The 56,364-nt window shown below is 63.6% G+C and carries 56 protein-coding genes, 1 tRNA gene and 1 pseudogene (2 of these 58 running past the window's edge); 29 read left to right on the forward strand and 29 right to left on the reverse strand.

What is annotated here, in order from left to right:
• The 3 genes from hutU to hutH form a co-directional block, all read right to left on the reverse strand.
• On the reverse strand, positions 1-1,576 hold the 5' portion of the coding sequence (hutU, locus tag AABE10_RS19205) for a urocanate hydratase (RefSeq protein WP_342934830.1). The gene continues 113 nt to the left of window position 1, outside the view; only the first 1,576 of its 1,689 coding nucleotides appear in the window; its start codon is at positions 1,574-1,576; the stop codon falls past the left edge of the window.
• A gap of 91 nt (positions 1,577-1,667) precedes the next feature.
• Positions 1,668-2,363, reverse strand: a complete 696-nt coding sequence (gene hutC / locus AABE10_RS19210; RefSeq protein WP_342934831.1) for a histidine utilization repressor — start codon at positions 2,361-2,363, stop codon at positions 1,668-1,670.
• Positions 2,364-2,399: 36 nt separating this feature from the next.
• A complete protein-coding gene (hutH, locus tag AABE10_RS19215) occupies positions 2,400-3,923 on the reverse strand; it encodes a histidine ammonia-lyase (RefSeq protein ID WP_342934832.1) in 1,524 nt (507 codons plus the stop codon).
• Positions 3,924-4,311: 388 nt separating this feature from the next.
• On the opposite strand from hutH, the gene AABE10_RS19220 reads away from it, so the two are divergent.
• Together AABE10_RS19220 and AABE10_RS19225 are read left to right on the forward strand one after the other, a co-directional pair.
• Positions 4,312-5,229: an NAD-dependent epimerase/dehydratase family protein gene (locus tag AABE10_RS19220; protein WP_342934833.1), complete on the forward strand. Its 918-nt coding sequence runs from the start codon at positions 4,312-4,314 to the stop codon at positions 5,227-5,229.
• Positions 5,230-5,387: 158 nt separating this feature from the next.
• A complete protein-coding gene (locus AABE10_RS19225) occupies positions 5,388-5,570 on the forward strand; it encodes a hypothetical protein (protein ID WP_090861582.1) in 183 nt (60 codons plus the stop codon).
• Between the two features lie 46 nt (positions 5,571-5,616).
• Here AABE10_RS19225 and AABE10_RS19230 read toward each other — a convergent pair whose 3' ends face one another.
• The 5 genes and pseudogenes from AABE10_RS19230 to AABE10_RS19250 form a co-directional block, all read right to left on the reverse strand.
• Entirely contained in the window at positions 5,617-6,390 is a 774-nt protein-coding gene (locus AABE10_RS19230; protein WP_342934834.1) for a thioredoxin family protein, read from the reverse strand.
• Between the two features lie 62 nt (positions 6,391-6,452).
• On the reverse strand, positions 6,453-6,881 hold the full coding sequence (locus tag AABE10_RS19235; protein WP_342934835.1) for an SRPBCC domain-containing protein: 429 nt from the start codon (positions 6,879-6,881) through the stop codon (positions 6,453-6,455).
• The gene (locus AABE10_RS19240) at positions 6,788-7,210 is read right to left on the reverse strand and encodes a metalloregulator ArsR/SmtB family transcription factor (protein ID WP_342934836.1); all 423 of its coding nucleotides are present in this window, start codon (positions 7,208-7,210) and stop codon (positions 6,788-6,790) included. Before AABE10_RS19240 ends, AABE10_RS19235 begins: the two co-directional genes overlap by 94 nt.
• A 124-nt stretch (positions 7,211-7,334) precedes the next feature.
• Positions 7,335-8,651: pseudogene (locus tag AABE10_RS19245) on the reverse strand (NCS2 family permease); the annotation flags it as partial.
• A 251-nt stretch (positions 8,652-8,902) separates the two neighbouring features.
• Complete coding sequence (locus AABE10_RS19250) at positions 8,903-9,292, reverse strand: hypothetical protein (RefSeq protein ID WP_342934838.1); 390 nt, start codon at positions 9,290-9,292, stop codon at positions 8,903-8,905.
• A gap of 33 nt (positions 9,293-9,325) precedes the next feature.
• Here AABE10_RS19250 and AABE10_RS19255 point away from each other — a divergent pair, with 33 nt between their 5' ends.
• Both AABE10_RS19255 and AABE10_RS19260 read left to right on the forward strand, forming a co-directional pair.
• Entirely contained in the window at positions 9,326-10,354 is a 1,029-nt protein-coding gene (locus tag AABE10_RS19255) for a PRC-barrel domain containing protein (RefSeq protein WP_342934839.1), read from the forward strand.
• Positions 10,351-11,622 (forward strand): MFS transporter, encoded by a 1,272-nt coding sequence (locus tag AABE10_RS19260; protein WP_342934840.1) that lies wholly within the window; start codon positions 10,351-10,353, stop codon positions 11,620-11,622. Before AABE10_RS19255 ends, AABE10_RS19260 begins: the two co-directional genes overlap by 4 nt.
• A 60-nt stretch (positions 11,623-11,682) precedes the next feature.
• Here the strand turns inward: AABE10_RS19260 and AABE10_RS19265 are convergent, their stop codons facing one another.
• A complete protein-coding gene (locus tag AABE10_RS19265) occupies positions 11,683-12,654 on the reverse strand; it encodes a LysR family transcriptional regulator (RefSeq protein WP_342934841.1) in 972 nt (323 codons plus the stop codon).
• A gap of 126 nt (positions 12,655-12,780) precedes the next feature.
• Here AABE10_RS19265 and AABE10_RS19270 point away from each other — a divergent pair, with 126 nt between their 5' ends.
• Complete coding sequence (locus AABE10_RS19270; protein ID WP_342934842.1) at positions 12,781-14,133, forward strand: NAD(P)/FAD-dependent oxidoreductase; 1,353 nt, start codon at positions 12,781-12,783, stop codon at positions 14,131-14,133.
• 27 nt (positions 14,134-14,160) lie between these two features.
• Here AABE10_RS19270 and AABE10_RS19275 read toward each other — a convergent pair whose 3' ends face one another.
• Entirely contained in the window at positions 14,161-15,054 is an 894-nt protein-coding gene (locus AABE10_RS19275) for a LysR family transcriptional regulator ArgP (RefSeq protein ID WP_342934843.1), read from the reverse strand.
• Positions 15,055-15,151: 97 nt separating this feature from the next.
• On the opposite strand from AABE10_RS19275, the gene AABE10_RS19280 reads away from it, so the two are divergent.
• Positions 15,152-15,775 carry a LysE/ArgO family amino acid transporter gene (locus AABE10_RS19280; RefSeq protein ID WP_342934844.1) on the forward strand — a complete coding sequence of 208 codons (624 nt, stop codon included), beginning with the start codon at positions 15,152-15,154 and terminating at the stop codon, positions 15,773-15,775.
• Positions 15,776-15,820: 45 nt separating this feature from the next.
• On the opposite strand, the gene AABE10_RS19285 is transcribed toward AABE10_RS19280, so the two are convergent.
• Positions 15,821-16,756: an endo alpha-1,4 polygalactosaminidase gene (locus tag AABE10_RS19285; protein ID WP_342934845.1), complete on the reverse strand. Its 936-nt coding sequence runs from the start codon at positions 16,754-16,756 to the stop codon at positions 15,821-15,823.
• Between the two features lie 173 nt (positions 16,757-16,929).
• Between AABE10_RS19285 and AABE10_RS19290 the strand changes: the two genes are divergently transcribed.
• The gene (locus tag AABE10_RS19290) at positions 16,930-17,091 is read left to right on the forward strand and encodes a DUF1328 family protein (RefSeq protein WP_342934910.1); all 162 of its coding nucleotides are present in this window, start codon (positions 16,930-16,932) and stop codon (positions 17,089-17,091) included.
• A gap of 211 nt (positions 17,092-17,302) precedes the next feature.
• On the opposite strand, the gene AABE10_RS19295 is transcribed toward AABE10_RS19290, so the two are convergent.
• Both AABE10_RS19295 and AABE10_RS19300 read right to left on the reverse strand, forming a co-directional pair.
• A complete protein-coding gene (locus AABE10_RS19295; RefSeq protein WP_342934846.1) occupies positions 17,303-17,506 on the reverse strand; it encodes a hypothetical protein in 204 nt (67 codons plus the stop codon).
• Between the two features lie 277 nt (positions 17,507-17,783).
• A complete protein-coding gene (locus AABE10_RS19300; protein WP_342934847.1) occupies positions 17,784-18,677 on the reverse strand; it encodes a LysR substrate-binding domain-containing protein in 894 nt (297 codons plus the stop codon).
• 120 nt (positions 18,678-18,797) lie between these two features.
• Between AABE10_RS19300 and AABE10_RS19305 the strand changes: the two genes are divergently transcribed.
• Entirely contained in the window at positions 18,798-19,718 is a 921-nt protein-coding gene (locus AABE10_RS19305; protein WP_342934848.1) for an EamA family transporter, read from the forward strand.
• A gap of 72 nt (positions 19,719-19,790) precedes the next feature.
• Positions 19,791-20,177, forward strand: a complete 387-nt coding sequence (locus tag AABE10_RS19310) for an SgcJ/EcaC family oxidoreductase (RefSeq protein WP_342934849.1) — start codon at positions 19,791-19,793, stop codon at positions 20,175-20,177.
• A 37-nt stretch (positions 20,178-20,214) separates the two neighbouring features.
• Here the strand turns inward: AABE10_RS19310 and mdeB are convergent, their stop codons facing one another.
• Positions 20,215-22,929 (reverse strand): alpha-ketoglutarate dehydrogenase, encoded by a 2,715-nt coding sequence (mdeB, locus tag AABE10_RS19315; protein ID WP_342934850.1) that lies wholly within the window; start codon positions 22,927-22,929, stop codon positions 20,215-20,217.
• A 171-nt stretch (positions 22,930-23,100) separates the two neighbouring features.
• Here mdeB and AABE10_RS19320 point away from each other — a divergent pair, with 171 nt between their 5' ends.
• Positions 23,101-23,643 carry an Lrp/AsnC family transcriptional regulator gene (locus AABE10_RS19320; RefSeq protein WP_342934851.1) on the forward strand — a complete coding sequence of 181 codons (543 nt, stop codon included), beginning with the start codon at positions 23,101-23,103 and terminating at the stop codon, positions 23,641-23,643.
• A 47-nt stretch (positions 23,644-23,690) separates the two neighbouring features.
• Here the strand turns inward: AABE10_RS19320 and AABE10_RS19325 are convergent, their stop codons facing one another.
• Positions 23,691-25,328: an acyl-CoA synthetase gene (locus AABE10_RS19325; RefSeq protein ID WP_342934852.1), complete on the reverse strand. Its 1,638-nt coding sequence runs from the start codon at positions 25,326-25,328 to the stop codon at positions 23,691-23,693.
• Between the two features lie 472 nt (positions 25,329-25,800).
• On the opposite strand from AABE10_RS19325, the gene AABE10_RS19330 reads away from it, so the two are divergent.
• Entirely contained in the window at positions 25,801-26,073 is a 273-nt protein-coding gene (locus tag AABE10_RS19330) for a hypothetical protein (RefSeq protein ID WP_342934853.1), read from the forward strand.
• An 18-nt stretch (positions 26,074-26,091) separates the two neighbouring features.
• On the opposite strand, the gene AABE10_RS19335 is transcribed toward AABE10_RS19330, so the two are convergent.
• Positions 26,092-26,463, reverse strand: a complete 372-nt coding sequence (locus AABE10_RS19335; RefSeq protein ID WP_342934854.1) for a DUF2591 domain-containing protein — start codon at positions 26,461-26,463, stop codon at positions 26,092-26,094.
• A gap of 206 nt (positions 26,464-26,669) precedes the next feature.
• Here AABE10_RS19335 and AABE10_RS19340 point away from each other — a divergent pair, with 206 nt between their 5' ends.
• Positions 26,670-26,831, forward strand: a complete 162-nt coding sequence (locus AABE10_RS19340; protein ID WP_342934855.1) for a hypothetical protein — start codon at positions 26,670-26,672, stop codon at positions 26,829-26,831.
• A gap of 92 nt (positions 26,832-26,923) precedes the next feature.
• Here AABE10_RS19340 and AABE10_RS19345 read toward each other — a convergent pair.
• The 4 genes from AABE10_RS19345 to acs all read right to left on the reverse strand — a co-directional run bounded on the left by AABE10_RS19345 (position 26,924) and on the right by acs (position 31,604).
• Positions 26,924-27,014: transfer RNA gene (locus tag AABE10_RS19345), tRNA-Ser, on the reverse strand.
• A 61-nt stretch (positions 27,015-27,075) separates the two neighbouring features.
• Positions 27,076-29,094 (reverse strand): sodium:solute symporter family protein, encoded by a 2,019-nt coding sequence (locus AABE10_RS19350; protein ID WP_342934856.1) that lies wholly within the window; start codon positions 29,092-29,094, stop codon positions 27,076-27,078.
• Positions 29,091-29,456, reverse strand: a complete 366-nt coding sequence (locus AABE10_RS19355) for a DUF4212 domain-containing protein (RefSeq protein WP_342934857.1) — start codon at positions 29,454-29,456, stop codon at positions 29,091-29,093. Before AABE10_RS19355 ends, AABE10_RS19350 begins: the two co-directional genes overlap by 4 nt.
• A gap of 165 nt (positions 29,457-29,621) precedes the next feature.
• Positions 29,622-31,604, reverse strand: a complete 1,983-nt coding sequence (gene acs, locus AABE10_RS19360; protein ID WP_342934858.1) for an acetate--CoA ligase — start codon at positions 31,602-31,604, stop codon at positions 29,622-29,624.
• A gap of 779 nt (positions 31,605-32,383) precedes the next feature.
• On the opposite strand from acs, the gene AABE10_RS19365 reads away from it, so the two are divergent.
• The 9 genes from AABE10_RS19365 to AABE10_RS19405 all read left to right on the forward strand — a co-directional run bounded on the left by AABE10_RS19365 (position 32,384) and on the right by AABE10_RS19405 (position 40,255).
• Complete coding sequence (locus tag AABE10_RS19365) at positions 32,384-33,283, forward strand: DMT family transporter (RefSeq protein ID WP_342934859.1); 900 nt, start codon at positions 32,384-32,386, stop codon at positions 33,281-33,283.
• Between the two features lie 377 nt (positions 33,284-33,660).
• On the forward strand, positions 33,661-34,224 hold the full coding sequence (locus tag AABE10_RS19370) for a TIGR00645 family protein (protein WP_342934911.1): 564 nt from the start codon (positions 33,661-33,663) through the stop codon (positions 34,222-34,224).
• A 55-nt stretch (positions 34,225-34,279) separates the two neighbouring features.
• Positions 34,280-35,815: a fumarate hydratase gene (locus AABE10_RS19375; protein ID WP_342934860.1), complete on the forward strand. Its 1,536-nt coding sequence runs from the start codon at positions 34,280-34,282 to the stop codon at positions 35,813-35,815.
• A 179-nt stretch (positions 35,816-35,994) separates the two neighbouring features.
• Entirely contained in the window at positions 35,995-36,474 is a 480-nt protein-coding gene (gene bfr, locus AABE10_RS19380) for a bacterioferritin (protein WP_342934861.1), read from the forward strand.
• 122 nt (positions 36,475-36,596) lie between these two features.
• Positions 36,597-37,490: a glutamate racemase gene (gene murI, locus AABE10_RS19385; protein ID WP_428983352.1), complete on the forward strand. Its 894-nt coding sequence runs from the start codon at positions 36,597-36,599 to the stop codon at positions 37,488-37,490.
• Between the two features lie 299 nt (positions 37,491-37,789).
• Complete coding sequence (locus AABE10_RS19390) at positions 37,790-38,026, forward strand: (2Fe-2S)-binding protein (RefSeq protein WP_087736062.1); 237 nt, start codon at positions 37,790-37,792, stop codon at positions 38,024-38,026.
• 276 nt (positions 38,027-38,302) lie between these two features.
• The gene (locus AABE10_RS19395) at positions 38,303-39,049 is read left to right on the forward strand and encodes a TonB family protein (protein WP_342934863.1); all 747 of its coding nucleotides are present in this window, start codon (positions 38,303-38,305) and stop codon (positions 39,047-39,049) included.
• Between the two features lie 38 nt (positions 39,050-39,087).
• Complete coding sequence (locus AABE10_RS19400) at positions 39,088-39,819, forward strand: MotA/TolQ/ExbB proton channel family protein (RefSeq protein ID WP_342934864.1); 732 nt, start codon at positions 39,088-39,090, stop codon at positions 39,817-39,819.
• A 16-nt stretch (positions 39,820-39,835) separates the two neighbouring features.
• Entirely contained in the window at positions 39,836-40,255 is a 420-nt protein-coding gene (locus AABE10_RS19405) for a biopolymer transporter ExbD (RefSeq protein ID WP_342934865.1), read from the forward strand.
• Positions 40,256-40,686: 431 nt separating this feature from the next.
• On the opposite strand, the gene AABE10_RS19410 is transcribed toward AABE10_RS19405, so the two are convergent.
• The gene (locus tag AABE10_RS19410; protein ID WP_342934866.1) at positions 40,687-41,667 is read right to left on the reverse strand and encodes a LysR family transcriptional regulator; all 981 of its coding nucleotides are present in this window, start codon (positions 41,665-41,667) and stop codon (positions 40,687-40,689) included.
• A gap of 122 nt (positions 41,668-41,789) precedes the next feature.
• On the opposite strand from AABE10_RS19410, the gene AABE10_RS19415 reads away from it, so the two are divergent.
• From AABE10_RS19415 to hemP, 4 genes are all read left to right on the forward strand, one after another.
• Positions 41,790-42,662 carry a pirin family protein gene (locus AABE10_RS19415; protein ID WP_342934867.1) on the forward strand — a complete coding sequence of 291 codons (873 nt, stop codon included), beginning with the start codon at positions 41,790-41,792 and terminating at the stop codon, positions 42,660-42,662.
• Positions 42,663-42,828: 166 nt separating this feature from the next.
• Positions 42,829-43,227, forward strand: coding sequence for an OsmC family protein (locus AABE10_RS19420; RefSeq protein ID WP_342934868.1), 399 nt, complete (start codon positions 42,829-42,831; stop codon positions 43,225-43,227).
• A 37-nt stretch (positions 43,228-43,264) separates the two neighbouring features.
• On the forward strand, positions 43,265-43,756 hold the full coding sequence (locus AABE10_RS19425; RefSeq protein ID WP_342934869.1) for an SRPBCC family protein: 492 nt from the start codon (positions 43,265-43,267) through the stop codon (positions 43,754-43,756).
• A 139-nt stretch (positions 43,757-43,895) separates the two neighbouring features.
• Entirely contained in the window at positions 43,896-44,180 is a 285-nt protein-coding gene (gene hemP / locus AABE10_RS19430; protein WP_342934912.1) for a hemin uptake protein HemP, read from the forward strand.
• Between the two features lie 301 nt (positions 44,181-44,481).
• On the opposite strand, the gene AABE10_RS19435 is transcribed toward hemP, so the two are convergent.
• The 6 genes from AABE10_RS19435 to uvrB form a co-directional block, all read right to left on the reverse strand.
• Entirely contained in the window at positions 44,482-44,889 is a 408-nt protein-coding gene (locus tag AABE10_RS19435) for a heme-binding protein (RefSeq protein ID WP_342934870.1), read from the reverse strand.
• A 43-nt stretch (positions 44,890-44,932) separates the two neighbouring features.
• Positions 44,933-46,339, reverse strand: coding sequence for a 4Fe-4S binding protein (locus AABE10_RS19440; protein ID WP_342934871.1), 1,407 nt, complete (start codon positions 46,337-46,339; stop codon positions 44,933-44,935).
• A complete protein-coding gene (locus AABE10_RS19445; protein WP_342934872.1) occupies positions 46,336-47,181 on the reverse strand; it encodes an FTR1 family iron permease in 846 nt (281 codons plus the stop codon). The genes AABE10_RS19440 and AABE10_RS19445 overlap by 4 nt, the downstream gene beginning before the upstream one ends.
• A gap of 66 nt (positions 47,182-47,247) precedes the next feature.
• The gene (locus tag AABE10_RS19450) at positions 47,248-47,589 is read right to left on the reverse strand and encodes a cupredoxin domain-containing protein (protein WP_342934873.1); all 342 of its coding nucleotides are present in this window, start codon (positions 47,587-47,589) and stop codon (positions 47,248-47,250) included.
• Between the two features lie 75 nt (positions 47,590-47,664).
• Positions 47,665-48,213: an iron transporter gene (locus AABE10_RS19455; RefSeq protein ID WP_342934874.1), complete on the reverse strand. Its 549-nt coding sequence runs from the start codon at positions 48,211-48,213 to the stop codon at positions 47,665-47,667.
• Between the two features lie 360 nt (positions 48,214-48,573).
• Complete coding sequence (uvrB, locus tag AABE10_RS19460; protein WP_342934875.1) at positions 48,574-50,667, reverse strand: excinuclease ABC subunit UvrB; 2,094 nt, start codon at positions 50,665-50,667, stop codon at positions 48,574-48,576.
• A gap of 122 nt (positions 50,668-50,789) precedes the next feature.
• Between uvrB and AABE10_RS19465 the strand changes: the two genes are divergently transcribed.
• Together AABE10_RS19465 and AABE10_RS19470 are read left to right on the forward strand one after the other, a co-directional pair.
• Positions 50,790-50,981, forward strand: coding sequence for a hypothetical protein (locus tag AABE10_RS19465; protein ID WP_342934876.1), 192 nt, complete (start codon positions 50,790-50,792; stop codon positions 50,979-50,981).
• Between the two features lie 62 nt (positions 50,982-51,043).
• Positions 51,044-52,243 carry an amino acid aminotransferase gene (locus AABE10_RS19470; protein WP_342934877.1) on the forward strand — a complete coding sequence of 400 codons (1,200 nt, stop codon included), beginning with the start codon at positions 51,044-51,046 and terminating at the stop codon, positions 52,241-52,243.
• Positions 52,244-52,439: 196 nt separating this feature from the next.
• On the opposite strand, the gene AABE10_RS19475 is transcribed toward AABE10_RS19470, so the two are convergent.
• Together AABE10_RS19475 and AABE10_RS19480 are read right to left on the reverse strand one after the other, a co-directional pair.
• Positions 52,440-53,690, reverse strand: a complete 1,251-nt coding sequence (locus AABE10_RS19475) for a patatin-like phospholipase family protein (RefSeq protein WP_342934878.1) — start codon at positions 53,688-53,690, stop codon at positions 52,440-52,442.
• 15 nt (positions 53,691-53,705) lie between these two features.
• Complete coding sequence (locus tag AABE10_RS19480) at positions 53,706-54,503, reverse strand: 3-hydroxybutyrate dehydrogenase (RefSeq protein ID WP_342934879.1); 798 nt, start codon at positions 54,501-54,503, stop codon at positions 53,706-53,708.
• A gap of 212 nt (positions 54,504-54,715) precedes the next feature.
• Here AABE10_RS19480 and AABE10_RS19485 point away from each other — a divergent pair, with 212 nt between their 5' ends.
• Both AABE10_RS19485 and AABE10_RS19490 read left to right on the forward strand, forming a co-directional pair.
• Complete coding sequence (locus AABE10_RS19485; protein ID WP_342934880.1) at positions 54,716-55,687, forward strand: aldo/keto reductase; 972 nt, start codon at positions 54,716-54,718, stop codon at positions 55,685-55,687.
• A gap of 256 nt (positions 55,688-55,943) precedes the next feature.
• Positions 55,944-56,364, forward strand: partial view of a 23S rRNA (adenine(2030)-N(6))-methyltransferase RlmJ gene (locus tag AABE10_RS19490; RefSeq protein WP_342934881.1) — the 5' portion only. The gene runs 425 nt beyond the window's last position; only the first 421 of its 846 coding nucleotides appear in the window; its start codon is at positions 55,944-55,946; the stop codon falls past the right edge of the window.

The following is a 56,364-nucleotide window of genomic DNA, read 5'->3' on the forward strand; positions in this document are numbered from 1 at the left end:
CGCGGCCAAGGCGCTCATGCGCGGCGTCCGAGCCATCGGCGACGATCACGACGCCAGCATGCTGGGAGAAGCCCATGCCGACGCCGCCGCCATGATGCAGCGACACCCACGATGCGCCGCCCGCCGTGTTCAGCAGCGCGTTGAGCAGCGGCCAGTCGCTGACGGCATCGGAGCCGTCCTTCATCGATTCCGTTTCGCGGTTCGGGCTCGCCACCGATCCCGTATCGAGGTGATCGCGGCCGATCACGATAGGTGCCTTCAGCTCGCCCTTCTTGACCATTTCGTTGAACGCCTGACCCAGACGATAGCGGTCCTTTACGCCGACCCAGCAGATACGCGCCGGCAAGCCCTGGAACGCGATGCGCTCGCGCGCCATGTCGAGCCAGTTGTGCAGGTGCGGATCGTCGGGGATCAGTTCCTTGACCTTCGCGTCCGTCTTGTAGATGTCCTCGGGATCGCCCGACAGCGCGACCCAGCGGAACGGCCCCTTGCCTTCGCAGAACAACGGACGGATATACGCGGGCACGAAGCCAGGGAAATCGAATGCGTTCTGCACGCCCATTTCGAGCGCCATCTGACGGATGTTGTTGCCGTAGTCGAGCGTCGCCGCGCCGCGCTGTTGCAGCGTGAGCATCGCCTGCACCTGCTTCGCCATCGACTGCTTCGCGGGCGTCACGATGCTCTGCGGGTCCGTCTTCTGACGCTCGCGCCAGTCTTCGATCGTCCAGCCTTGCGGCAGGTAGCCGTGAATGGGGTCGTGCGCGCTCGTCTGGTCGGTCACGCAGTCAGGCGTGATATTGCGCGCAACCAGTTCCGCGAACACGTCGGCGGCGTTGCCGAGCAGGCCGATCGAGACGGGCGTGCCCGCTTTCTTCGCTTCGTCGATCATCGCGAGCGCTTCGTCGAGCGTCTTCGCCTTCTTGTCGACGTAGCGCGTCTTCAGACGGAAATCGATGCGCGTCTCGTCGCACTCGACGGCGATCATCGAGAAGCCGGCCATCGTCGCCGCGAGCGGCTGCGCGCCGCCCATGCCGCCGAGACCGCCCGTCAGAATCCAGCGGCCCTTCGGATTGCCGTTGAAGTGCTGGTTCGCCACTGAGAAGAACGTCTCGTACGTGCCCTGCACGATGCCCTGGCTGCCGATGTAGATCCAGCTGCCCGCCGTCATCTGGCCGTACATCATCAGGCCCTTGCGGTCGAGTTCGTGAAAGTGGTCCCAGGTCGCCCAGTGCGGCACGAGGTTCGAGTTCGCGAGCAGCACGCGCGGCGCATCGGCGTGCGTGCGGAACACGCCGACGGGCTTGCCCGATTGCACCAGCAGCGTCTCGTTCTCTTCGAGGTCCTTCAGCGATGCGAGGATCTGATCGAAGCAATCCCAGTTGCGCGCCGCGCGGCCGATGCCGCCGTACACGACGAGCGCATGCGGATGCTCCGCCACTTCCGGGTCCAGATTGTTCTGGATCATCCGGTACGCGGCTTCCGCGATCCAGGTCTTGCAGGTTTTCTCGCTGCCGCGCGGCGCGCGGATCGTGCGGGTCGGGTCGAGACGCGGGTCGATGTGTTTCGGGTTGTTCATGTTGCCCTCGGAAGCGCTAGTAACGGTGATGACTGACGTGATGACTGAGCGAATGGATTGAACGGAGCGAGCGGAAACGAAATCAGCAATGTCAGAAGTGGCCGGTGAACCGGTAACGGTTGCCCGGATGCCAGAGATTCGCAATGGACGCGACCACGCTCTGCGACCACGTGCGTCGATGCAGCACGAGGCACGGCTCGACGTCGTCCATTGTCAGAAGCCGGCGCGTGTCGGCGTCCGGCGCGGACGCTTCGATGCGGTACTCGACGCGCTGCAACGGCGCGACGCGCACGAGGTACTGGTTCGGCGTCGTGTTCGTGAAGTCCTGCAACGCGTATTCGGGCGCGACGGCGGGATTGACCCAGCGTTCTTCGAGCTGCACCGGCTCGTCGTTTTCGAAATGCAGCACACGCGAATGAAAGATCGGACTGCCCGCGCTCACCTGCATTTCAGCGGCGAGCTCTTCGTCGGCGATTGCGGCGCCCACGTGCAGCACGTTCGCGTGATACCGATGGCCGCGCGCGACGATCTCATCCGAGATGCTGCGGATCGCCACCAGCGTCGACTCGTATTTCGGCCGCGCGACGAAGGTGCCCGAGCCCTGAACGCGCGTGAGCACCTGCTCGGCCGTCAGTTCGCGCAGCGCGCGGTTGACCGTCATGCGCGCGACGTTGAACTCGCGTGCAAGCTCGTTCTCCGATGGAACCTGGTGGCCTTCGCTCCATTCGCCCGCGTGGATGCGGGCGAGGATGAAGTCCTTGATTCCCTGATAGGCCGGTGCGTTCATGCCGGGCATCTCTCGCTCTGCCGCTGTGCAAGTGGTTTAGCGTTGCTCGGAGACGAACGAGAACGGGCTGTGCGCCGCGATCGTGCCGTCCTGCACGAGCTTCGTGATCGCTGCGATATCGGGCGCGAAGTAATGGTCCAGCTCGTAGTGCGCGACGTGCGCGCGCACCGTGTCCATCACATTTTGCAGCGCGGGGCTCGTCTTGTGCGGCGCGCGCAGATCGACGCCTTGCGCGGCGGCGAGCAGTTCGATCGACAGGATGTTGGCCGTGTTGTCGGCGATGTCGGCGAGCTTGCGCGCGGCGAAGGTCGCCATCGACACGTGATCTTCCTGATTCGCCGACGTGGGCAGCGAATCGACGGATGCCGGATGCGCCAGCGTCTTGTTCTCGGATGCGAGCGCGGCTGCCGTAACGTGCGCGATCATGAAGCCCGAGTTCACGCCGCCATCCTTGACGAGGAACGGCGGCAGACCCGACAGCGTCGCGTCGATCAGCAGCGCGATGCGGCGCTCGGCGAGCGCGCCGATTTCCGATGCGGCGAGCGCGAGATTGTCGGCGGCGAACGCGACGGGCTCCGCGTGGAAGTTGCCGCCCGACAGCACTTCGCCCGTGTCCGGGAAGATCAGCGGGTTGTCGGACACGGCGTTCGCTTCGACGAGCAGCACTTGCGCGGCCGCGCGCATCTGGTCGAGGCACGCACCCATCACCTGCGGCTGGCAGCGCAAGCTGTACGGGTCCTGCACTTTGCCGCAATCGCGATGCGACAGATTGATCGCGGAACCGTCGAGCAGCGCGCGGTACGACGACGCCGCATCCATCTGGCCTTGATGGCCGCGCAATGCGTGAATGCGCGCGTCGAACGGCTTGACGGAGCCGGCCGCCGCATCGACGGACAACGCGCCTGCCACGAGGCCGACGCGATACAGGTCTTCGATCGCGAACATGTTGTAGAGCGCGAGCGCCGTCGATGCCTGCGTGCCGTTCAAGAGCGCGAGGCCTTCCTTCGCTTGCAGTGTCAGCGGCTTGAGGCCGACGAGACGCAGGCCTTCCGTCGCAGGGATGCGCTCGCCCTTCACGAACACTTCGCCGACGCCGAGCAGCACGGCCGACATATGCGCGAGCGGCGCGAGGTCGCCCGATGCGCCGACCGAGCCCTTCACGGGTATCACGGGCAGCACGTCGGCGTTGAACAGCTTGATCAGCGCGTCCATCACTTCGCGGCGGATGCCCGAGTGGCCGCGGCCGAGGCTCGACAGCTTGAGCGCCATCAAGAGGCGCACGACGGGCAGCGACATCGGCTCGCCGACGCCGACCGCATGCGAGAGCACCAGATTGCGCTGCAGCAGCTCAAGCTGATCGTGCGGGATATGCGTGCTCGCGAGACGGCCAAAGCCCGTGTTGATGCCGTACGCCGGCTCGCCCTTCGCGGCGATGTCCGCGACGGCTTGAGCGCAGGCGTCGATGGCGGCAAAGCTCGCGGGATCGAGTTGCAACGTCACCTGTTCGCGTGCGATCTGGCGCAGTTGGGGCAGAGTCAGGGAGCCGGGCGTGAGGATCATGATGTGAGTTCCTGTCTATACAATTTCGAGAAGTGTAGCGGCCGCAGCTTGTATATACAACTCAAATTTTGCGGATTCGCGTAAGGAGTTTCCATTAGATCCATGAAGACGGTCTGGCATGGATCTGGCAGTGTTCGCCGCTGCGTCACGATCGGGCAGTTCGCATCTTTATAGGTGTGCGTTTCCGGTCCGCTTCGATAACTTGTATATACACGTCGGGTTTGCGCGTTGGCAAGCGGACAAAAAACGGCGGCGTCAGCCGACGTCCGCCACGCGCCCGCATTCTTGATTTCGAATCAAGATTGATTTGAGCCCCACACGCTTTTCGCACGCCCCTTGCGACGCCATACTGACGCCGTCCCAAGTCTTTTCTCGCAAGGAGAACGTTTTGAACATCTTCGTGACAGGCGCAAGCGGCTTTATCGGCGGATCGCTTGCAGCCGGGCTCGTGCGCGCGGGCCATCGCGTGACGGGTCTTATCCGCAACCCGGAACATGCAGCCGAACTCAAACGCCTCGGCATCGAGCCCGTCGTCGGCACGCTCGACGATCGCGACTTGCTGATCGTGCAGGCGCAAGCCGCCGACGCCGTCGTCAATGCGGCGAGCAGCGACCATCGCGGCGCAATCGTTGCGCTGATCGAAGGACTCGCGGGCTCCGGCAAGCCGCTCCTGCATACGAGCGGATCGAGCATCGTCGGCGATGCGTCGGGCGGCGAACGCGGCAACGCGAAGATCTACACGGAAGATGCGCTGCCTGAGCCGACGGCCGACAAGGCGCCGCGCGTCGCGATCGACCGGCTCGTACTCGATGCGGCGCAGCGCGGCATTCGTTCGTCGGTGCTGTGCAATACGCTGATCTATGGGCGCGGCGCCGTCAAAGGCAGCGCGAGCGTGCAGGTGCCGCGCCTGCTGCGTCAGGCGCAGGCGAGCGGCGTCGTGCGGCATGTCGGCAGCGGCGGCAATATCTGGTCGAACGTATTTATCGACGACGTCGTCGAACTGTATCGACTCGCGCTGGAGAAGAGCCCGGCGGGCACGTTCTATTTCGTCGAAAGCGGCGAAGCGTCGTTCCGCGACATGAGCGCGGCCATCGCAAAGGCACTGCATCTCGGTCCCCCGCAAGACTGGCCGCTCGGTCAGGCGATCGCCGAATGGGGCTATGAAATGGCGTCGTACGGGCTCGGCTCGAACAGCCGCGTGCGCGGCACCCGCGCGCGCGATCTGCTCGGCTGGCAACCGACGCGCACGTCGGTGATCGACTGGATCGAAAACGACATGATGAAAGACGCGCAGAAGAACGCGTAAAGGGACGTGTAAAGGAACGTGTAAAAGCGCGCGCAGAACGTTGTCCGGCGCACGCGCTGTAAGCCCGGCTGTTGCTTATCCGTAAGCTCGCATCGCTAGAATCCGTTCGATCAGGATCACGACGATTTTGATCTATCGGCACGAGCCCGGATCATTCAATGCTGCTTGCACTCAATTTCGACTGGCTGACGAATCTGCTCGCGATTCTCTTCGTGATCGCGTGCCTGTACGACTCGCGTTACGACGAATACGGCACGCTCACGCTCGCGTCAGGCGCGATGGGCCTGGTCGTGATGGCCATCGAACTCTTTCTCAAGCCTGCGTTCGAAATGTCGCTGTAAACGCGGGGCTAGATCCCGCTGTCCTGACTGCTCGCGCGTTCACTTGTCACTTGTGCGCTGCCGGATGGCAGCACGCATCCGCCTCTTTTCCTTCCGTCAGCGATTTGCCCGTCACGCCGTCTTCATAACTGTCGTGACGGCGCAACCAGCCCATCATCTTGTTCTCGTCTTCGTCGCGGCCCTTGGGCACGTAATCGAGCAGCGTATATGTGCCGATCAGCGGCTCGCCGCCGCGCGCATACGACGCAAACGTGCGGAAGATTTCGCCCTCGTCGTTCCTGAAGAACACGCTCATGCCGGGCAGTTCGTCGCACGCGTAGTCCTGCGTGTCGAAGTTGTAGAACACCTTGCCTTCGGCTTCCTGCTCCGGCGTGAACGATACGTTGAAGTCGTAATTGAAGTCGCTGCCGAACGACGATACCCACGGGAATTGCCAGCCCATGCGTTTCCTGTACGCGTCGATTTTCGCGAGCGGCGCACGCGACACGGCCACATACGTCACGTCGCGATGCGCGAGATGCACGAGCGCGCCGTCGATATGATCGGACAGGAACGAACAGCCGGGGCAGCCCTGCTCCCAGTCGGGTCCGAGCATGAAGTGATAGACGATCAACTGGCTGCGTCCCGCGAAAAGGTCCGCGAGCGTCTTCTTGCCATCGGGCGTATCGAACGTATACGTCTTGTCGACTTTCACCCACGGCAGCGCCTGGCGTTTCTTCGCAAGCGCGTCGCGTGCGCGTGTGAACGCCTTTTCTTCGACGAGATGCGCGCGTTGCGCAGCAAGCCATTCTTCGCGTGAAACGATCTTGTGCTGTTCCATCTGCTCCTCCGGTTGCGCGGCCCGTTCGCCCTGCTTTCGCTCGATGCAGGCGAGCGAGGCCTTCACGAGAAATAGTGTTCGAGTCCGTCCAGCGCTTCCGACCATCCGCCCCGATGCGCATCGCGCGCAGCTTCGTCGAAGAACTGTTCGTGCTTCAGCGTGAGCCACGTGCCGTCGCCGTCAGGCTTCAGCATGAATGTGACGATGGACTCACGTTCCGGCGTCGAGCGAAACGCCCATGTGTAGACGAGCTTTTCGTTCAGCGCGATTTCGCGAAAAACGCCGCTCGCATCATGTTCTTCGCCGTCGGGCGCGCGCATGATGATGTGAAAGCGGCCGCCCACCTTCAGCTCCATCTCGGCCTGAATGACGTTGCAGCCGCCCGGATGCAGCCACTTCACGATTTGCTGCGGGTCCGTCCACGCGCTGAAGACTTTCGCCGGGGACGCGCTGATGTGTCGATGGAGCGTAAGACTGGGGCGGTCGGGCATGACTGTTCCTCCACGTAGGCGGCCAGTTGATCGAGCGCTTCGGACCAGAACCGCTGATAGCGGCGCAGCCATTCCATCGCTTCCTCCATCGGCCCTGCCGACAGACGGCACGCGACCGTGCGGCCCGTCTTGGTCCGCGTGACGAGGCCCGCGTCCGACAGCACGTCGAGGTGCTTCATCACGGCGGGCAGCGACATCGCGAACGGCTCGGCGAGTTCGGAGACGGACAGGTCCACGCTATCGGACAGACGCGACAGCATCGCGCGGCGCGTGGGGTCGGCCAGCGCCGCGAATGTGCGATCGAGCGTGTCGTCCTGAAACTTAACCATGAGGTTAAGTATAGGCGGCTGACGCGATGTGTCAAGGCCGGCGTCAAGGCCAGGTTTTCGTCTGCGACAGCTTTCGTGTGATTTGCTTTGCGCGCCGCGGACGAACGGGAGACAGAGGGAAGAATCAGATCGCCCAGCCGCCCAGATAGAACACAGCCAGCACGATAGCGATCGCGACCGTGCCCACATTCAGCTTGCGCCATTCGCCGCTGACCACGCGGCCGATCACAAGCGTGCAGAAGCCCAGCATGATGCCCGTGACGATGTTGGCCGTCAGCACGATGAACACGGCGCATACGAGGCCGGACATCGAATCGACCATATCGTCCATGTGCAGCTTGCTCACGCTGGAGAGCATCAGCAAACCGACATACATCAGCGCGGGCGCCGTTGCATACGAAGGCACGAGACCGGCGAGCGGCGAGAGGAACATCACGACGAGGAACAGCAAGCCGACCACGGCAGCCGCCAGACCCGTCTTCGCGCCCGCCGCGACGCCCACCGTCGACTCGATGTAAGCGGCAGCCGGCGCGCCGCCCATCAGGCCGGAGAAGATCGAGCTAAGCGAGTCGGCCGTCAGCGCGCGACCGCCGTTGATGATGCGGCCGTTCTCGTCGAGCTGGCCCGCCTGGCCCGCGACGGCGCGTATCGTCCCCGTCGCGTCGAACACAGCCGTCATCACAAGCGCGAGCACGCTAGGCAGCACCGCAAGCGACAACGCGCCCTTGATGTCCATCGCGCCGATCAGCGAAGCGTGCCCCGGCATGCTCAGCGACGGCAATGCGAACACGCCATGAAACACGACGGCGGGATCGATCAGCAGCGCGAGCGCCGAGATCGCGACGATCACGATCAGGATCGAGCCCGGCACGCGACGGCGGACAAGACCGAAGATCGCAGCAAGGCCGCCCACCGACATCAGCACCGGCAGCGACGTGATATGGCCCAGCGACACGGGCAGCCCCGGCCCCGGATTCTTCACGACGAGCCCCACGTCATTGGCCGCGATCAGCAGCAGAAAGAGCCCGATGCCGATGCCCGTGCCGTGGGCGACGCCCGCAGGCAGATTGCGCAGAATCCACGAGCGCACGCCCGTCACCGAAATCGCCGTGAAAACGAGGCCCATCAGGAACACCGCACCGAGCGCCACATTCGGATGCAAGCCCTTGCCGAGCACAAGGCCGAACGCGGTGAATGCAGTGAGCGAGATCGCGCAGCCGATCGCGATCGGCAGACGCGCCCAGAGGCCCATCAGAAGCGAACCGAAGGCCGTCGTCAGGCACACGGCGACGAACACGGCACTCGTGTCGAAACCCGCCTTGCCGAACATGCCCGGCACGACGAACACGGAATACACCATCGCGAGAAACGTCGTGATGCCTGCGATGATCTCCTGACGTCCCGTGCTGCCGCGCGCGGTGATGCCGAAAAAACGGTCGATGAACGTCTGCCCGTCGCGGGTGCCTTCGAACACCTCGCTCCCGCTGGCTTCCGCGATGCTCTGGGCCTGGGGTTCCATCATGATGAGTGCCTCCTTTATCAGCATGCTGAAACGGCGGCCTCTTCATCGGGCGCCGTCATCAGGTTCGTCTCGTTGAGTAGTCGGTATGTGTTGCGCTTTCCGGCCCTCGGCGCGCTGGTCGACGTCGTTTGTCATGCCATCTGTCGTCACGCGTCGCGCCGTTGTTCTTTTTATGCTGAGGCGAAGGTTAGGCGAATCACCTTATAAGTCCCATCGCGATAAAAAGATGCCGGGCATGTCGCGATCCTTATATCGTTTGAATCACGGCAACCCGCGCTCGCGGCCCACGTGTTAACACCTACGCCCTTCGCGCGGCCCGACAGGCGCGCAAGCGCTGCTGTAAGCGCTTTGAAGCCGATGTCGAATGCTGCACACTGCATTTGCAGGGTCGTTTGCGAGGCGGCGCCGTAGTGTTGCGCTGCCCGCAAACGCAGACGAAACAAGGGCCGCGCAGCGTCACAGGTTAAACTCTCGGCAAACCACGCCTTTAATGCATTGCCGGCGAGGCTTTCGATGCCCGCAAGAGTCTCTCGATCGTTTCTTTGCGACAGCACCTGCATCGGCCTGCCGCCCTGGCCACGGAGTCCCACTTGATGAATGGCGGTTTCCTACGTCCAGCCTTCCGTCTTTTGTTTCTGGCCGTTTTTGCGGCCTTGATCGCGATACTGTCGGGGTGCAGCCTGTTCGGGCCGACCGAACAGCCGCCCGCGCCCATCAGCGAAGCGACGGTGACGCTGCTGAACGTCCCCGCGCCCGTCGCCGCATCCGAGCCTGAGCCGGGCCCCGTCGAAACAGTCGAGCCGAAGGAACCGAAGAAGCCGCGTCCTCCCGTCGTGCGTCCGCGCAAGCCGGAGCCGCCGCCGCCCGTCGTCGCGCCCCCGCCGCCGCCTCCGCCGCCCGCTCCCGCCCCCATCATCACGACGCGCGTGATTGACCGCAACGCGACGCACGGCCTGCTCGACAGCGAAGTGCAGAAGAGCGACGGCAAGGTGCTCGGCCGCGCCGTCGACATGACGGCGGACGCGAGCGGCACGCCGCGCCTGATGATCGTGAACCTGCAGGGCTTTCTCGGCGTCGGCGACCGCAAGGTCGGATTTCCGTGGACGGCATTCCGCTTCACGCCGAACGCGAAGGGCGCGCCGATCACGATCACCGTGCCGCCGAATCAGCTGGCAGCGGCCAGCCAGCCGAAGCCGTCGGCCGCGCTCGCGACGCCGCTCGCCGCCGTGACGGCCCCGCCCGCCGTGCCTCCCGGTCAACTGGAACTGATGGATGCGGATGTCGAGCGCCCGAACGGCGGCAAGGTCGGCCGCGTGATCGACGTGCTGATCGACGCGAATGCGCAGCCGCAGGCCATCGTGCTCGACGTGAGCGGCATCATCAGCCCCGATCGCCGGATGATCGCCGCGAACTGGTCGGCGCTGCGCTTCGTCACAAAGGACAAGACGCTGCGCCCGTTGATGGACCTCAATGACGCGCAGATCAAGGCGTCGCCATCCTATGAGACGGACAAGCCGATTCACGCCGTCTCACCTGCACCGCCCGCACCACCTCCAGCCGCCGCGGCAGCTGGCCCTTCGTCGTCCGCTGCGGCGGCATCAACCGCACGCAATTCACGATGACGAGCCGTCTCATGGTCAACGCACGCAGTCTCCGCGCCCTCGACTGGCTTAACTTTTTCGTCGCGAACGTGCAGACGGGGTTCGGGCCGTTCATTGCTTCGTACCTCGCGTCGCACAAGTGGACACAGGGCGAGATCGGTCTCGCCCTTTCGATCGGCACGATCAGCGCGATGGTGAGCCAGGTGCCGGGCGGCGCCGCCGTCGACGCGCTGCGCAACAAGAAAGGCGCCGCCGCCTGGGCGATCATCGCGATCATCCTGAGCGCCGTGCTGCTCGCGGCAAGCCCGACCGTGCTGCCCGTGATGGCCGCCGAAGTCTTTCACGGCTTCGCGAGCTGCATGCTCGTGCCAGCAATGGCGGCCATCTCGTTTGCGCTCGTCGGACGGCACGATCTCGGCGACCGGCTCGGACGCAACGCGCGCTGGGCGTCGATCGGCAGCGCCGTCGCTGCGGGCTTGATGGGCCTGTTCGGCGAGTACTTCTCCGCGCGCGCCGTGTTCTGGCTGACGGCTGCGCTCGCGGCGCCCGCTCTGATCGCGCTGTCGATGATCACGATGCCGTCGCATCACGCGCCGGCGCACGTGCCCGCGAAGAAGGATTCCAGCGAGCACGAGGAAAAGGAGTCGATCTTCGAGTTGCTGCGCGACAAGCGCATGCTGGTGTTCGCAGCGTGCGTCGTGCTGTTCCACCTGTCGAACGCGGCGATGCTGAATCTCGCCGCAGGCGAAGTGACGGCGGGCATGGGCGACAACGTTCAACTCGTGATCGCGGCTTGCATCATCGTGCCGCAAGCGATCGTCGCGATGCTGTCGCCGTGGGTCGGACGCACGGCAGAGCGCTGGGGACGCCGCCCTATCCTGCTGCTGGGCTTCTCCGCATTGCCGTTGCGCGCGCTGCTGTTCGCGGGCGTGAGCAGCCCGTATCTGCTCGTGCCCGTGCAGATGCTCGACGGCGTGAGCGCCGCCGTGTTCGGCGTGATGCTGCCGCTGATCGCCGCCGACGTGGCGGGCGGCAAGGGCCGCTACAACCTCACGATCGGCCTGTTCGGTCTTGCGGCGGGGATCGGCGCGACGTTCTCGACAGCGCTCGCGGGTTTCATCGCCGATCGTTTCGGCAGCGCTATCAGCTTCTTCGGACTCGCGGGCGCGGGTGCGCTTGCGGTGCTGCTCGTGTGGGCCGCGATGCCCGAGACGCGCGATGCCGCCGACGACGATCTGCAAGCGAAGCCAGCGCCGTCCGACGAAGGGCCGTTCAAGCGGGTGGAGTAACGTCGCGGCAAAATCGAATTAACATCGGCGCGCGGCTTCGGCCGCACTTCAATCACGTTCTCAACGCAAGCCGGCGGATTTCACGCGACGCCGCTTCCTCGCCGCCGCGACGGACGGCATTGGAATCGGCACACTGCCCGTCATGCCCTCGTCGATCAGGAAGTCGCGAAACAGGCTCGCGACGCGTGGCAAGCGCTTGTCCGATACATGCATCACGTACCAGTCGCGCTCGATCGGGTTGTCGGGCAGCGGCAGCAGCGCGAGCAGCCCCGCCTGAAATTCCAGCGTGCACGCATGCAGCGACAGAAACGAAATGCCGAGGCCCGCTTCCACCAGCTGCTTGATCGCTTCGTTGCTCGACAGCTCGGAGCCGATGTGAATCTTGTGCCCTGCCTGCCGGAACAGATTCTCGACGGTCGAGCGTGTGCCCGAGCCGCGCTCGCGCACGAACAGGTTCGCGGATTCCAGATCGCCGAGGGTCAGGCGCTTCTTCTTCATCAACGGATGTGACGGCGACGCGACGAACGCCATCGGATGCTTCGCGAAGGCCGTGGCGACCGTGCGCAACTCGCGCGGCGGGCTGCCCATCACGGCGAGATCGATTTCATGCGTCGCGAGCATGCGAATGATGTCCGCGCGGTTGCCGACCTTGAACTGCACCTTCACCTGCGGACGCGCCTCGGTAAAGCGCACGAGAAACGGCGGGATCAGATACTCGGCCGTCGTGATTGCGCCGATCCGCAGCGTGCCGCCCTGCTCGCCGTGCAACGCGGCGAGATCGTCGGCGGCGCCGTTCCACAAGTCGAGGATTTCGAGCGCATAGCGTGCGAGGATTTCTCCCGCCGCCGTCAGTTGCACGCCACGGCCCACGCGCTGCAACAGCGGCGCGCCCGCGGCCTCTTCGAGCAAGCGGATTTGCAGCGACACGGCCGGCTGCGTCAGGCGCAACTCTTCCGCCGCACCCGACACGCTGCCGAGCTTCGCCACCGTATGAAGTGCCTTCAATTGACGAAACGTCGCCGCCTTTAGCATAAGCAAAAACCTATATGTTTCGTACAAACATTAAATTGTGCTGCTGTTTTCCCCGATTCTATACTCGACCTCAATGATGAAGTTGTCGCATGAATCGAATTGAAAACGTTCAGGAGAGTACACGTCATGGCTTCGATCGATCGACACACAGCAAGCAGCACGCACTCCGCGCCGCACCGCATCGTCATCGTTGGCGGCGGCGTCGGCGGACTGGGACTCGCGACGCGGCTCGGCGAATCGCTCGGCAAGAGTGGACGGGCGCGGATCGTTCTCGTCGACCGCTCGCCGACGCACTTCTGGAAGCCGCTGCTGCACGAAGCCGCGTCAGGGCAGATCGATCCCGCCACGCATCAGCTGCAATATGCGGTGCAGGCGCGGCGTCATGGCTTTGAGTTCGAACAGGGCTCGCTGCAATCGCTCGATCGCGCGCAGCGCCGCATCACGATCGGCGCGACGCTCGACGCGGATTGCCGCGAAGTGCTGCCCGCGCGCGACATCGCGTTCGATACGCTCGTGCTTGCGATGGGTAGCGTGACCAACTATTTCGGCGTGCGAGGCGCGGCCGAACATGCGCTGCCGCTGGAGTCCGTCACACACGCGGAATCGTTTCGCCGCAAGCTGCTCGATGCGTGCACGCGAGCGAACCACGTGCGGCGCGTGAGCGGCGCGCAACACGTGCAGCCTGTGTCGATCAACATCATCGGCGCGGGCGCGACGGGCGTCGAACTCGCGGCCGCGCTGCGTGACAGCATCCGTTTGATGCACCGCTATAGCCTCTTCGCACTCGATCCCGAGCGCGACTTTTGCATCAGGCTGATCGAAGGCACCGATCGCGTATTGCCCGCGTTGTCGCAACGCATTTCGGCCCGCGCGCAGCGGATTCTCGGCGGGCTCGGCGTCGACGTGCTCACGAATACGCGCGTCACCGAAGTGCGCGAAGAGGCTGTCCTCACGCACGACGGCCAGCAACTCGCAAGCGACATCGCGATCTGGACGGCAGGCATTGCAGGGCCGCCCGTGTTGCGCGCGCTCGACGGCATCGCCGTGAATCGCAACGCACAGGTGCTCGTGAACCGCACGCTGCAGACGACGACGGACGCCAACGTGTTCGCGCTCGGCGATTGCGCTGCTTGTCCGTCAGATGCGGACGGCTTTCTCGCGCCGCGTGCGCAGGTCGCGCATCAGCAGGCGATGTTTCTTGCTCGCGCGCTGAAATGCCGTGTCGGCGGTGAAACGCTGCCGGCGTTCACGTATCGCGATGCGGGCACGCTGGTCGGCTTCGGCGATGTCGGCACGATCGGCAGCCTGAGCGGATTGCGCGAGCGGCCCGTGTTCGTCGACGGCTGGTTCGCGACTGTCGTCTACCGGCTGATCTATCGCCGGCACGTGATGACGCTCACCGGCTTCGCGCGCATGACGCTCGATACGGCGAGTCATTGGCTGCGCCGCCGCGTGCATCCTGTGATCCGGCTGCATTGAATCTCGCCCAAGAAGGAATGCAAGGAGTCAGTCGAGAAATTCGGCGGACCGCTTGCGCAGCGCCGCGCCAAAATCATCGAGCCAGCCGATCGACAGGCGCCAGCTTTGCCAGTACAAGTCGACATCGAGATGCTTGCCCGGCGCCATGTCGATCAGTTCGCCGCTTTCAAGCTGCGCGGCGATCATCCGTTCCGGGCACATGCCCCAGCCCAGGCCCGTCGAGCATGCACGCAGAAAGCCGGAGACGTGCGGAATCCAGTGCGTCGGCGCATCGAGCTCGGCGCGCGTGATCTTGCGCACGAAGCGCTTCTGCAACTGATCCTTCGGATTGAAATCGACGCACGGCGCGCGGCGCAGCGTATCGCGCGCGATGCCTTCGCTGAAATAGCGCTCGAAATACGCCGGCGTGCAGACGGCGAGATAGCGCATCCGGCCGAGCCGCGTCGAACGGCAACCCTGCACGGGCTCCGATTGCGTCGTCACGGCCCCTTGCACGCTGCCGTCACGGATGCGCTGCGCGGTATGGTCCTGATCGTCGATCACCAGATCGAGAAGCATGCCGCGCTCGGCGCAGAAGTCGGCAATCGCGTCGATGAACCACGTGCCCACGCTGTCGTCGTTCACGGCGACGCGCAACGTCGGCCACGGCTCGAGCAACGCGCCGGGCAGATCGGGCACGCGGCCCGTGAGTTCGGCTTCGAGCAGTTGCACGCGCTCCGTATGCCGGCACAGCAATGCGCCCGACGTGGTCGCCGTGCATGGCTGCCCGCGCTTGACGAGCACGCTGCCGACGCGCTCTTCCAATAGCTTCACGCGCTGCGATATGGCCGAAGGCGTCACGTTGAGCGCGGTCGCCGCGCGATCGAACGAGCCGTGGCGCACGACGGCCGCGAGCGCATCCAGCAAGGCATAGTCGAGCATTAGCGCTCCTTAATCGGCATTACATAAATTAGCTTCTCTTATTCTAACGGTCGCGGCACACTGGCGCCATGCAATCTATTCACCTTCTCAAAACATCATGAACTGGCTGGCTTTTTCACATGGCGCCGCGCTTTGCGCGTCACTCATCGTCACTATCGGCGCGCAAAACGCATTCGTGTTGCGTCAAGGCATCATGCGCTCGCATATCGGCAAGATCGTGCTGCTGTGCACGCTGTCGGACTTTCTGCTGATCGGCGCGGGCGTCGGCGGGGCATCGGTGCTCGTCGAGCGTTATCCGGCTTTCATCCACGCGCTGCTGTACGTGGGCCTCGCTTATCTCGCGTGGTTCGGCATCAGCGCGCTGATGCGCGCGCTGCGCCCAGGGCATGCCGTGCTCGACACCGATTCGAAAGGCGATGCCGCGCCGCCCATGCAACGCGCGTGGCCCATCGTGCTGATGACGCTCGCGTTCACATGGCTCAATCCGCATGTCTATCTGGATACGTTTCTGCTGATCGGCACAGCGGGCGCCCGCGAAGCGCAAGGCACGCGCGCCGCGTTCGCCGTCGGCGCGATGTCCGTCAGCGCCATCTGGTTCGTTGCACTGGGCTATGGCGCGCGCGCGCTCGCACCGCTTTTCAGGCGCGCGACCGCGTGGCGCGTGCTGGATGGCGCGATCGGCAGCATGGTGTTGCTGCTGGCCGTCACGCAGTTGCGCTAAGCCCGCTGACAGGTGCCGGATCGCGTCGATTGCCGCGCCGGCTCTTCAACGTTTGAACGTCACCTTCGTGGGACGCGCGATCTCTTCGACGGCCGCGCAGCCCACGCCGACCGTCTGCAACGCGCCGTCCGTCACATAGGGCTCGAAGCCGAGCGCGGCGATCTTCAGCGCGATCTCGCGGCGGCGTGCGTCGTCATCCGGCGGACAATAGTCGATTGAAATGACGGGTAGCCCGTAGCGCTCGCATATCGTGCGCGCCTGGCCGAGCAGCCATTCGCGGTCGTTGCCGGGCACTTCGTCATAGCGCCGGTTCGCTTGATCCCAGCGGCCGAACAGCGATTCGAACGCGACCGCCGCGATCTGATCATGCACATAAGGCAGGATCTCGAAGCCGCGATTCAATATCAACTGGGCCTGCGGATATCGCGCCTTCACTGCGCGCAGCACCGCGATCAAGCCTGCCTGCTGCCGCGCCCGCTCCACATCCGTCTTCGCGACAAGCTGATGCGAGTCGAGCGTGTCGAGAAAAAAGCCGCGATAGCCGCGCTCCCACAGCGGCCCGATGATCTCGCCGACAACGAACTCTGGCCAGCCCGGGGCCGTCTGATCGACGACCGTCGACGCCCACGCTTCATTGCGGCCTGCAAACCACGTCTGCGGCATTTTCGTGTAGTACGCGCGCTGCTTCGTCACCTCGCCGACGCTCACATACGCATACCAGTTCGGACAGTGCGCCGTGTGCGCGAGCGGATCGAATCCGCTATCGGGTTCGAGCACGACAGTATCGAACGGCTCGAACTGCTCGGCCTGCACGCTCGCGCCGTAGAAGAACGCGACGGACCCGATGCCCGTCGCCGAAACCCGCTTGCACGCGGTGATCGCGGGCCGCAGCCACGCAACCGACAACAGCAGTATCGCCACCACCACGCAGGCGATGACGATCCACGAAATTCCGATGTGTGCGAGAAAACTGGCTGTCATGAGTCGACGATTGTCGCCAATTGCCTGGGGGCCACGAGCCTGCCTATGATGGCACGATGGGCACGGGTGTTGCTCGATGCCGTGACGGTGGCGCGTGTGGCTGCCGACGCGGTTCCCGCGTATCGGTCGATCGCTGCATCGACCTGTCCAGCAATCCAACGATGGAGACTGCCATGCTTCGATACGCTGCCATCTTTTTAGTCATTGCCATTATCGCGGCCATCTTCGGATTTGGCGGTATCGCCGCCGGCGCTGCCGAAATCGCGAAGGTGCTGTTCTTTATTTTTATCGTGATCTTCCTCGTGACGCTGCTGATGGGCGTCATCAGACGCTGAGCGCGCATGCTTTTATTCCGGCAAACGGCTGATCGTGGTGCTTGCAATTTGTGCGCGGTGCTCTTGCCGCTTTTGCAATAGTTGCCGGCAGCCGTTTGCGGGTGCCTTTCGTGAGTCGCGTTGCCCGTCGTGAGCATCCGCAATGCGCGAGGACGCGCCAACGCGGATGCCAGCAAGAGCGCCCACCGACGCGTCGCAAACGGGTAAACGCTCACGCCCCCGTACGAGACTCCAGCGCGTTCAACGCTTCGTGAAGCTTCTGCGCGCGGCTCTTTTGCGCGGGAATGCGCGCAGCCGCATTGACGTCGTCCACGCGCTTGCGCCAGTAAGAAAGCGGAATGGGCTCCGCACCGGAAATGCGCACCAGGACATGCTCGAGATGCTCGAGATCCGACTCAAGCTGATGATGGTTCATGCCTTTCCCCGATCGCACCGTCCGCATGGATCACCCCGTCATGCTGTCGCGGCAGTGTCGAATTGATATGTGCTGAAGCGGGCTCTCACGCGCTCAAGCCATCGCGTCCCTCGAACAGACTATGAAGGGACAATATGACAACTTGACCAACACGTCGGCAAGTCCAGCGTTGTCCGTCGTTGTATATACGAGGAATCCTCACGGCTTTCATGCGCTCGTCAAACTATCGCTTTTCGCGCAAGCCGCGCGTGCGCAGCGTCCGCTGCCGCATGCGGCGCTAGCAGCGCTCTTTCGATGAGCGCTCGCCGAGGCCGATATCCAGTTCTTCGCAAAGGAAGGTTTGCAACGCTTCGACAGCCGCGCTCTGCGCGCCCGGCATGCGCCGCGCGAAAAGGCCGAGGTCCGCTGTGGGCGGCTCGGGCAAGCCGTCGGCGGCGCCGAGCACGCGCATCGATTCGTAGCGGATATTGCCTTCGAGCAGCACCGATACGCCCAGCCCTGCTTCGACGGCCGACTGCACGGCAGGCAGGCTTGTGCTCGTGCAGACGACACGCCAAGCGATGCCCGCGCGCCGCAAGATTGTCATCACATGTTGCTGCCACAAGCATGTGCCGCCGAAGGCGACGAGCGGCAGCGTCTCATCGCGCCCGGCCACATAGCCGCGCGCGCCGACCCAATAGAGCGGCTGGCTCCACGCGACGAGCGGCGTCGCGTCGACCATCGCCGGATCGCCGACGAGCACGTCGAGCGCGCCATCGGCGAGACGCTGCGACAGCGCCGCGCTCGCATCGACGACGATCTCCAGCGCGACCTGCGGATGCGCGGCCGAAAAACGCCGCAACGCGCGCGGCAAGCGGCCCACCGCGACGTCTTCGAGCATGCCGAGACGCACGGTGCCTGCCACATCGCGCACATCGAGCGCACGGCGGGCATCTTCACCTGCGCCGAGAATCGCGTGCGCGTAAGGCAGCAGCCGATGTCCCGCCTCCGTCAGACGCACTCCGCGCGGCGAACGCTTGAGCAGACGCTGGCCGATGTCCTCCTCCAGACGGCGCAGTTGCATGCTGACGGCCGCCTGGGTCCGCGAGAGCCGCGCAGCGGCGGCACTGACGCCGCCCGTCTCCGCGACCGTCACGAAGGCTCTCAGAAGACTGCTGTCGAAATCGCGCATTATTAGCGTCCGTGATAACGGCATAAGAAATATCAGCTTATCTTAACGCTCGTTTCGCCGATATGATGGATCTGTCGTTCTCCGCCGTTCCACGTCCGTCGCGCCCATTGAACAGAACCCATGAAAGACTCCCCACTCGCCGATCCCGTCGCATTGGACGCACCACCTCCGACTCGCGCGACGGCAGCCCCTACGCCCGCCGCGCCGAAGCGCCACCTCGGCGCGGCCGCGCTGCTCGGCCTGCTGTCGATGTCGTGCGTGCAGTTCGGCGCCGCGCTGTCCGCGCCGACGATGGACGCATTCGGCGCATTCAGCACGACCTGGTTGCGGCTCGCGTGGGCGGCTGCGATTCTCGCGCTCGTCGTGCGTCCCAGGCTGCGCCGCTATTCGCGCGCGCACTGGATCGCGGCGGGCGTGCTCGGCGTCGCGATGGCGGGCATGACGTTGTGCTTCTTCTCGGCGATCGGGCGCATACCACTCGGTCTCGCCGTCGCGATCGACTTTCTCGGCCCGCTCACCGTCGCGACGCTGGGCGTGCGGCGTCCGCGTGCGCTGTTGTGGCCGCTGCTCGCCGTCGCGGGCGTGCTGCTGCTCGCGCATGACCGCGCGGGCTGGATCGGCGACCCGATCGGCCTGCTGCTCGCGGCAGGCGCGGCGTGTGGCTGGGGCAGCTACATCGTGTTGATGAAGAAAACAGGCGCGCTCTTCGACGGGCTCGAAGGGCTGTCGGTGTCGCTGATCGCGGCGGCGCTCGCTGCGACGCCGTTCGGGCTCGCCGACCACGGCCTGCACATCGCGCCGATGCAACTGGCCGCGACGGCCGGGCTCGCGCTGCTCGTGCCGCTTCTGCCCTACGCGCTGGAGATGATCGCGCTGCGGCACATGCCGGCGTCGTCGTTCGGCATTCTGATGAGCATCGAACCGGCGATCGGCGCGCTCGCGGGCTTTGTCGTGCTGCAGCAGCCGATGACGGCGCTGCAACTCGCGGGCACGCTGTTCGTCGTGAGCGCGAGCGTCGGCGTGATCGTCACGTCGAGATAACGCGGTGCGCTGACGCTTCGCATCGACGGTCTACAATCGACGGATCACATTCCGACCATCGAGGACAGCATCATGACCGACGACGAGCGCGCAATCCGCGAGCTGATCGACACATGGCTCGCCGCCAGCAAGGCAGGCGACACGGCAACCGTGTTGAGCCTGATGACGGACGACGCCGTGTTCATGATCGCGGGCCAGAAACCGTTCGGCAAGGCCGCGTTCATGGCGGCATCCGAAGGACAGAAGAACATCGACATCGACGGCAAGAGCGACATTCTCGAACTTCAGGTGCTCGGCGACTGGGCATTCTTGCGCACGCATCTCGAAGTCACCATCACGCCGAAGGACGGCTCGCCGCCGATGCACCGCGCCGGCAACACGCTGACGATTCTGCGCAAGGAAACCGACGGCCGCTGGCTGCTCGCGCGCGACGCCAATCTGCTCGTGCCGCGGCAGTGACATAGACAGCCGCTACGCGAGTCGCCGCAACGGCGGCTCACTTTTCCCAAGGCACGCGCCGATCCGCATCCAGTTTGCCGTAGCGTCCGATCGCGTGCCGCACGGTATCGCGGGAAACAACGCCTTCGTCGGCGAGCGACTTCAGCGCCGCGATCGCAATCGACACACGATCCACCTCGAAGAACGCGCGCAATGCCGCGCGCGTATCGCTGCGTCCGAAGCCGTCGGTGCCGAGCGTCACATAGCGGCGCGGCACATACGCGCGAATCAGCTCGGGCACGGCACGCACATAATCGGTTGCCGCGATGACGGGGCCGCGCGATACGGCAAGCGCCGATGTGACATAAGGCGCCTTGTTGTCGTCGGCATCGAACAGGCGCTCCGCACGCTCCGATGCGACGCCGTCGCGATGCAATTCGGTGAAGCTCGTCACGCTCCACACGGCCACGTCGATCTGCCAGTCGTCCTTCAGCATGCGCGCCGCCGCCTGCATTTCGCCGAGGATCGCGCCCGAGCCGAGCAACTGGACCTGCGCCGTGTCGAGCGCCGCTGCATCGAGCGGATACATGCCCTTGAGCACGCCGTCGCGCACTGTATCAATGGGCGTCGCTGGCAATGAGGGCTGCGCGTAGTTCTCGTTCGTGACCGTGAGGTAATAGAACACGTCGCGCTGACGCTCGATCATCTCGCGCATGCCTTCGTCGACGATCATCGCGATCTCGTACGCGAACGCGGGATCGTATGCGCGGCAGTTCGGCACCGTCGATGCCGCCAGATGGCTCGTGCCGTCCTGGTGCTGCAGGCCTTCGCCGCCCAGCGTCGTCCGGCCCGCCGTCGCGCCGATCAGAAAGCCGCGGGCGCGCTGGTCGGCGGCGGCCCAGACCAGATCGCCGATGCGCTGGAAGCCGAACATCGAGTAGTAGATGTAGAACGGCAGCATCGGCAGATCGTGGACGCTGTACGAGGTCGCCGCGGCGATCCACGACGAGATCGCGCCCGCTTCCGAAATGCCCTCTTCGAGTATCTGGCCGCGCGTATCTTCGCGGTAGTAGAGCATCGAGCCCATGTCTTCGGGCTCGTACAGCTGGCCGAGCGGCGAATAGATGCCGACCTGGCGGAACAGGTTCGCCATGCCGAATGTGCGCGCCTCGTCCGCGACGACGGGCACGATGCGCGGCCCGAGCGACGCGTCCTTCAGGAGACTGCCGAGCATCCGCACGATCGCCATCGTCGTCGACATTTCCTTGCCGTTCGCGTCCAGCGCGAATTGCCCCCAGGACGGCATCGCGGGCACGGTCGGCGTCCGCGATGCGGCTCTCCGCCTTCTGGGCAGATAGCCTCCCAGGGCAGCACGGCGCGCATGCAGGTACTGCATTTCCGGGCTGTTTGCCGCTGGCTTGTAGAACCTGAGCTGCTCCACGTCGTCATCGGAAAGCGGCAAACGGAAGCGATCGCGAAACGCCTTCAGCTGCTCGACGTCGAGCTTCTTCTGCTGATGCGTCGTCATGCGCCCCTGGCCGATCGAGCCCATGCCGAAGCCCTTCATCGTCTTTGCGAGAATCACAGTAGGCTGGCCGCTGTGCCTCGACGCGCGCTCATACGCCGCATGCAGCTTGCGCACGTCGTGGCCGCCGCGCCGCAGGCGGTCGATGTCGTCGTTGCCCAGATGCGCGGCGAGCGCGGCCAGCTCGGGGTTCTGGCCGAAGAAGCGTTCGCGGTTGTAGGTGCCGTCGTTGGCCGAGAAGGTCTGGAACTGGCCGTCGACGGTATGCGCGAACGCGCGCAGCAGCGCGCCCGCGCGATCGCGCGCGAAGAGGGCATCCCAGTCCGAGCCCCACAGCACCTTGATCACGTTCCAGCCCGCGCCCGTGAACTGCGCTTCGAGTTCGTCGATGATGCGGCCGTTGCTGCGCACGGGTCCATCGAGCCGCTGCAGATTGCAGTTGATCACGAACACGAGATTGTCGAGCCGTTCGCGCGCGGCCAGCGACAGCGCGCCGATCGCTTCGGGCTCGTCCATCTCGCCGTCGCCGAAAAAGCCCCACACCTTGCGGCCTTCTGTCTTCAGCAGGCCGCGATTCTGCAGATAGCGCATGAAGCGCGCCTGGTAGATCGCGTTGATGGGCCCGATGCCCATCGAGCCCGTCGGGAACTGCCAGAAATCCGGCATCAGCCACGGATGCGGATACGAACACAGCCCTGGCCCGGCAATCTCGCGTCGGTAGTGTTCGAGATGAGTCTCGCTCAAGAAGCCTTCGAGAAACGCGCGCGCATACACGCCCGGCGACGAATGCGGCTGGAAATAGACGAGATCGCCGCCGCGCGCATCGTCCGGGCCGCGAAAGAAATGATTGAAGCCAACTTCGAACAGATCGGCCGCCGATGCATAGCTCGCGATATGGCCGCCCAGCTCGCCGTACGCGCGATTGGCGCGCACGACCATTGCCAGCGCGTTCCAGCGCAACGCGGCGGCGAGCCGTTCTTCCGTGTCGAGATCGCCGGGATACGGCGGCTGCTGATCGACGGGAATCGTGTTCGCGTATGGCGTGACGCTCACGCGCGCCGACGCGACGCCGTTCGACAGCGCATGCGCGGCGAGCCGGTCGAACAGATACTGCGCGCGCTCGATGCCGACATGCTGGACAACGCCATCCAGCGCCGCGAGCCATTCGGCCGTTTCCTGCGGGTCGCTGTCGACGCGGGCTTGAGTGAGGGCTTGAACGGGTTGAGCACCGCTCGATAAATCGGTCATGGCGCGACTCCGGCAGGGAAGGCATGAAAAGCGGCGGAACGTCGAAACGACTTGCAACGTCGAATCAGCTTACCCATGCAGCCACAAAATGTGCGTCTCTTTTGCGTGGTCTCGCGGTTTCAGATAGTGTATTTATTCCTGAAATTCGACCTCACATGGAATGTTTACCCTATGACATCCGAAGCCAGATCCACCACCGCGCGGCGGCTCGACCGTATCGACATCGCGATTCTCCAGCAGCTACAGCAGAACGCGCGCATTACGAACGCGGAACTGGCGCGTGCCGTGAACCTGTCGCCGACGCCCTGCTTCAACCGCGTGCGCGCGCTCGAAAAGCTGGGGCTCTTTCGTCAGCAGGTCACGTTGCTCGATGCCGAGGCGCTCGGGCTGCGCATCAACGTGTTCATTCAGGTGAGCCTCGAAAAGCAGGTCGAAGATGCGCTGCGCCGCTTCGAACAGGAAGTCGGCGAGCGGCCCGAGGTGATGGAGTGCTATCTGATGACGGGCGACGCCGACTATCTGCTGCGCGTCGTCGTGCCCGACATGCAGAGCCTCGAACGCTTCATCGTGCAGTGGCTCACGAAGATTCCCGGCGTGTCGAACATCCGCTCGAGCTTCGCGCTCAAGCAGGTGCGCTACAAGACGGCGTTGCCGCTGCCCGTCGCGGGCCTCACGCTCGCCGCCGATGACGATGTGCCGCGCGAATGGGCTTAAAGAAGAGAAGGCTCGGGTCCGCTCGCACGACGCTTGCCCGCTCGGACTCAGCGCTGCGGCGGCGAAACGCGCTCGCGCAGTTCGCGGCGGATCACTTTGCCTGTCGCCGTCATCGGCAACGCTTCGACGAAATGAATCGCGCGCGGATACTCATGCGCGGCGAGGTGCGTCTTCACGTGCTCCTGCAAGGTCCGCACGAGCAGATCGCCCGGTTCGTAGCCGGGATTCAGCACGACGAAAGCGGTGACGATTTCGGTGCGCTGCACGTCGGGCGCGCCGACCACAGCCGCCATCCGCACGGCGGGATGGCGCAGCAAGCAGTCTTCGATCGGCGCAGGACCAATCCGGTAGCCGGCGCTCGTGATCACGTCGTCGTCGCGACCGACGAAACGGATGAAGCCGTCCGCGTCCATCAGGCCCATGTCGCCTGTCAGCAGCCAGTCGCCGCGAAACTTGTCGCGCGTGGCCGGCTCGTTGCGCCAGTAGCCGAGGAACATCACCGGGTCCGGCGCGCGGATCGCGATGTTGCCGGGCTCGCCGCGCGGGACGGTCTGCCCCGCATCGTCGACGATCGCGACGCGATGCCCAGGCACCACCTTGCCGATCGAGCCGGGACACGGCTCGAACAGCGTCGCGCACGACGACACCACGACGTTGCACTCCGTCTGTCCATAGAACTCGCTGATCGTCACGCCGAGCGCGCGCCGTCCCCAGTCGATCAGCTCCGCACCGAGCGATTCGCCGCCGCTCGCGACGGCACGCAGCGAGAGCTTCCATCGCTCCGGACGCTCGACGGCGCGCATCATCTTCAACGCGGTGGGCGGCAGGAACGTGTGCGTGACCGCATAGCGCTGCATCAGATCGAAGGCCGCTTCACCGTCGAACTTCTCGAAGCGCCGCGCGAGCACGGCCACGCCGTGATGCCATGCGGGCAGCAGGACATCGAAGAGACCGCCGATCCATGCCCAGTCGGCGGGCGTCCACATCAGCCGCGCATCGGCGGGAAAAAACGCCTGCGGCATCTCCACGCCGGGCAGATGGCCGAGCAGCACGCGGTGCGCGTGCAACGCGCCCTTCGGCTTGCCCGTCGTGCCGGACGTGTAGATGATGACGGCGGGATCGTCCGCGGACGTCGTCTCTGCATTGAACGCGGCCGGAGAATCGTTGAGCGCGGTCCAGAACGATTCGACTTGCGACGCGGGATCGGCTTGCTCGGCGTCGACGCAAAAGATCGTGCGCAGATCGGGCAATGCCCCGCGTACCGAGGCGATCTTCTGTGCGCCGCTCAGGTCCGTGACGAGCGCGACCGCGCCGCTATCCGACAAGCGGTATTGAAGCGCATCGGGCCCGAACAGCGCGAAGAGCGGCACCGCGATCGCGCCGCATTTGTAGACGGCGAGATGCGCGACGGCTGTCTCAACCGATTGCGCGAGAAAGATGCCGACACGGTCGCCCTTCTTCACGCCACTGCGCCGCAGCGCATTCGCGAAGCGATCCGACAGCGACTTCAGTTCGTCGAACGTGTAGCGCGTCGCCTGACCTTCGCGCGTCTCGCAGATCAGCGCGAGACGGCCGCTGCCGTCAGCCCACTTGTCGCACGCGTCGACGCCGATGTTGTACTGCTGCGGAATGCGCCATTCGAATGCGGCGATGAGGCCGTCGTATGTGTCAGCGGCGGGAAGCATCAGTGTCTCCTGAGTGTTGCTTATGTGTGCGGCAATGCGCTCGATGTCATGCTACTCCGCAAGCGACGCGGATGGCCCGCGCAACGCGTCGGGTTGCTGGATCTCGACGTCGAACGTCGAATCGCGCACAGGTTGCGCCTTGCAGGCTCGATCGGCACGCGTGCGTCTTTATTTGAGTCCATCTCATCTTTTGCGTCAAGCAATGGATCGAATAGTTGCCCCTCTTCTGCGATTCATTTCGAAGTCGTCAAGCGACGATGACCAACACGTATCGTGAATAGTTGAGCTTGGCTCAATTGATGTTTTCGCTATCGACCACGCACAAGCTGGCTGCCGCATCCAATATCGGAAGCACGATGCAATAACATGGGCCCGATGCGCGGCCGCACGGACAGCCCGAATGAGACCAGGACTTTTTTCGATTGCTTGTTATGTGCATCGGCCGCCACAATGCGCCAACCAGGGGAGGACTATGAAGAAGTGCATTCTGCTGGCGGGAATCGGCGTGCTCGCGGCATGCACCGCGGTATCGAGCGTGGACAAGAAGCAGAATGGCTATCTCTCGGTCACGAGTCGCGGACGCACCAGCCTGGCATCGTGGAACAGCATCCGCAACGCGGGGCTCAAGCACGCAAAGGCCTATTGCCGCGATCAGCACATGCAGATGCACACCGTCGAGATCCATACGAACGGCGTGCGCAGCGCGGGCAACCAGAGTGTCGAAGTTGTGTTCGAGTGCTTTTGACGAAGCGATGAACGGCGTTCACGCCGTACTCGTTTGATCCGCGACGGTGTCGCCGAAATGACTCGCGACGAACGCGCGCATCGCGGCGATCAATGGCGTGGCGCCCGTCTGTTCGATCGTGCCTGCGCCTGCGGGGACGGAGCCCGTCCACGCGGCATGCTCGCCTGGCGCGGCGGGAACGAGATGAATCCCGGCCCGCTCGATAATCGGGCCGCACTGGGCCCAATCCGTCGACGGCGCGAAGGCGGCTTCGAGCGCGCCTTCCGGGTCGCCATCGCAAGCCGGTTCTTCGATCCAGCAAAAGCCATCGTCGACGCGCGGCTTCGGCAGATTGTCCGCCCGTGCGACCCAGTAATCGAGCAACGCGCCTTCCAGATCCGAAACTCTCATCTCTGCTCCTCATGGAGATCGTGCGTGGCGAACCAGCATCGATTGTGCATCAAGTTCGTGTTGGGATTTGTGACGCCGCGTCCCTCGCCTTTACCGCCACTGCGGGTGCTACTGAGGGACGCTCGCGAGGCAACGGGCGAGGCAAGCATTCTCGTGATCAGTCGCCTAGAATGGAAGTTCGGCCACGACATGATGGAGGGCACGCCGTGAATGAAACGTTGATGGCGTACTTGCTTGGGCCCGCCGTAATGGTAATCGTCGGCGTTGCGCTGTGGATCGTCGCGCATTACCACGGCAAGCCCGGCCACGGACGGGGAGCCCGTTGGCTCGATACGCACTACGTCGATCTGATACACCACAGGCGCTGATGGCCCGAGCGCAAGCGCTTTTTGTGTGCGGCGGGTTCTTTGGCGGGCAGGAACGAAAAACGGGCCGAATGGCCCGTATTCATTTGGGGTCCTGGCGGAGAGAGGGGGATTCGAACCCCCGATAGGCTATTAACCTATACACGCTTTCCAGGCGTGCGACTTAAACCACTCATCCATCTCTCCGGCGGGGACGCGCATTATAGCAAACTCTCGCGCCATTGCCACCTCGGCCGGATGGCCAGCGTCACGGGTGACGTATGTAGTCCACCAGCGCGCGCGTGTAAGCGTCCGGCTTCGCGTCGACGAGGCTCACCAGCACCGTCACCAGAAACCCCGCCGGCACGCCGAACACGCCCGAGCTGATCGGCTCGATGCCGAACCAGCGCGTGCCGACGAAGCCTGTCAGCTGCGTGAAGAACGGATACGTCGACACGATGTAGTAGATGCACACCCCCAGCCCCGCGAGCATCCCCGCGACGGCGCCCAGCCGCGTCGTGCGCTTCCAGAACACGCCGAGCACCAGCACCGGAAAGAGACTCGACGCCGCGAGCGAAAACGCCGCGCCCACCAGAAACAGGATGTTCCCCGTATTCAGCGACGCCACATAAGACGCGAACAGCGCCACGCCCAGCAGCAGGATCTTCGAGATCGTCACGCGCCGCTGACTCGACGCGTCGGGATCGACCATGTGGTAGTAGACATCGTGCGACAGCGCATTGGCGATCGTCAGCAGCAAGCCATCGGCCGTCGACAGCGCCGCCGCCAGCGCGCCCGCGGCGATCAGTCCCGACATCACATACGGCAGCCCCGCTATCTCCGGCGCGGCCAGCACGACCATGTCCGGCTGCATCTGGATCTCGCTCCAGCGCACGATGCCGTCGCCGTTCACGTCGGCAATGCTGATGAGGTACGGCTCGATCCGCCGCCACTGCATCACCCACTGCGGCAGTTCGGAAAACCGATGGCCGACGAGATTCGACAGGATCTCGTACTTGATCAGCACCGCGAGCACGGGCACCGTCAGATAGAACAGCGCGACGAAGAAGAGCGTCCAGCCGACCGAGCGTCGCGCCGACGCCACCGATGTCGTCGTGTTATAGCGCGTCAGAATGTGCGGCAGGCTCGCCGTCCCCAGCGACAGGCACAGCAGCAGCGAAAGAAAATTGCGCAGATGCAGCCGCCGCTCCGCTTCGTTCGCAGCGGGAAACGGCTCGTGCATCTGCACGGCCGCCGCCGCGCGCTGGATCATCTCGTCGCGCTGCTGCGCCCATACGATCTGCGCCGTCGCGGCGTCGCGAGGAAAGCGCGCAATCCGACGCTCGAGATCGGCGATCTCGCGCAACGGGCCGTTGTGCCGCCGCAAGTCGGCGAGCTGATCGGTCAGACGGCCTTTCTCGTCGATATACGACTGCGGCAAGCCGTCGATCTGCGCCTGCATCAGCGCGGCGCGCATCCGGTAATCGTCGCGCACCGACTGCTCGGAAGGCGCATCGCGCACGGCGCGCTCCATCGTCTCGACGCGCTCCATCAGGCGCCCATAGCCGAATTGCGGCACCCAGCCGAGGCCATCCTTGTGCGCGATCATCGACACGGGGATCAGGAACGCGGCGATCAGGATGATGTACTGCGCGACCTGCGTCCACGTCACGGCGCGCATGCCGCCGAGGAACGAACACACCAGAATGCCCGCGAGCCCGCAGAAGATGCCGATCGCAAAGTCGACGCCGATGAAGCGTGTCGCGATCAGCCCAACGCCCTGAATCTGCGCGACCAGGTAGACGAACGAACAGAGAATCGCCGACAGCGCCGCAAGCCCGCGCACCGCGTTGCTCGAAAAGCGCGTGCCGAGAAAATCGGGAATCGTGTAGCGCGCGAGCTTTCGCACGTACGGCGCGAGCAGAAACGCGACGAGACAGTAGCCGCCCGTCCAGCCCATCGTGTACGCAAGGCCATCGTAGCCCGTCGCGTACAGCGATCCGGCGAGCCCGATGAACGACGCCGCCGACAGCCAGTCCGCCGCCGTCGCCATGCCGTTGAACGCGGACGGCACGCGCCGCCCGGCCACGTAGTATTCGACGAGATCGGACGTGCGCGACAGCAGCCCGATCACGGCATACACGGCGATCGGCACGAACAGGAACACATAGCCGATCCACATGCCCGGCCCGTTCGCGGCCTCGATACGCCACAACAGATAGATGAACGCTAAAAAGCCCAGCGTATAGAGCGAATACGAACGGATCAGCCGATGCGCGAGCTTCATCGGTTGGCCGTGCGCTCGGCGATGTCGTCCTGCGCGCTGGCTTCGAGCGCGCGTTGCAATGCGGCGTCGGCGCGCTGCATCAGCACGATGTAGATCACGATCAGCATCAGGTACACGAGTATCGCGCCCTGCGCGCCCATGTAGAACGGCAGGCTGAAGCCCGCGAAACGCACGGGCGCAAGCCCTCTCGCGATCAGCGGCACGATGAACGACACGAAGAAGCCGACCAGCATCAACGCGACGATCAGCACGATATTGAAGCGCCAGTAGCGCGCGTGCGCGCGAGCCATCGCCTCCGTCACGGGCGGCGGCTCGGGCAAGGGATTGATGTTGTGACGCGATATGTGGTGTGGCGCGGCCATGCGCCTATGTATCAAAAACGTGTTGCATCGGCAATCGGGGTTGTCCGCGCAACGACTTGCGTCACCATTCGAAGCGCGCCGCGAAGGGCATGAAAAAAACGGCGCATCGTCATCGGACGCGCCGTTTGCGTTTGCAAGGCTTCAGGCCTTACGCACTTTCATCGATCAACGAGATTCACCCAACTGGTTGAGAATCGCCGGGTTTTCCAGCGTCGACACGTCCTGCGTGATCTCCTCGCCCTTCGCGAGCGAGCGCAACAGACGCCGCATGATCTTGCCCGAGCGCGTCTTCGGCAGGTTGTCGCCGAAACGGATGTCCTTCGGCTTCGCGATCGGACCGATTTCCTTGCCCACCCAGTTGCGCAGATCCGCCGCGATCTTCGCGGCCTCTTCGCCTTCGGGGCGCGCGCGCTTCAGCACGACGAACGCGCATACGGCCTCGCCCGTCGTCTCGTCGGGACGGCCGACCACGGCGGCTTCCGCCACCAGCGGATTCGCGACCAGCGCCGACTCGATCTCCATCGTGCCGAGGCGGTGGCCCGACACGTTCAGCACGTCGTCGATGCGGCCCATGATCGTGAAGTAGCCCGTCTCCTTGTCGCGCACCGAACCGTCGCCGGCGAGGTACAGCTTGCCGCCGAGTTCTTCGGGGAAGTAGCTCTTCCGGTAGCGCTCGGGGTCGCCCCAGATCGTGCGGATCATCGCCGGCCACGGACGCTTGACGACAAGAATGCCGCCCTGCCCGTTCGGCACGTCCTGGCCCGTTTCATCGACGATCGCGGCCATGATGCCCGGCAGCGGCAGCGTGCACGAACCCGGCACGAGCGGCGTCGCGCCCGGCAGCGGCGAGATCATGTGGCCGCCCGTTTCCGTCTGCCACCACGTATCGACGATCGGGCAGCGCGAGCCGCCGACGTTTTCGTAGTACCACACCCACGCTTCCGGATTGATCGGCTCGCCGACCGTGCCGATGATGCGCAGCGACGACAGGTCGTAGCTTTTCGGATGCACCTTCGCATCGGCTTCCGATGCCTTGATCAACGAGCGGATCGCGGTCGGCGCGGTGTAGAACACGGAGACCTTGTGCTTCTGGATCATGTCCCAGAAGCGGCCCGCGTTCGGATACGTCGGCACGCCTTCGAACACGACCTGCGTACCGCCGAGCGCGAGCGGACCATACGTGATGTAGCTGTGGCCCGTGACCCAGCCGATGTCGGCCGTGCACCAGAAGACGTCCGTCGGCTTCCAGTCGAAGGTCCACTTCATCGTCTGCGCGGCCCACAGCAGGTAGCCGCCCGTGCTGTGCTGCACGCCCTTCGGCTTGCCTGTCGAGCCCGACGTATAGAGGATAAAGAGCGGATGCTCGGCGCCGACCCATTCCGGCGCGCATTGATCCGATTCGTTTGCCGTGATCTCGTGCATCCACAGATCGCGCTTGTCGTCCCAGGCGATCTTGCCGCCCGTGCGCTTGTGGACAATCACCGTCTTCACCGCCTCGCAGCCGCCCATCGCAAGCGCTTCGTCGGCGATGTTCTTGAGCGGCAGCGCCTTGCCGCCGCGCATCTGTTCGTCGGACGTGATCAGCGCGACGGCGCCCACGTCGACGAGACGCTCATTGAGCGACTTCGACGAGAACCCGCCGAACACCACCGAGTGCGTCGCGCCGATACGCGCGCAAGCCTGCATCGCGACGATGCCCTCGATCGACATCGGCATGTAGATGACGACGCGGTCGCCCCTCTTGATGCCGCGTTTCTTCAGCGCATTCGCGAAGCGCGACACACGCTGCAGCATGTCGTTGTACGTGACGTGGGTGACGGTGCCGTCGTCGGCTTCGAAGATGATGGCGACGCGATCGCCATTGCCCGCTTCGACATGCCGGTCGATGCTGTTGTATGACGCGTTCAGTTCGCCGTCTTCAAACCATTTGTAGAAAGGCGCATTCGATTCGTCGAGCACCTTCGTGAAGGGCTTTTTCCAGCTGAGCGCTTCGCGCGCCAGCCTGCCCCAGAAGCCTTCGTAATCGCGCTCCGCTTCGGCGGCGAGCGCCCGGTATGCGTCCATGCCGGACACTGCTGCCTGTGCCGTCATTTCGGCGGAAGGCGGGAACACGCGGCGTTCCTGAAGAACCGATTCAATCGCAGACATCGACTACCCCTTGGTGAAGATGAAACATCAATCCTGTGCCGGCGCGCTCGCGATGCGTGCCCGTCCAGCGGGCGCAAGGCGTCGCTCCGTGTCGTCATAGTGGCGCCGCGCGTGACATCGGCCGCGGCGTGTCTCCCACCCTCGTGCCCGTCGGCAACGGCGGGCATACAGCGAATCGGCCGAATCGGCCAACGGCAGGTGCGGCGTCGCAACATCGCGTGGGCCGCGTGCCTGTTCAACAGCTTCGATCGCTTCCCACGATAAGCGTTGCAACTTACCGCGCACTTACGCGCGGGCCGGCTGCGCGTCAGGCAAAACACCAGGCGCGATGACCGCCGACGCGTCGCGATGCAGGGACACCGCAAATCTCGCAAGCATCGAGCCTACCTGTCGTTCGCGTGTCTCGCACATGTCCTGGTGCATTTGCCGTTTGCTTTGCGCCGTCGTTATGCGCCCTTTTACAATGCTAACTGAACCATGGTCTGTTTACATGTGAAACATACATGCGAACGCCCGAAACCGGCCGCAGGGCGAGGAGCAAGGAGCGCCGTTTGGCCGCGCCAAACAAGCGACGCGCGACGCCGCCATGCGGCCGGTTTCGGGCATTCCCATAGCGAATGGGAAAGTCAGGGGTTGCCCCGTAAAGGGCCGCTCGCGACGTCACGCTCATTGCGAAGACGTCCACTATTCGCTGCGTCGCAATCCTTGCGAGCGGCCCTTTACGGGGCAACGCATGTACGTTTCATATGTAAACAGATCCTAGCTATAGGGATTCCAGCTTGAACCGCTATTCACTGTTTCTCATCGCCGCGATGCTGCTCGTCGGCAGCAACGTCGGCATTGGCAAGTCGATCGTCGCGTTCGTTCCCGTTCCTCTCTTCGCCTTGCTGCGCTTCGTGATCGCGATGGCAGTGCTGTGGCCGTTGCTGCGCGCAAGCAAGCTGCGCCGCGTGAAACAGGGCGAATGGGTCAATCTCTTCCTGCAGGCCCTGTTCGGGACATTCGGGTTTACTCTGCTGATGCTCAACGGCGTGCATCGGACGAGCGCCGTTGCGGCGGGCGTCATCACGAGCACGATACCCGCCGTCGTCGCGCTGTTCTCGTGGATCTTCCTGAAAGAAAAGCCCGACGGCCGGGCGCTGACCTCGATCGCGCTCGCGATCGCCGGCGTGGTCGTCATCAATCTCGCGCACGCCGACAACGCCGCGGGCGCCGCGAACACAAGTTCATTCGCCGGCAATCTGATGGTGCTGGGCGCCGTCTGCTGCGAATCGCTGTATGTGATCCTGTCGCGCCGCCTCACGCAGACGCTCGCGCCCATCGACATCTGCGCGTACACGCACCTGTTCGGCTTGCTGCTGATGCTGCCGCTCGGCGTGCCGGCGCTGTTCGCATTCGACTATTCGGGCACGCCCGTCAGCGTGTGGGCGCTCGTGCTGTGGTACGGGCTGTCGGCGAGCATCTTCTCGTTCTGGCTCTGGATGAAGGGCATCCGCCACGTGCCGGGCAGCCTCGCGGGCGTGTTCAGCGCGGTGCTGCCCGTCGCAGCCGCCGTCTACGGCATCGTGTTCCTCGACGAACGGCCGACGCTCGCGCACGGCGTCGCGCTCGCATGCGTGATCGCGGGCATCGCGCTCGCAAGCCTCAAGGTCAGGCGCGTGCCGCCCGTCGCGTCGTAGCATAGGGCTCATGCATGGCCTTGCGCATCGGCCTCACCCATCGGGCTCATACTGACCTCGCGCGGGTGTGCCGGCGCCCGCGCGGCGCCGCGCCGGGTCTCGTGCCCGCTTCTGCCCGCTCGCACCCGCACCTGCACGCTTCGACACGGCCGTCACGCATCACGCTGTACAATAACGCGCCCAGCGCGCTGCGCCGGCCGGTCTCATCGCCGGCTGCCTGAACGTCGGTTGTTCGCTTTCCGCGTGATCCGCCGTCGTCGATGCGAGCGCGCCCGTGCCTGCCGTCATCCCGCAGCATCCGATACCACGAAGCGCCAACACTACGCCGACGCCCCATGACCGACCTGCGCCCCGTTCCCTCCAGCCAGCATCGACGCATGCGCCCGTTGCCCTCCGTGATCTTCATGAGCCGCTGGCTGCAGGTACCGCTTTATCTGGGCCTGATCGTCGCGCAAGGCGTGTACGTCGTGTTGTTCCTGAAGGAAGTGTGGCACCTCGTCACCGCGTCGATGACGCTCGACGAAACCAGCATCATGCTCGTCGTGCTCGGCCTGATCGACGTGGTGATGATCTCGAACCTGCTGATCATGGTGATCGTCGGCGGGTATGAAACATTCGTGTCGAGACTCGGCGTCGAGGGCCATCCCGACGAACCCGAATGGCTCGACCATGTGAACGCCGGCGTGCTGAAGGTGAAGCTGTCGATGGCGCTCATCAGCATCTCGTCGATCCATCTGCTGAAGACCTTCATCAACCCGGACCAGCATACGACGCACGCGGTGATGTGGCAGGTGATCATCCACATCGCGTTCCTCGTATCCGCGCTGGTGATGGCCTTCGTCGATCGCCTCACGACGCACACACACCCCGAGCATTTCCACGAGCCCGCGGCAACGCGCACGTTGAAGCAGAAAATTTCCCACTCCCCTGAAAGCGCATGACCGACCGCGCGGCCGCGCAGTCGCGATAACGAGCGCCACCCCACTGAGCCTAGCCATGACCGTCATCAAACAGGAAGACCTGATCCAGAGTATTGCGGACTCGCTGCAGTACATCAGCTACTACCATCCGCTCGATTACATCCAGGCACTCGGCCGCGCGTACGAGCTCGAAGAGAGCCCGGCCGCGAAGGACGCCATCGCGCAGATTCTCACGAACAGCCGCATGTGCGCCGAAGGCAAGCGCCCGATCTGCCAGGACACGGGCATCGTCACGGTGTTCGTGAAGGTCGGTATGGACGTGCGCTGGGGAAGTGAAAACGGCAGCGCGACGATGAGCGTCACCGACATGATCAACGAAGGCGTGCGCCGCGGCTACACGCACCCGGACAACGTGCTGCGCGCGTCGATCGTGAGCCCGCCCGAAGGCGGCCGCAAGAATACGAAGGACAACACGCCGGCCGTGATCCACTACGAGATCGTGCCGGGCGACAAGGTCGACGTGCAGGTCGCGGCCAAGGGCGGCGGCTCGGAGAACAAGTCGAAGTTCGCGATGCTGAACCCGTCGGATTCGATCGTCGACTGGATCCTGAAGACCGTGCCGACGATGGGCGCGGGCTGGTGCCCGCCGGGTATGCTCGGCATCGGCATCGGCGGCACGGCCGAGAAGGCGATGGTCATGGCGAAGGAGTCGCTGATGGACCCGATCGACATTCAGGACATCATCGCGCGCGGCCCGAAGGACTGGATCGAAGAACTGCGCGTCGAGCTGCACGAGAAGGTCAACGCGCTCGGTATCGGCGCGCAGGGCCTGGGCGGCCTGTCGACGGTGCTCGACGTGAAGATCATGGCAGCGCCGACGCACGCGGCATCGAAGCCGATCGCGATCATCCCGAACTGCGCGGCCACGCGCCACGCGCACTTCACGCTCGACGGCTCGGGCGTCGCGAAGCTCGAAGCGCCGTCGCTCGACGCATGGCCGAAGGTCACGTGGCAGCCCAACACCGAAACGAGCAAGCGCATCGACCTGAACACGCTGACGCCTGAAGAAGTCGCGTCGTGGAAGCCGGGCCAGACGCTGCTGCTGTCGGGCAAGATGCTGACGGGCCGCGACGCCGCGCACAAGCGCATCGCCGACATGCTCGCGAAGGGCGAGAAGCTGCCCGTCGACTTCACGAACCGCGTGATCTACTACGTCGGCCCCGTCGACCCCGTACGCGACGAAGCCGTCGGCCCCGCGGGCCCGACCACGGCAACGCGCATGGACAAGTTCACCGAGACCATGCTCGCGCAAACCGGCCTGATCTCGATGATCGGCAAGGCCGAGCGCGGTCCCGTCGCAATCGACGCGATCAAGAAGCACAAGGCTGCGTATCTGATGGCCGTCGGCGGCGCGGCGTATCTGGTGTCGAAGGCGATCCGCAGCGCAAAGGTGCTGGCGTTCGAAGACCTCGGCATGGAAGCCATCTATGAGTTCGACGTGCAGGACATGCCCGTGACGGTGGCCGTCGATTCGAACGGCACGTCGGTTCATCAGACGGGCCCGAAGGAATGGCAGGCGAAGATCGGCAAGATCCCCGTCGCGACCGCCTGAGTCCGTTTGTGCCGGTTTGTTTTACAGAAGCCGGGGCGTTATAGTCCCGGCTTTTTTATTTGCTCGCGCTCACGCAACACTATTGCGTGAGCGATTCTCATCAACCGCATTCGCCCTTGGCTTTTCGGGTTCAGCCGTTTATTGTTCTTGGAAAACCAGGCTCCAACGAGGGAAAGATCATGCAAGGCGATAAAAAGGTCATCGAATATCTGAACGCCCAGTTGAAGAACGAACTGACCGCGATCAACCAGTACTTCCTGCATGCGCGCATGTACAAGCACTGGGGTCTCGACAAGCTTGGCAAACATGAATACGACGAATCGATCGGCGAGATGAAGCATGCCGACATGCTGATCGAGCGCATTTTCATGTTCGACGGCCTGCCGAATCTGCAGGATCTGCACAAGCTGCTGATCGGCGAAGAAACGAAGGAAATCCTCGAATGCGATCTGAAGCTCGAGCAGATTTCGCAGGGCACGTGCAAGGAAGCGATCGTCTATTGCGAGTCGGTGCGCGATTTCGTGTCGCGTGAAATCTTCAAGACGATTCTTGAAGACACCGAAGAGCACATCGACTGGCTGGAAACGCAACTCGACCTGATCGACAAGGTCGGCATTCAGAATTACCAGCAGTCCGCGATGGGTTCGCCCGAGGAATAAGATCGCGTGCAAGACAGTGGCATCGCCAGTCTGGCGACTCCTGCTACACTTCTGCGGTTCGATCCGCGCAACGTCTTTCGAACGCGCCGCGCGGATTTTCTTATATGGCTTCCATTGAATCCATGACCGCTTCGCCCCCCGCCTCCGCTGCGCTTTCTTCGCTCCCCGAGATTGCCCCCATCGATCCGCGCGCGCCCGTCGGCATTTTTGACTCGGGCCTGGGCGGCCTGTCGGTGTTGCGCGCGGTGCGCGCGCAACTGCAGGGCGAAGCGATCATCTATGTCGCCGATTCGCTCTACGCCCCCTATGGCGAGCGCGACGACGACTTCATCGCGGATCGCACGCTGGCGATCGGCGAATGGCTCGTCGCGCAAGGGGCGAAAGCGCTCGTGGTCGCGTGCAACACGGCGACCGCGCAGTCGATCGCGCTGGTGCGCGAAAAGCTGCCCATTCAGCTGATCGGCGTCGAGCCGGGCGTGAAGCCCGCCGCGCTGCGATCGCGCTCGCGCGTGGCGGGCGTGCTCGCCACGCAGGTGACATTGCGCAGCGCCCGTTTTCAGGCGCTGCTCGAACGCCACGCCGCCGACTGCCGTTTTCTGTGCCAGCCGGGCCACGGGCTCGTGCAGGCCGTCGAGCGCTGCGATATCGGCTCGCCGGAACTGCGCGCGCTGCTCGAAAGCTACCTCCAGCCGATGCTCGATGCCGGCGCCGATACGCTCGTGCTCGGCTGCACGCACTATCCGTTTCTCGATACCGCGATCCGCGATATCGCCGGCGACCGGCTTGCGCTGATCGACACGAGCATTGCGATTGCCCGTCAGCTGGAACGCGTGCTCGACCAGCAAGGGCTGCGTTCGCCCGAGCGCGACGCCGCGCCCCAGCCCCGCTTCTGCTCGACGAGCGACGGCGCGCATCTCAGGCAGCTTGCGGCGACACTGCTGCATATCGACGCGCCCGTCGAGCGCGTGAACATTCCTTCGCGTCGTACAGCCACCACGGATTCGCACGCCGCCTGATTTCTCGCTAGCTGGCTCACGCACGAACTTTCCGCTCTTGATGCACTGCGCCTGCTGTAGCGCACGACTGTCGGTCTCAAGAGATACGCGCGCGCCGATCGCCCGCCCGCTGCGGCGAAAGGCCCCACGGCTGGCACTCCACTCGCCGTACCCCAGCGGCGACCGCGCCACATCAAGATCGCGGGAATGAAACCCTTCCAACAGGCTGGTTTTGTTACAAAAATTTACGATGGACGCTTGCCAAAGCGCCCAAACATAATGATAATAATTCGCATTAACGTTAGCTATCGCGAGCTGTCATGATTGTCTGCGTGTGCAAGTCCGTATCCGACCGGAAGATCCGCGCCTCGATCGCCGAGGGCATCGACACCTTCGACGAACTTCAATTCGAGCTGGGCGTCGCGATGTGCTGCGGCAAGTGCGAACAATCCGTGCGGGATGTGATGGCCGAAAGCGGCGTCTGCGCGAGCCGTTGCGGCGTCGAACATCACACGCAAGCCGTGCCGCTGACGTTCTACGAACGCAAGGCCGCCTGAAACTGCCGGTACCGCCTGCCTGATACCGCCTGCCCGATACCGCTTTAGTCGGCCTTGACGCATCTTCATGTGACGCGCTGAAAAGCGCGCTAGCATCGCACGCGCTGCAGTTTTCTTTCCGCCGTCAGCAAGCCAGTCCGAGACCAGCCAGCGACGCCATACTTCGAGGAGTTCGAAATGGAATTGCTGATCGGTTTCGTAACCACCCTGTGCATTTCACTGCTGATATTCCGAAAATGACGCCGTGCTGCATCGACGGCGCGCCGCCACGCTAACATGCAGGCCACGCCTACTCTCCCAACCGGCCTCGCGCCAGACGCTTCCGCCCGAATCAATCCGCGCATCGTCACGGTGACGGGCATCGTCATCGGACTTCATGTCGTTGCGCTCGCCGTCGCGTTCACGATGCGCGAAGCGACGCCGCTCAAACCGATCGAATCGCGCACGATCACGGCCGAGCTGATCAGCCCGGCTCCCGTTGCCGCGCCGGCCGCGATCCAGTCGATCCCGACACCGCCTACGCCGAAGCCCACGCCCGTGCAGAAGGTCAAGCCGAAGGTGCAGCCGCACGCGACGCCCAAGCCCACACCCGAGCCGCTGCCCGTTGCGCAGGCGCCGTCGCAGCATGAGATCGCCGCGCCCGCCGAGCCTGCGCCACCGGCTCCGCCCGCGCCAGGCGCGCCCGCGACGCCGACTGCCCCCGCCGCGCCTGCCGTCGGCAAGCCGACGATGGCGCTGTCCGCGCCGAAGAACGTGTCGCACCTCGATTGCAGCATCGTCCAGCCCGACTATCCCGCCCTTTCGCGCCGACGCGGCGAGACAGGGACGGCCATGATCCACTTCGTCGTCGGGCTGACGGGCAAGATCGAAAACATCGAATTGAAAAAGAGCAGCGGCTACGATCGCCTCGACCAGGCCGCGCTCGACGCGATGCACTCCAGTTCGTGCAAGCCATATCTGGAGAACGGCGAGCCCGTCCGCGCCGCGTACACACAGCCATTCGCCTTCAGCCTTAGCGACTGATCCGCCGAAACAGATTTCAAAGAAAAAAAGGAATTGCCATGCAGAACTACGGTATTGCCCACGTCTGGGCTCAAGGGGATTTCGTCACGCGAGGCATCGCGCTGGCACTGCTGATCATGTCGGTGCTGTCCTGGAGCGTGATCGTCATCAAGAGCTGGAACGTCATTCGTCTCAAGCGTCTGACGAAAAACGCCGAACAGGCATTCTGGCATTCGGACGATTTCAACGATGGCGTGAAGAAGCTGGGCAGCGATACGTCGTCGCCGGCTGAAAACCCTTTCCTCGCGCTCGCGCTGTCAGGCCAGGAAGCCGCCGATCATCATCATCAGACGCAGCCGCATCTGCACGACCGCATGGATGTGTCGGACTGGGTCACGCGCTGCCTGAAGGACACGATGGACGACAGCATCGCGCGCATGCAGAGCGGCCTTGCGATTCTCGCGTCGATCGGCAGCACGGCGCCGTTCGTCGGCCTGTTCGGGACGGTGTGGGGCATCTATCACGCGCTGCTGACCATCGGCGCGACGGGCCAGTCGTCGATCGATCAGGTCGCGGGCCCCGTCGGCGAGGCGCTCATCATGACGGCCTTCGGTCTCTTCGTCGCGATTCCCGCCGTGCTCGGCTACAACGCGCTCACGCGCGCCAACAAGGCGATCGTCAGCAAGCTGAGCCGCTTCGCTCATGGCCTCCATGCGTTCTTCGTGACGGGCGCGCGCCTGTCGTCGACGAAACGCGGGGACGGTCTTCGGCTCGCGTCCCGCGCCAACTAACTAACGAGGCATAGCGATGGCAATGAGCCCTTTCGCCGGCGACGATGACGACGACCTCATGAATGAAATCAACATGACGCCGCTCGTCGATGTCATGTTGGTTCTCCTGATCGTCTTCATGGTGACAATCCCGGTGATCCGCCACGCGGTGAAGATCGACCTGCCGCACGCGAGCAGCCAGAAGGAAGACACGAAGCCCGCGCAGGTGACGGTGTCGATCGACGCCGACGGCATCGTGCTGTGGGACGACCAGAAAATCTCCGACGACACGCTGCAGGCAAAGATCGCCGCGGCTGCACAGCAGAATCCGCAGCCGGAACTGCATCTGAACGCGGACCGCAAAGTTGCATACGAAAAGGTGGCGGACGTGATGTCGGCGGCCCAGGCGGGTGGTTTGACGAAGATCGGCTTCGTCACGCAGCCGAAAGCGCACTGAGCGCGCCGCCCGCCTTCGTCGTTCGTCGAAGAAAAGCCCTGTTTTTCAGGGCTAAATGTAAAAGGCCTTCATCGTCGGATGAAGGCCTTTTTTCGTGCGCACTCGGCGCCTTCGGGCGGCGGGATCATTTGCCATCGCTTCTGCTCTGGATCTGATCACCGCATGCGGCAGCCGTGGTTGACACGGACAGCGCGGTCAGCCCTATCAGGCTCACTATCAAAGCGGCCGTCAGTTTTCGCATAGGACACTCCTTAGCGAAGGGATTTCAATATAAGCCCGTGGGCGCGTGCGTACAAGTCTGCGGCCATTGAAAGTATCCATCGCCGTTCGCGCTTAAATGGCAAAAACGATATTTGCCATGTGGCGTGCGCTACGTTCGCGTTCACGCTCGCTCGCGTGGACACGGCACGATGCGATCCGATGTCGATGCGTCAGATCGCTTCCGCCTTCACGCGCAGCGGCTTCGCTTCGCGCTCCGGGCATTCCTGCTGGATATGCTTGCCCGTGTCCGGATCGAGCATCTCGACCAGATAATCGACGAAACTCCGCACAGCCGGCACCATCCCCTGACGCGACAGAAACACCGCGTAGAGCTGCGGCGACGGCAGCGTCCAGCCCGGCATCACGGGCGACAGGCGCCCACTGCGCAACGCGGCGCCATACATCATCTCCGGCAGCGCCGCGATGCCGACGCCCGCGAGCGCCGCTTCCGTCATCATCATCAGATCGGCGGTCACGAGGCGCGGTTCGTGCTCGTGCGCGTGACGCGTGCCGTCCGGCGCAATCAGGTTGAATACGTGGCGGCCGTCGCCCGTCGGCGTGTCGAGCGTCTCGAAACGGTTCAGATCGGCGGGCGCGAGCGGCGGCGCATTCTGGCTCAGCAGGCTCGGCGCGCCGACCAGCATCTGCTGCGTGCGCCACAACGGTCGCACGACGATATTCGCGTTCTCCGGCGGATCGGAGCGCACGCGCAATGCAACGTCGATCGAATCCTCGAACAGATCGACGACGCGGTTCGTCACGCGCATTACGACGCGCACTTCGGGATAACGATGCATGAATTCCGGCAGGATCTGCGACAGGATGGTCTGCGACATCGTCACGGGCACGCTGACGCGCACCGTGCCTCGCGGCGACGAGCGCAGCTGCTGCACGACGTTGACGGCCGCCTGCGCCTCCGAGAGCATCGCCTGACAGTGGTCGTAGAAGAGTTGTCCGGCTTCCGTCAGCGCGAGCTTGCGCGTCGAGCGCTGCAAAAGGCGCACGCCCAGCGACGCCTCGAGTTCCGTCAGGCGCCGCGACAGACGCGACTTCGAAATGCCGAGCACGCGTTCGGCGGCGGAAAAACCGCCATGTTCGACGACCTGCGAAAAGTACATCAGGTCGTTCAGGTTATGCGAATCGATCTTCATGTCATCGTTTCACTAGCAGAACAATCCATTGCCAGAGGCGGCCTGTTTTGGCCGAAATCGGTCCATATAATAGCTGCATGTTTCAGAAATGACGCTATTCCCCATTTTTCGAGGTGACTTTGATGAGCGCGACCCGCACGATCGAACGTACATACCCTTCCGTTCGCACCGTTGAAGGCGGCGGCTTTGTCGTCCACCGCCCGTTTCCGACACGCATGCTGATGGACTTCGATCCGTTTCTGCTGCTCGACGAAATGGGTCCCATCGACTATGCGCCCGGCGAAGCGAAAGGCGCGCCCGATCACCCGCATCGCGGCTTCGAAACGGTGACGTACGTGCTCGAAGGCCAGTTCGGCCACAAGGATTCGGCGGGCCACTCGGGCACGCTGCGCGCAGGCGACGTCCAGTGGATGACGGCCGGCTCGGGCGTCGTGCACAGCGAAATGCCGGACCCGTCGTTCGTCGCGACGGGCGGCCGCGTGCATGGTCTGCAACTGTGGGTGAACCTGCCGAAGCGCGACAAGATGATTGCGCCGCGTTATCAGGAGATGCCGTCGGCAGGCATTCCCGTCGCCACATCCGACGACGGCAAGGTGCGTGTGAAGGTGATCGCCGGCGAGGCGCTCGGCGTGAAGGCCGCGATCGAGACGCGCACGCCGATCCTGTATCAGCATTTCACGCTGCAGCCGGGCGCGCGCATCGTGCAACCCGTGCCGCGCGACTATCGCGTGTTCGCGTATGGGCTCGCCGGCAAAGGCTTCTATAGCGACGAGCGGCTCGAAATCGGACCGCAGCAGATGATCGTGTTCGACAACGACGGCGATACGGTGACGATGGCCGCCGGCGACGAGCCGCTCGACGTGCTGCTGTTCGGCGGCGTGCCGCTGAACGAGCCCGTCGTGCGCTATGGCCCGTTCGTGATGAATACGGAGGACGAAATCCGTCAGGCGGTCATCGACTATCAGGCGGGCCGCATGGGACAGATCAGGCATTGAGCGCCTTGCCAGCGCCGTATCGTCCTGAGGTTTCAGTTTTTCGCGCGGCGCGCCCTGGCCGCGAATCGCAGCAAATTCGTTCACAATAGCAACCTGAGAAAAGCAACCTGGCCGCGCGCCGCGTGATGCGCCGTGCGGCAATACCTTTCCCGTACAAGGAGCGCGCATGGCAGACACGAAGGTCACGGCACACATCGGCTCGACGAATTATCAGGTGATGTTCGACGACGGCGCGCATACGTGGATCGCCGACGAACCCGAATCGCTCGGTGGCGCCGATCGCGGCCCCACGCCGAACTCGCTGCTGCTGTCGAGCCTCGGCGCATGCACGTCGATTACGCTGAAGATGTATGCGCAGCGCAAAGGCTGGCCGCTCGAAGAAGTGCGCGTGACCCTGTCGATGCAGAAAGAAGGCGACGGCACGGCCATCGACCGCCAGATCGTGCTGACGGGCGATCTGTCCGGCGAGCAGCAGGAACGGCTTCTGCAGATCGCCAATTCGTGTCCCGTGCACAAGATCCTGAGCAATCCGATTTCGATCCGTACGGGCCTGGCTGTTGCTTGATGCCATAAACCTTGGGTTTTAAGAGGAAGCTGCCGTCTTGAACTTCGAACATCTGATCCAGATCAACGATCCGCTGAATCCGCTCGTCGAATCGCTGACGCGCGAGCAACTGTGGGAAGGGCTCGTGCTGCGCGCCGAGCAACCGCAGCTTTTCGTCATCGGCCTCGATAGCTGCTCAATCCTGTCGCGCACCGACAGCACGATGGAGCGCGAACTGCACTATGGCCAGGCGACCGTGCGCGATCACGTGACGCTCACGCCGAAGGACAGCGTGCGCTACGACATCCTCGCGACGGCCGAATATGTCGGCGGTTCGCTGACGATGACGATCGAGCAGCCGGACGAGTTGCAGCTCTTTTTGCGCTTCGAGTACAAAACGAGCCTGCCCTCCGCCGACGACAACGGCGATCCCGACGCGCGTCAAACGGAAGAGATCGTGAAATCGGCGTATCGCGAGTCGGACATCGACACTGTCCGGCTGATCCGCCAGTACGTCAGCGCGCGCAATACGCCTGACCAGCTGCATTAAATGCTGCGCGCCGCCGGACACTCCGCGCGGCGCAATCCCCGGCCTATCGGAACGTCCTGTCGATTGATTTTGCAGCCTTGTAAATAGGAATGATTATCATTTAGAATCATTCCAACGAATCGACGACCCGATGGCAAGCATGACGAACACGACGCGCTCTTCCACGCTCAGCCTGCGCCGCCCCGCAGCCGCGGCACTGACGACCGGCCGCCCGACGAAGTCCGTCACGACGGCGTCCGCCGAACGCCGCACCGGCAACGACAATGGTGGCGGCAGTCACGCCGCAGAGCCCGCCGGGCCGACTGAGCGCGTATTGACCAGCGACGCGCTGCTTCAGGGCCGCAGCCATGTGAGCATCGTGCATAACGGCGAGACGTATCAATTGCGCGCGACGCGTCTGGGCAAGCTGATCCTGACCAAGTAACGATTGCAGTAGAACCGGGTATTGTGGGGACCACCTCTCCGAGAGGTGTTGGGCACTAGCCAGCCACGACGGCTTGCACGCGAGATCTAGACCCCTTCGTGCAGACACCAAGCCAGCCGTCTCAGCCAGCGAGGCCGCTTTTTTCGGTTCTCACCGCGGATTGCACCGCAAAGCGCGCACAACGAATCGCGCGACGCCCAAACGATACGAAGCCGTGTGGATGAATACATCCGCACGGCTTTTATTTTTGAAAGCGTGTCGCGAGGAATCGCGGACCTCAGCCGACGACAGAAAAACGGCGTCAGCCGATCTCCAGCGCGGCGATTCCCGCGCGCGCAATCGCCGCATCCTGGTCCGATTTCACGCCCGATACGCCGATCGAGCCAACCGTCTCGCCGTCCACGACCACGGGCACGCCGCCCTCGACCATCGCCGTGATCGGCGCGCTCAGAAACGCCGTGCGGCCCTGCTTGATCACGTCTTCGTAGACCTTGGTTTCGCGGCGCCCGAGTACGGCCGTGCGGCCCTTCGCGGTCGCCATCTCGACCGTGCCCGGCGCTGCGCCGTCCATCCGGTGCAGATGGAGCAGATGACCGCCATCGTCGAGGATGGCGATCGTCACGATCCAGTGATTGGCTACCGCGTGCGCCTCGGCGGCGGCTGCCATTTTCTTGACGTCTTCGTCGGTCAGTACGGGTTTGGTTCTCACAGGCTGCCTCGCTGGAAAACGCAGTGGAAAACGCGGCGCGCCTTCAGTGCGTCCAGCCCCAGAACATCAGCCACCACGCACTATCGACGACCGCCAATGCCGCCATGAACCATACCATCGCGAGCCCGCGCTGCAAAATGCGCGCGGTGTAGCGGCGCGTCACGAGCCACGCGAGCCACGCGCTCCACGCGTTCGCGATCACGAGAATCCCGATGCGCACATCCGAAGCCCAGTCGATCGGCACATGCTCGGCTTTCAGCAGCGACAGCGTCGTCGCCGACAGGCCGAGGAACACGCCCGTGCCCGCGATCGGAATCAGTGCTTGCGCCAGATGATGCAGGCGCGTCATGTCGAAGCGGCCCAGCGTGCGCGTCGCGCCCGTTAGCAGCGCGAGCAGCGCCGTGCCGTAGAAGGCGCCCGTCGCGAGGATGTAGCCAATGATCATCCCGCCGTCGAGCCACGAGAAGACGTCGTTCTGCTCCGGATAATGCGTGAACACGAACCACGGCGCATTCGTGTCGAGCGGCCACATGATGTCGTGATCGATGAACCAGGTCGCGAGCGTCTGCTTGACGTCGATGAACCACGGCGAGCCCGTCCAGTGGAACGCGCCAATCGCGATGCCTAGCAGGCCATACAGGATCAGCGCCGTGTCCCAGGCGTTCGCCTGCTTGTCGCCGAGATCGACCACTTCCGACGACGGCTTGCGCCACGTCAGCGCGATCGCGTCGCGGTGCCCGCTGCAACGGCCGCACATATGGCACGACGACGCGCCCTTCATGTTGCGCAACGGCACGAGCGGCGCACAGTTGATCGGTATCACGCGATGGCCGTGCTCGCCCTGCTTGTACGAGCGGCGCCACGCGTCTTCATCGACCTTGTAGTGAAACGGCGCGAGACGCGCAAGTAGCGAAAAGACCCCATTCACGGGGCACAGGTATTTGCACCAGACGCGTTTTTCACGGCCATAGAGCAATCCGATAACCATCGCGCCCAACGTGGATCCGCCGAGCACCAGCAACACCGCTTTCGGATATTGATAGACGCTGACCATCTGGCCGTAGATCGTCGTCAGGCCAAATGCGACGAATGGCCAGCCGCCCCAACGCATCCAGTGCGGAATCGCCCGGCCTCGTCCGTATTTGCTCGCAAACTCCGACAGCGCGCCTTCCGGACACAGCACGCCGCACCAGACGCGTCCGAGCATCACCATCGACAGCAGCACGAACGGCCACCAGATGCCCCAGAAAACGAACTGCGCGGCGAGCGTCAGGTTGTTCCACAGATGCGCGGTGTCGCCCGGCAGTTCGGTGAACGCGGGCACGAGAATCAGAAACGCATAGACGCCAACGACCACCCACTGAATGCCGCGGATGGCAGCGCCGTGGCGTTGCATCCAGTGGCCGACTTCCGCAAGCCGGCTACGGCGATTCGCAACGACACTGCTCATGCCGCGCGCCCCGCGGGTTGCCGCGCCGGGCCACGCTTCGCGCGGCGCAGCAGCAGCCAGACGACGGACCAGTACAGCGCGTAGGTGATCAGGTTCATCAACGCCGGATGAGCGCGATAGCCGGTGAGCGTCGCGACGAGCGAGCCGAACGTGCTGGAGTCGTCGAGGATCATCGACGTGTTCCACAGCCGGTCGACGATGGTCGGCAGGATTTCCTTGTCGATCAGCTTGTCGACGCCCGTCTGGAACAGACCCGCGCCGAGGAACAGCAGCATGATTTCCGTGATGCGGAAAAAGAGCCGCCACGAAAAGAGCTTGCCGCCCAGTTGCAGCACGTAGAACGTAATTAGCGCAAGGCCGAGGCCGACGACAACGGCGATCACCTGGCTCGCGTCCACATGGCCCGACTGGCCGAAGCCGAGACCGTACAGGAAGATCACCGTTTCGCTGCCCTCACGCGCGATCGCGAGCGCGACGAGCACGGCGATGCCCCACCAGTTCGCGTCCTGCGTGCTCTTCTTGAGCGACTGTTCCATGTCCCGTTTGAGCGTGCGTCCGTGCGACTTCATCCACAGCACCATCTGCACGATCAGCACGCACGCGATCAGCACCATCGCGGTCTGGAAATAGTCTTGCGCATCGCCCGACAGCACCTCCGTGAATCCGACCAGCGCCGCGCCCAGGCCGATCGCGGCCAGCACGCCGGCCGCCACGCCCGCCCACAGATACGGCAGACCATGGCGCGCCTGCTCGTCGCCATTCTTCAGCCACGCGTACAGAATCCCGACGACGAGCAGCGCCTCGACGCTCTCCCGCCAAACGATGAACACTACCTGACCCATCGAAACCTCCAACTGCTTCCGTGGACGCCGCGCGTCCGTGTTACGGCTCGTGCTCCCGCGACGACGTCACTTGGCGACGATCACGCCCTGCGCCTGTTGATGGAAATCGTCAAAAAACTTGTACGTACCGGGATCGAGCGGAGCGATCACGACGACGGATTCGGCGCCCGGCGCCAAAACCTTCTCTTTGCGCAGCTCGACGCTTTCGAATTCCGCCGCGCCTTTACCCGTGTTCTTCACTTCGATTCTGATGCGCTTGCCGGCGGGCACTTCGATACGCGCCGGATTCAGCTTGCCGTCCGTCATTTCCAGCTTGAACGTCACGGCCTCGTCCGCGTGCGCCGGGCCGGACAGGCCGATGAACGATGCCGCCAAGGCCAGAACGGCGATCTTCTTGTTGACTCTCATGCACCCTTCCTGGAAATGCGGCGCGCTCTCACGCGCCGCCCACTTCATTGGAGATCGCAGTGCGATCGACGGCGATCAGTAACCGCCCTTCTTGCCGATGCCGGCAAACGCGAAATCGTATTCGAGCGTGAACGGCTTGAACCACGGACCGACGCCCGTTTCCTTGTCGACGTGACGGCCGAACGCCATATGGCCCGTCTGCATCGGCGGTTCGACGATCAGCTTCAGGTGATACTTGCCCGGGCCGGCGAGCTTGACGTTGTCGCCGTAGTGCGGACCGTCGTCGGCGACCATCGGCATCAGATCGCCCTTCTGGTCGTAGTTCGAACCCGGCTTGGTCAGCTCGTAGCGCACTTGGAGATAAGGCATCCAGTCGCCTTCAGCGAAACCAGTCGGATTCTTCTTGACTGCGTGGATGTCGGCCTCGAGGTGGATGTCGGAATCTGATGCCTTACGCATCATGCCTTCGGGGTCCATCGTGATCGGCTGCAGATACACCGCGCCGATTTCCATGCCTCCCTGGATCTGCTGCTTGCCGATCGGATATTCAGCGGCCGACGCCGACATCGCGGCAACGGCAGCGAGGACAGCAATCCCGCCATTCAGAATTGACGAAACGCGCATTGAAACTCCTTTGTTTTTTTAGACTCAAGCAAAGAAAAGCTGAAAACGGAAACGCGCGTCGCAGAGGTTTCGCCTGCGCATCTCTTCACGTCTTTCGCCAATTGTTCGATGCCGCCGGCTCAAGTGCGAAAGCAGTAACGAACGGTAATGCGAACTATTATCAATACGTGATTGAGTTTATCACTCTTCATGTGGAAGAACAAACGCGAATGCGTGGAAAGCCTTGCTGCAACAGGGTCTTACGGGAGCCTTAAGCACCGTTTTCAGAAGGATGCCGTCGTTTCAATCGGCAAACGGACGTGCGCGGCGGCAAAGCGCCGCACCGGATCATCTGTGCGTCTTGACGGACGCTGCCGACGCCTAATCCGTATCCGTCAGATGATCGCCGACGTTCGCGCCGAACACGCGCTCGCGCAACAGGGCAATCTCATCGCGCACCCGAGCCGCCTTTTCGAATTCGAGATTCTTCGCGTGCTCCATCATCTGCTTCTCAAGCCGCTTGAGCTCCTTCGCGATCTGCTTCTCGGACATGTCTTCGAACTTCGCACGGACTTGCTGCTCCTTGAGCTCAGCGCGCGCCTCGTCGACGTTGTAGACGCCGTCGATGATGTCCTTGATCCGCTTTACGACGCCGCGCGGGACGATGCCCATCTTCTCGTTGAACGCGATCTGCTTCGCGCGCCGCCGCTCGGTTTCGTCGATCGCGCGCTTCATCGAATCCGTGATTCTGTCCGCATAGAGAATAGCCTTGCCGTTCACATTGCGCGCGGCGCGGCCGATCGTCTGGATCAGCGAACGCTCGGCGCGCAGGAAGCCCTCTTTGTCCGCGTCGAGAATCGCGACCAGCGAAACCTCCGGAATATCCAGCCCTTCGCGCAGCAAATTGATCCCGACCAGCACGTCGAACGTGCCCAGCCGCAGGTCGCGAATGATCTCAACGCGCTCGACCGTATCGATATCGCTGTGCAGATAGCGCACCTTCACGCCGTGATCGGCGAGAAATTCCGTCAGCTGCTCAGCCATGCGCTTGGTCAGCACGGTGACGAGCACGCGGTCGCCGGCTGCCACGCGCTCGTTGATCTCGGCCAGCACGTCGTCGACCTGCGTGCGTGCCGGCCGCACGTTGATTTCCGGATCGACGAGGCCCGTCGGGCGCACGACCTGCTCGGCCACCTGCCCCGACGTCTTTTTCTCGTAGTCGGCGGGCGTCGCCGACACGTACACGACCTGGCGCATCTTGCGCTCGAACTCGTTGAACTTGAGCGGCCGGTTGTCGAGCGCGGACGGCAGCCGGAAGCCGTAGTCGACGAGATTTTCCTTGCGCGCGCGGTCGCCGTTGTACATGCCGTTCAACTGGCCGATCAGCACGTGCGATTCGTCGAGGAACATGATTGCGTCGGTCGGCAGATAGTCGACGAGCGTCGGCGGCGGCTCGCCGGGCGCGGCGCCCGAGAAGTGCCGCGAGTAGTTCTCGATGCCCTTGCAAAAGCCCAGTTCCTGCAGCATTTCCAGATCGAAGCGCGTGCGCTGCTCGAGCCGTTGCGCTTCGACGAGCTTGCCGTCGTTATAGAAGAATTCGAGCCGGTCGCGCAGTTCGGACTTGATCGTCTCAACTGCACGCATCACGGTCTCACGCGGCGTCACATAGTGCGACGACGGATATACGGTGAAGCGCAGAATCTTCTGACGCACGCGGCCCGTGAGCGGATCGAATAACTGAAGCGTGTCGATTTCGTCGTCGAACAATTCGACGCGCACCGCCATTTCCGCATGCTCCGCGGGAAAAATATCGATCGTGTCGCCGCGCACGCGGAACGAGCCGCGCTGGAAATCAGCCTCGTTGCGGTTGTACTGCATCGCGATGAGACGCGCGATGATGTCACGCTGTCCGATTTTGTCGCCGGTGCGCAGGGTCAGAATCATCTGGTGGTATTCCGACGGATTACCAATACCGTAGATCGCCGACACCGTCGCGACGATCACGACATCGCGCCGCTCCATCAGACTCTTCGTCGCCGACAGACGCATTTGCTCAATGTGCTCGTTGACCGACGAGTCCTTTTCGATGAAGAGGTCGCGCTGCGGCACATACGCTTCCGGCTGATAGTAGTCGTAGTACGAGACGAAGTACTCGACGGCATTGCGCGGAAAAAACTCGCGAAACTCCGCGTACAGCTGCGCCGCGAGCGTCTTGTTGGGCGCGAAGACGATGGCCGGCCGGCCCAGACGCGCGATCGTGTTCGCCATCGTGTACGTCTTGCCGGAGCCCGTCACGCCGAGCAGTGTCTGGAACGACAGACCGTCCTCGACGCCTTCGACGAGCGTGTCGATCGCCGTCGGCTGGTCGCCAGCGGGCGGATACGGCTGATAGAGCCTGAACGGCGAGTTCTCGAACGTCACGAATTTGGATTCGTCGAGAGCGTCGTTGACTTCACTCAGATGATGTTCGGACATGGAAGCGGCACCTCGGCCCCGGAGCAAACGACTATTCTAGCGTTTTGCGAACGGTCGAGCCGACGCCTCACCTTGCGTCTGAAATCGTGTCCGACCGCCCACGCCGTTGCGCCGAGAGTTGCGTGTTTGCAGTCAAAAAAAACATCGCCAGATCGCTGTTTTCATTGCAAATTAATCCACCTGCCAACGCGCCCGGCGCAAAAAAAACCGGCGAGATTCGTTACAATGGCACGTTCGCGCCCGCGGCTGTCGTCGAATGTGTGGTCGGGACCCGAGCATGGCTCCTTTCGCATATTCCGAACCTCGCCGCCTAAAGTCGCATGCGGTTCCTAGCAGCATCCGAAGTCGTCCCTCTTTTCACTACTGCCGAATCATCATGTCTCTGTTCTCCGCCGTCGAACTTGCTCCCCGCGACCCGATTCTGGGCCTGAACGAAGCCTTCAACGCCGACACGCGTACCACCAAGGTCAATCTGGGTGTCGGCGTGTACACCAACGAGGAAGGCAAGATCCCTCTGCTGCGCGCTGTCCGCGAAGCAGAAAAGGCACGCATCGAAGCTGCGCTGCCGCGCGGCTATCTGCCGATCGAAGGTATTGCCGTCTACGACGCAGCGGTACAAAAGCTGTTGCTCGGCAACGATTCGCCGCTGATCGCCGCTGGCCGCGTCGTGACGGCGCAGGCGCTGGGCGGCACGGGCGCGCTGAAGATCGGCGCGGACTTCCTGAAGCGCCTCAATCCGGCGGCGAAGGTCGCGATCAGCGATCCGAGCTGGGAAAACCACCGCGCGCTGTTCGAAAGCGCAGGCTTCGAGGTCGTCTCGTACCCGTACTACGACGCGAAAACGCATGGCGTGAACTTCGAAGGCATGCTGTCGGCGCTCAACAGCTACGCGCCGGGCACAGTCGTCGTGCTGCACGCTTGCTGCCACAATCCGACGGGCGTCGATCTCTCCGTCGACCAGTGGCGCCAGGTCGTCGAAGTCGTGAAGGCACGCGAACTGGTGCCGTTCCTCGACATCGCCTATCAGGGTTTCGGCGACGGTATCGACGCCGACGCAGCCGCCGTGCGCCTCTTCGCGCAATCGGAGCTGAACGTGTTCGTGTCGTCGTCGTTCTCGAAGTCGTTCTCGCTGTACGGCGAGCGCGTCGGCGCACTGTCGATCATCACGGGCAGCAAGGAAGAGGCAGCGCGCGTGCTGTCGCAACTCAAGCGCGTGATCCGCACGAACTATTCGAACCCGCCGACGCATGGCGGTGCTGTCGTCGCAGCGGTACTTGCTTCGCCGGAACTGCGCGCAACATGGGAAACGGAGCTGGGCGAAATGCGCGACCGCATCCGCGCGATGCGCAATGGTCTCGTCGAACGTCTGAAGGCCGCGGGCATCGACCGCGATTTCAGCTTCGTCAACGCGCAACGCGGCATGTTCTCGTACTCGGGTCTGACGGCGCCGCAAGTCGATCGTCTGCGCGAAGAGTTCGGCATCTATGCAGTCAGCACGGGCCGTATCTGCGTGGCCGCGCTGAACACGCGCAATCTGGACGTCGTCGCCAACGCGGTTGCTGCCGTCCTGAAGTAAGTCGCGGAAAGAGACGGCGTACGGCGCCGTCTCTTCTCGCATGGCAGTCAATGCTGCCAGTCAAAAGGCGCTCCTCGTGAGCGCCTTTTTCATGTCGTGCCCCACTCGCCCTGACACCGACTCGCGATTGCATGTCGACGCGACGGCAACCGCGCGTTCAATGCCACACGTCATCACCAGACGTCCAACACCGCGCTCAACGTGAATCGCGATGAATGTCGTGCGTGACGAAGCCGGCGTCGTTGTCCGGCATGTCGAGCCAGCCCGGTTGCGCAAGCGAGTTGCGGATATCGTCCAGGCCGCTTTCCCAATGCTGATGCATCGTCGACAAGCCGAACTGGTAGTCCTTGTAGTGCCCTTCGTATTCCTTGTCCCTGTAGATCAGGTGAATGATGTTGTAGCGCTTCGAGCAGGCGAGCTGCTCCGCGAGCTTGCACCACGGATCGTCACGATGCTCGGGCGACACGCGGTCGAGCACTTCGCGCAGTACATGCCGAAAGCGCTGCGAATGCTGCATCGTGTCCGTGACGAAGCGCGTCCGGCTCGAATACTGAATGTCTTTGACGCGCCCCTGCACGTCGGTGATGTTGTCGGGCACTGGGCCGATCGCGCTCCACAGATCGACCTGAAAGGCGAGCGTATCGCGGCGCGGGCTCGCCTGAGCCACTTCGGCGAGCGGCGTATTCGACATCAGCCCACCGTCCCAGTAGTACTCGCCGTCGATTTCCACGGCGCCAAATCCCGGCGGCAGCGCGCCAGATGCCATGAAATGCTCGGGCTTCAACGTCGTATGCGTGTTGTCGAAGTACGCGAAGTTGCCCGTATGCACGTTCACCGCGCCGACTGACACGCGCATCTCTTTCGAGTTGATCCGGTCGAAGTCGCATAGCCGCTCGAGCGTCGCCTTGAGCGGCGTCGTGTCGTAGTAGCTAGCGTTTTGCGGTGGAACCGACACGGCAGGCAACGGCGGCGGAAAGCGCGGCGTGAAGAAACCCTTCTGCCCGTCGACGAGCGCGCCTACTGCCTGCATCGCCGTGAACATCTTGCGTACCGCGTCGTTCGAATTGAAGAGCGCGTGCTCGATGGACGGCGGCACAGGCGGACCGTAGGCCGGCTGGCAGATCGTTTCCCAGAACTCGTGCAGCTTTTCGACGCGATGCCTGGGCGCATTGCCCGCGATGATCGCCGTGTTCAACGCACCGATCGAAATGCCCGCCAACCAGTTCGGCAGAATGCCGGCCTCGTCGAGCCCCTGGTAGACGCCCGCCTGATACGCGCCGAGCGCGCCGCCGCCCTGCAGCACCAGCGCGACCGTTTCGTACTGCGGCAACCCGATGTGATGACTGGCGCGAACGCCTGGCGACGCGCCCACCCGTTCGCCCTCCTCCGCGCCGGCGCCGCCGGCGCGCTCCCGCTTCACGCTGCGTTGCGATTCGCGTTGCGCCATCATCACCCTCCGTTCTTATTGCATGTACCAGCCGTGGCTCACGATGAACGACTGGCCTGTGAGCGCAGCCGTCGGGAATGCCGACAGGAACAGCACCGTCTGCGCGACATCTTCGACGGTCGTGAAGACGCCGTCCACCGTGCTGCCCAGCATCACGCGCTTGACCACTTCTTCCTCGCTGATGCCCAGTTCCTTGGCCTGCTCGGGGATCTGCTTGTCGACGAGCGGCGTGCGCACGAAGCCCGGACATACGACATGCGAACGCACGTTGTGCTTCGCGCCTTCCTTCGCGAGCACGCGAGCGAGACCGAGCAGCGCATGCTTGGCGGCCACATATGCCGACTTCAACGGCGACGCTTCGTGCGAATGCACGGAGCCCATGTAGATCACGATGCCGCCGCGATCGTCCTTGTACATGTGCTTGAGCGCGGCCTTCGTCGTGAGGAACGCGCCGTCGACGTGGATCGCCTGCATCTTCTTCCAGTCGGAGAACGAGTAGTTCTCGATCGGGTTGACGATCTGAATGCCGGCATTCGAAACCAGGATATCCACCGAGCCCAGTTCGGCCGCGACCTTGTCGATGCCCTGATTGACGGCGTCTTCGCTCGTCACGTCCATCGCAATGCCAAGCGCCTTGCCGCCGGCTTTCGTAATTTCTTCGGCGACGGCATTCGCGCCGTCCTGGTTCAGGTCAGCGATCGCGACGGCCGCGCCCGCCGCCGACAGCGTCAACGCGATCTGCTTGCCGATGCCGCTCGCCGCGCCCGTGACGACGGCGACCTTGCCTTTCAGACTCCCATTCGATGACGACATCCAGAACCTCCATGCGGTTGATTGAGCAATGAGAACATGGCGCGCAGATAGCGTGAAGCTGGCCAAACGGCATATGCCGTTCGGCCGATTGCTGCACTGCGGCCGACTTCGCTATTGTGCATGAACCGAAGCGAACGAAACACCAAAGGCACGTCTTACGGAATCGGATTAATGTGTGGTGTTCCGGCGACGATACTTACAAGGAGATCTGGATGAACTACCGACGTCTCGGCCGTTCCGGCCTGCAGGTCAGCGAGCTGTCCATCGGCTCATGGGTGACTTACGGCAATCAGGTGGACCGGCGCGCCGCGCGGGAATCGCTGGCGGCTGCGCGCGACGCAGGCGTCAATTTCTTCGACAACGCCGAAGTCTATGCGGGCGGCCGATCGGAAGAGATCATGGGCGAGGCGCTGAAGGAACTGAACTGGCCGCGCGTGAGCTATATCGTCTCGACGAAATTTTTCTGGGGGCTCAACGAAGCGCCCAATCAGTATCACACGCTCAATCGCAAGTACCTGCTCAACGCGATCGACGGCTCACTGAAGCGTCTGCAACTCGATTATGTCGACCTCGTGTTCTGTCATCGTCCTGACCCGAACACGCCCATCGAAGAGACCGTATGGGCGATGAGCGACATGATCGCGCGCGGCAAGGCGCTGTACTGGGGCACGTCTGAATGGAGCGCCGACGAGATCCGCGCGGCCTGCGAAATCGCCGAGCGGCATCATCTGCACAAGCCCGTGATGGAGCAGCCGCAATACAACCTGTTCCACCGCAAGCGCGTCGAAGATGAATATCGACGGCTCTACGAGGACATCGGCCTCGGTCTCACGACATGGAGCCCGCTTGCTTCGGGACTGCTCACGGGCAAATACCGCAACGGCGTGCCATCCGGCAGCCGCGCGGAACTGCAAGGCTACGACTGGCTGCGCAAGGAAGTCACCGATGCGGGCAGGAACAACATCGTCGGCCAGCTCGGCGAACTCGCGGACGAACTCGGCTGCACCGTGGGGCAGCTTGCGCTTGGATGGGTCCTGACGAATCCGAACGTCAGCACGGTCATCACGGGCGCGTCGCGCGTCGAGCAGATCGCCGAAAACATGAAGGCGGCGGATGTCGCCGAGCAGATCACGGCGGAGATCAAGTTCAACATTGAAGCGATTGTCGGCGACGCGTACGACTAGACTTGCGATGGGGCGCGGATCGGACATGAGTCGAGCGCGGATCGGACACCCTTCGATCCGCTCATGCGTTCGGCCGGAACGGCGCACCGCCGGCGCTGGCCGCGCTGTTCGCTCGCGTACCTCGTTCGCCTGCCTTAGTCGCGCATGTCATTCGCGCACGTCTTTCGCCGACCTCGTTCACGGACCTCGTTCACGTACCTCATTCACGTACAATACGCGGCCGCATAACCCGCCTCTTCTAGCGCTTCTCATCGCCATGCTCAGTTACCGCCACGCTTTTCACGCAGGCAATCACGCCGATGTCCTGAAACACGCAGTCGTCGTGCAACTGCTGCGCTATCTCGGACAAAAGGACAAGGCGTACTGGTATATCGACACGCACGCTGGCGCGGGCGTGTATTCGCTGAAAGAAGGTTATGCGACCAAGACCGCTGAGTTCGAAACGGGTATCGCGAAGCTGTGGAATCGCAAAGACTTGCCGCCCGTGATTGCGGAGTATGTCGATGAGGTGTCCGCGCTGAATGCCGACGGCGACTTGCGCTTTTACCCGGGCTCGCCGTATCTCGCGTGGCGGCTGATGCGCGAGCAGGATCGCATGCGCCTGTTCGAATTGCATAGCACCGAAATCGACGTGCTGCGCCACAACTTCCGCGATGCCGGCCGGCGCGCGATGCTGT

The sequence above is a fragment of the Paraburkholderia diazotrophica genome, from assembly GCF_038900755.1.
GTDB lineage: Bacteria > Pseudomonadota > Gammaproteobacteria > Burkholderiales > Burkholderiaceae > Paraburkholderia > Paraburkholderia diazotrophica_A.

Bases quoted from the DNA above. Each gene is read 5' to 3' on its own strand.
- hutC (WP_342934831.1), bottom strand. From the start codon at position 2,363: ATGAACGCACCGGCCTATCAGGGAATCAAGGACTTCATCCTCGCCCGC.
- hutH (WP_342934832.1), bottom strand. From the start codon at position 3,923: ATGATCCTCACGCCCGGCTCCCTGACTCTGCCCCAACTGCGCCAGATC.
- AABE10_RS19225 (WP_090861582.1), top strand. From the start codon at position 5,388: ATGCTGCTTGCACTCAATTTCGACTGGCTGACGAATCTGCTCGCGATT.
- AABE10_RS19230 (WP_342934834.1), bottom strand. From the start codon at position 6,390: ATGGAACAGCACAAGATCGTTTCACGCGAAGAATGGCTTGCTGCGCAA.
- AABE10_RS19235 (WP_342934835.1), bottom strand. From the start codon at position 6,881: ATGCCCGACCGCCCCAGTCTTACGCTCCATCGACACATCAGCGCGTCC.
- AABE10_RS19240 (WP_342934836.1), bottom strand. From the start codon at position 7,210: ATGGTTAAGTTTCAGGACGACACGCTCGATCGCACATTCGCGGCGCTG.
- AABE10_RS19250 (WP_342934838.1), bottom strand. From the start codon at position 9,292: ATGCAGGTGCTGTCGCAAAGAAACGATCGAGAGACTCTTGCGGGCATC.
- AABE10_RS19255 (WP_342934839.1), top strand. From the start codon at position 9,326: ATGAATGGCGGTTTCCTACGTCCAGCCTTCCGTCTTTTGTTTCTGGCC.
- AABE10_RS19260 (WP_342934840.1), top strand. From the start codon at position 10,351: ATGACGAGCCGTCTCATGGTCAACGCACGCAGTCTCCGCGCCCTCGAC.
- AABE10_RS19265 (WP_342934841.1), bottom strand. From the start codon at position 12,654: ATGCTAAAGGCGGCGACGTTTCGTCAATTGAAGGCACTTCATACGGTG.
- AABE10_RS19270 (WP_342934842.1), top strand. From the start codon at position 12,781: ATGGCTTCGATCGATCGACACACAGCAAGCAGCACGCACTCCGCGCCG.
- AABE10_RS19275 (WP_342934843.1), bottom strand. From the start codon at position 15,054: ATGCTCGACTATGCCTTGCTGGATGCGCTCGCGGCCGTCGTGCGCCAC.
- AABE10_RS19280 (WP_342934844.1), top strand. From the start codon at position 15,152: ATGAACTGGCTGGCTTTTTCACATGGCGCCGCGCTTTGCGCGTCACTC.
- AABE10_RS19285 (WP_342934845.1), bottom strand. From the start codon at position 16,756: ATGACAGCCAGTTTTCTCGCACACATCGGAATTTCGTGGATCGTCATC.
- AABE10_RS19290 (WP_342934910.1), top strand. From the start codon at position 16,930: ATGCTTCGATACGCTGCCATCTTTTTAGTCATTGCCATTATCGCGGCC.
- AABE10_RS19295 (WP_342934846.1), bottom strand. From the start codon at position 17,506: ATGAACCATCATCAGCTTGAGTCGGATCTCGAGCATCTCGAGCATGTC.
- AABE10_RS19300 (WP_342934847.1), bottom strand. From the start codon at position 18,677: ATGCGCGATTTCGACAGCAGTCTTCTGAGAGCCTTCGTGACGGTCGCG.
- AABE10_RS19305 (WP_342934848.1), top strand. From the start codon at position 18,798: ATGAAAGACTCCCCACTCGCCGATCCCGTCGCATTGGACGCACCACCT.
- AABE10_RS19310 (WP_342934849.1), top strand. From the start codon at position 19,791: ATGACCGACGACGAGCGCGCAATCCGCGAGCTGATCGACACATGGCTC.
- mdeB (WP_342934850.1), bottom strand. From the start codon at position 22,929: ATGACCGATTTATCGAGCGGTGCTCAACCCGTTCAAGCCCTCACTCAA.
- AABE10_RS19320 (WP_342934851.1), top strand. From the start codon at position 23,101: ATGACATCCGAAGCCAGATCCACCACCGCGCGGCGGCTCGACCGTATC.
- AABE10_RS19325 (WP_342934852.1), bottom strand. From the start codon at position 25,328: ATGCTTCCCGCCGCTGACACATACGACGGCCTCATCGCCGCATTCGAA.
- AABE10_RS19330 (WP_342934853.1), top strand. From the start codon at position 25,801: ATGAAGAAGTGCATTCTGCTGGCGGGAATCGGCGTGCTCGCGGCATGC.
- AABE10_RS19335 (WP_342934854.1), bottom strand. From the start codon at position 26,463: ATGAGAGTTTCGGATCTGGAAGGCGCGTTGCTCGATTACTGGGTCGCA.
- AABE10_RS19350 (WP_342934856.1), bottom strand. From the start codon at position 29,094: ATGAAGCTCGCGCATCGGCTGATCCGTTCGTATTCGCTCTATACGCTG.
- AABE10_RS19355 (WP_342934857.1), bottom strand. From the start codon at position 29,456: ATGGCCGCGCCACACCACATATCGCGTCACAACATCAATCCCTTGCCC.
- acs (WP_342934858.1), bottom strand. From the start codon at position 31,604: ATGTCTGCGATTGAATCGGTTCTTCAGGAACGCCGCGTGTTCCCGCCT.
- AABE10_RS19370 (WP_342934911.1), top strand. From the start codon at position 33,661: ATGCGCCCGTTGCCCTCCGTGATCTTCATGAGCCGCTGGCTGCAGGTA.
- AABE10_RS19375 (WP_342934860.1), top strand. From the start codon at position 34,280: ATGACCGTCATCAAACAGGAAGACCTGATCCAGAGTATTGCGGACTCG.
- bfr (WP_342934861.1), top strand. From the start codon at position 35,995: ATGCAAGGCGATAAAAAGGTCATCGAATATCTGAACGCCCAGTTGAAG.
- murI (WP_428983352.1), top strand. From the start codon at position 36,597: ATGACCGCTTCGCCCCCCGCCTCCGCTGCGCTTTCTTCGCTCCCCGAG.
- AABE10_RS19390 (WP_087736062.1), top strand. From the start codon at position 37,790: ATGATTGTCTGCGTGTGCAAGTCCGTATCCGACCGGAAGATCCGCGCC.
- AABE10_RS19395 (WP_342934863.1), top strand. From the start codon at position 38,303: ATGCAGGCCACGCCTACTCTCCCAACCGGCCTCGCGCCAGACGCTTCC.
- AABE10_RS19400 (WP_342934864.1), top strand. From the start codon at position 39,088: ATGCAGAACTACGGTATTGCCCACGTCTGGGCTCAAGGGGATTTCGTC.
- AABE10_RS19405 (WP_342934865.1), top strand. From the start codon at position 39,836: ATGGCAATGAGCCCTTTCGCCGGCGACGATGACGACGACCTCATGAAT.
- AABE10_RS19410 (WP_342934866.1), bottom strand. From the start codon at position 41,667: ATGAAGATCGATTCGCATAACCTGAACGACCTGATGTACTTTTCGCAG.
- AABE10_RS19415 (WP_342934867.1), top strand. From the start codon at position 41,790: ATGAGCGCGACCCGCACGATCGAACGTACATACCCTTCCGTTCGCACC.
- AABE10_RS19420 (WP_342934868.1), top strand. From the start codon at position 42,829: ATGGCAGACACGAAGGTCACGGCACACATCGGCTCGACGAATTATCAG.
- hemP (WP_342934912.1), top strand. From the start codon at position 43,896: ATGACGAACACGACGCGCTCTTCCACGCTCAGCCTGCGCCGCCCCGCA.
- AABE10_RS19440 (WP_342934871.1), bottom strand. From the start codon at position 46,339: ATGAGCAGTGTCGTTGCGAATCGCCGTAGCCGGCTTGCGGAAGTCGGC.
- AABE10_RS19445 (WP_342934872.1), bottom strand. From the start codon at position 47,181: ATGGGTCAGGTAGTGTTCATCGTTTGGCGGGAGAGCGTCGAGGCGCTG.
- AABE10_RS19450 (WP_342934873.1), bottom strand. From the start codon at position 47,589: ATGAGAGTCAACAAGAAGATCGCCGTTCTGGCCTTGGCGGCATCGTTC.
- AABE10_RS19455 (WP_342934874.1), bottom strand. From the start codon at position 48,213: ATGCGCGTTTCGTCAATTCTGAATGGCGGGATTGCTGTCCTCGCTGCC.
- uvrB (WP_342934875.1), bottom strand. From the start codon at position 50,667: ATGTCCGAACATCATCTGAGTGAAGTCAACGACGCTCTCGACGAATCC.
- AABE10_RS19470 (WP_342934877.1), top strand. From the start codon at position 51,044: ATGTCTCTGTTCTCCGCCGTCGAACTTGCTCCCCGCGACCCGATTCTG.
- AABE10_RS19475 (WP_342934878.1), bottom strand. From the start codon at position 53,690: ATGGCGCAACGCGAATCGCAACGCAGCGTGAAGCGGGAGCGCGCCGGC.
- AABE10_RS19480 (WP_342934879.1), bottom strand. From the start codon at position 54,503: ATGTCGTCATCGAATGGGAGTCTGAAAGGCAAGGTCGCCGTCGTCACG.
- AABE10_RS19485 (WP_342934880.1), top strand. From the start codon at position 54,716: ATGAACTACCGACGTCTCGGCCGTTCCGGCCTGCAGGTCAGCGAGCTG.